This window comes from Acetobacter estunensis, assembly GCF_011516945.1.
GTDB lineage: Bacteria > Pseudomonadota > Alphaproteobacteria > Acetobacterales > Acetobacteraceae > Acetobacter > Acetobacter estunensis.
Genome location: NZ_WOTH01000010.1, coordinates 56,789 through 112,108, shown reverse-complemented (window position 1 = coordinate 112,108; position 55,320 = coordinate 56,789). Strand labels below are relative to the sequence as shown.

The 55,320-nt window shown below is 61.1% G+C and carries 53 protein-coding genes (1 of these 53 running past the window's edge); 22 read left to right on the top strand and 31 right to left on the bottom strand.

Annotated features, from left to right (window positions below):
* Positions 1 to 85 precede the first annotated feature (85 nt).
* Entirely contained in the window at positions 86 to 1,333 is a 1,248-nt protein-coding gene (locus tag GOB87_RS07115) for an aspartate-alanine antiporter-like transporter (protein WP_242006215.1), read from the bottom strand.
* 360 nt (positions 1,334 to 1,693) lie between these two features.
* Entirely contained in the window at positions 1,694 to 3,289 is a 1,596-nt protein-coding gene (gene guaA, locus GOB87_RS07110; protein ID WP_166314275.1) for a glutamine-hydrolyzing GMP synthase, read from the bottom strand.
* 178 nt (positions 3,290 to 3,467) lie between these two features.
* Here guaA and GOB87_RS07105 point away from each other — a divergent pair, with 178 nt between their 5' ends.
* The gene (locus GOB87_RS07105) at positions 3,468 to 3,887 is read left to right on the top strand and encodes a hypothetical protein (protein WP_166314272.1); all 420 of its coding nucleotides are present in this window, start codon (positions 3,468 to 3,470) and stop codon (positions 3,885 to 3,887) included.
* A 42-nt stretch (positions 3,888 to 3,929) separates the two neighbouring features.
* Entirely contained in the window at positions 3,930 to 5,045 is a 1,116-nt protein-coding gene (nagA, locus tag GOB87_RS07100) for an N-acetylglucosamine-6-phosphate deacetylase (protein WP_166314269.1), read from the top strand.
* A 76-nt stretch (positions 5,046 to 5,121) separates the two neighbouring features.
* Here the strand turns inward: nagA and GOB87_RS07095 are convergent, their stop codons facing one another.
* On the bottom strand, positions 5,122 to 5,787 hold the full coding sequence (locus tag GOB87_RS07095) for an HAD family hydrolase (RefSeq protein WP_166314267.1): 666 nt from the start codon (positions 5,785 to 5,787) through the stop codon (positions 5,122 to 5,124).
* A 19-nt stretch (positions 5,788 to 5,806) separates the two neighbouring features.
* Positions 5,807 to 6,793, bottom strand: coding sequence for a UbiA family prenyltransferase (locus GOB87_RS07090; RefSeq protein ID WP_166314264.1), 987 nt, complete (start codon positions 6,791 to 6,793; stop codon positions 5,807 to 5,809).
* Between the two features lie 227 nt (positions 6,794 to 7,020).
* Between GOB87_RS07090 and GOB87_RS07085 the strand changes: the two genes are divergently transcribed.
* Positions 7,021 to 8,547 (top strand): hypothetical protein, encoded by a 1,527-nt coding sequence (locus tag GOB87_RS07085; RefSeq protein ID WP_166314262.1) that lies wholly within the window; start codon positions 7,021 to 7,023, stop codon positions 8,545 to 8,547.
* A 55-nt stretch (positions 8,548 to 8,602) separates the two neighbouring features.
* Here the strand turns inward: GOB87_RS07085 and GOB87_RS07080 are convergent, their stop codons facing one another.
* Entirely contained in the window at positions 8,603 to 10,627 is a 2,025-nt protein-coding gene (locus GOB87_RS07080) for a M1 family metallopeptidase (protein WP_166314308.1), read from the bottom strand.
* A gap of 401 nt (positions 10,628 to 11,028) precedes the next feature.
* On the opposite strand from GOB87_RS07080, the gene GOB87_RS07075 reads away from it, so the two are divergent.
* On the top strand, positions 11,029 to 12,573 hold the full coding sequence (locus GOB87_RS07075; RefSeq protein WP_242006214.1) for an adenosine deaminase family protein: 1,545 nt from the start codon (positions 11,029 to 11,031) through the stop codon (positions 12,571 to 12,573).
* Entirely contained in the window at positions 12,570 to 13,667 is a 1,098-nt protein-coding gene (locus GOB87_RS07070; protein ID WP_166314259.1) for a purine nucleoside permease, read from the top strand. The genes GOB87_RS07075 and GOB87_RS07070 overlap by 4 nt, the downstream gene beginning before the upstream one ends.
* A gap of 21 nt (positions 13,668 to 13,688) precedes the next feature.
* On the opposite strand, the gene GOB87_RS07065 is transcribed toward GOB87_RS07070, so the two are convergent.
* Complete coding sequence (locus GOB87_RS07065; protein ID WP_166314256.1) at positions 13,689 to 14,753, bottom strand: NAD(P)-dependent alcohol dehydrogenase; 1,065 nt, start codon at positions 14,751 to 14,753, stop codon at positions 13,689 to 13,691.
* A 211-nt stretch (positions 14,754 to 14,964) separates the two neighbouring features.
* Here GOB87_RS07065 and GOB87_RS07060 point away from each other — a divergent pair, with 211 nt between their 5' ends.
* The gene (locus GOB87_RS07060) at positions 14,965 to 15,612 is read left to right on the top strand and encodes a peroxiredoxin (RefSeq protein WP_166314253.1); all 648 of its coding nucleotides are present in this window, start codon (positions 14,965 to 14,967) and stop codon (positions 15,610 to 15,612) included.
* Complete coding sequence (locus tag GOB87_RS07055; RefSeq protein ID WP_166314250.1) at positions 15,609 to 16,040, top strand: ArsR/SmtB family transcription factor; 432 nt, start codon at positions 15,609 to 15,611, stop codon at positions 16,038 to 16,040. The genes GOB87_RS07060 and GOB87_RS07055 overlap by 4 nt, the downstream gene beginning before the upstream one ends.
* 18 nt (positions 16,041 to 16,058) lie before the next feature.
* On the opposite strand, the gene GOB87_RS07050 is transcribed toward GOB87_RS07055, so the two are convergent.
* From GOB87_RS07050 to GOB87_RS07020, 7 genes are all read right to left on the bottom strand, one after another.
* Positions 16,059 to 16,991: a hypothetical protein gene (locus GOB87_RS07050; protein ID WP_242006213.1), complete on the bottom strand. Its 933-nt coding sequence runs from the start codon at positions 16,989 to 16,991 to the stop codon at positions 16,059 to 16,061.
* A 108-nt stretch (positions 16,992 to 17,099) separates the two neighbouring features.
* A complete protein-coding gene (locus GOB87_RS07045; RefSeq protein ID WP_166314247.1) occupies positions 17,100 to 18,167 on the bottom strand; it encodes a hypothetical protein in 1,068 nt (355 codons plus the stop codon).
* A gap of 46 nt (positions 18,168 to 18,213) precedes the next feature.
* Positions 18,214 to 19,188 carry an Hsp33 family molecular chaperone HslO gene (gene hslO / locus GOB87_RS07040; RefSeq protein WP_166314244.1) on the bottom strand — a complete coding sequence of 325 codons (975 nt, stop codon included), beginning with the start codon at positions 19,186 to 19,188 and terminating at the stop codon, positions 18,214 to 18,216.
* A 48-nt stretch (positions 19,189 to 19,236) separates the two neighbouring features.
* Complete coding sequence (locus GOB87_RS07035) at positions 19,237 to 19,572, bottom strand: hypothetical protein (protein WP_166314241.1); 336 nt, start codon at positions 19,570 to 19,572, stop codon at positions 19,237 to 19,239.
* Positions 19,569 to 20,576 carry an ornithine carbamoyltransferase gene (gene argF, locus GOB87_RS07030; RefSeq protein ID WP_166314238.1) on the bottom strand — a complete coding sequence of 336 codons (1,008 nt, stop codon included), beginning with the start codon at positions 20,574 to 20,576 and terminating at the stop codon, positions 19,569 to 19,571. Before argF ends, GOB87_RS07035 begins: the two co-directional genes overlap by 4 nt.
* On the bottom strand, positions 20,573 to 21,778 hold the full coding sequence (locus GOB87_RS07025; protein WP_166314299.1) for an aspartate aminotransferase family protein: 1,206 nt from the start codon (positions 21,776 to 21,778) through the stop codon (positions 20,573 to 20,575). The genes argF and GOB87_RS07025 overlap by 4 nt, the downstream gene beginning before the upstream one ends.
* A gap of 172 nt (positions 21,779 to 21,950) precedes the next feature.
* A complete protein-coding gene (locus GOB87_RS07020) occupies positions 21,951 to 23,267 on the bottom strand; it encodes an Nramp family divalent metal transporter (RefSeq protein WP_264806001.1) in 1,317 nt (438 codons plus the stop codon).
* A gap of 75 nt (positions 23,268 to 23,342) precedes the next feature.
* Here GOB87_RS07020 and GOB87_RS07015 point away from each other — a divergent pair, with 75 nt between their 5' ends.
* On the top strand, positions 23,343 to 24,407 hold the full coding sequence (locus GOB87_RS07015; protein ID WP_166314235.1) for a cellulase family glycosylhydrolase: 1,065 nt from the start codon (positions 23,343 to 23,345) through the stop codon (positions 24,405 to 24,407).
* Positions 24,408 to 24,416: 9 nt separating this feature from the next.
* Here the strand turns inward: GOB87_RS07015 and GOB87_RS07010 are convergent, their stop codons facing one another.
* From GOB87_RS07010 to GOB87_RS06990, 5 genes are all read right to left on the bottom strand, one after another.
* On the bottom strand, positions 24,417 to 25,388 hold the full coding sequence (locus GOB87_RS07010) for an Lnb N-terminal periplasmic domain-containing protein (protein ID WP_166314232.1): 972 nt from the start codon (positions 25,386 to 25,388) through the stop codon (positions 24,417 to 24,419).
* The gene (locus GOB87_RS07005) at positions 25,385 to 27,337 is read right to left on the bottom strand and encodes an esterase/lipase family protein (RefSeq protein ID WP_166314229.1); all 1,953 of its coding nucleotides are present in this window, start codon (positions 27,335 to 27,337) and stop codon (positions 25,385 to 25,387) included. Before GOB87_RS07005 ends, GOB87_RS07010 begins: the two co-directional genes overlap by 4 nt.
* Positions 27,338 to 27,442: 105 nt before the next feature.
* Entirely contained in the window at positions 27,443 to 28,678 is a 1,236-nt protein-coding gene (locus GOB87_RS17045) for an O-antigen ligase family protein (RefSeq protein WP_166314226.1), read from the bottom strand.
* Positions 28,675 to 29,721 (bottom strand): glycosyltransferase family protein, encoded by a 1,047-nt coding sequence (locus GOB87_RS06995; protein ID WP_166314223.1) that lies wholly within the window; start codon positions 29,719 to 29,721, stop codon positions 28,675 to 28,677. The genes GOB87_RS17045 and GOB87_RS06995 overlap by 4 nt, the downstream gene beginning before the upstream one ends.
* Positions 29,722 to 29,834: 113 nt before the next feature.
* Positions 29,835 to 30,176: a hypothetical protein gene (locus GOB87_RS06990; protein ID WP_166314220.1), complete on the bottom strand. Its 342-nt coding sequence runs from the start codon at positions 30,174 to 30,176 to the stop codon at positions 29,835 to 29,837.
* Between the two features lie 96 nt (positions 30,177 to 30,272).
* On the opposite strand from GOB87_RS06990, the gene GOB87_RS06985 reads away from it, so the two are divergent.
* The 3 genes from GOB87_RS06985 (at position 30,273) to GOB87_RS06975 (ending at position 32,776) form a co-directional block, all read left to right on the top strand.
* Positions 30,273 to 31,730, top strand: a complete 1,458-nt coding sequence (locus GOB87_RS06985) for a sodium:solute symporter (RefSeq protein WP_166314217.1) — start codon at positions 30,273 to 30,275, stop codon at positions 31,728 to 31,730.
* 53 nt (positions 31,731 to 31,783) lie between these two features.
* On the top strand, positions 31,784 to 32,035 hold the full coding sequence (locus GOB87_RS06980; RefSeq protein WP_166314215.1) for a GNAT family N-acetyltransferase: 252 nt from the start codon (positions 31,784 to 31,786) through the stop codon (positions 32,033 to 32,035).
* 183 nt (positions 32,036 to 32,218) lie between these two features.
* The gene (locus GOB87_RS06975; RefSeq protein ID WP_166314212.1) at positions 32,219 to 32,776 is read left to right on the top strand and encodes a GlcG/HbpS family heme-binding protein; all 558 of its coding nucleotides are present in this window, start codon (positions 32,219 to 32,221) and stop codon (positions 32,774 to 32,776) included.
* A gap of 89 nt (positions 32,777 to 32,865) precedes the next feature.
* Here GOB87_RS06975 and GOB87_RS06970 read toward each other — a convergent pair whose 3' ends face one another.
* Together GOB87_RS06970 and GOB87_RS06965 are read right to left on the bottom strand one after the other, a co-directional pair.
* Complete coding sequence (locus GOB87_RS06970) at positions 32,866 to 33,528, bottom strand: helix-turn-helix transcriptional regulator (RefSeq protein WP_166314209.1); 663 nt, start codon at positions 33,526 to 33,528, stop codon at positions 32,866 to 32,868.
* Positions 33,525 to 33,743: a hypothetical protein gene (locus GOB87_RS06965; protein WP_166314208.1), complete on the bottom strand. Its 219-nt coding sequence runs from the start codon at positions 33,741 to 33,743 to the stop codon at positions 33,525 to 33,527. Before GOB87_RS06965 ends, GOB87_RS06970 begins: the two co-directional genes overlap by 4 nt.
* 124 nt (positions 33,744 to 33,867) lie before the next feature.
* Here GOB87_RS06965 and ahcY point away from each other — a divergent pair, with 124 nt between their 5' ends.
* From ahcY to GOB87_RS06945, 4 genes are all read left to right on the top strand, one after another.
* Positions 33,868 to 35,169 carry an adenosylhomocysteinase gene (ahcY, locus tag GOB87_RS06960; protein WP_166314206.1) on the top strand — a complete coding sequence of 434 codons (1,302 nt, stop codon included), beginning with the start codon at positions 33,868 to 33,870 and terminating at the stop codon, positions 35,167 to 35,169.
* A 69-nt stretch (positions 35,170 to 35,238) separates the two neighbouring features.
* On the top strand, positions 35,239 to 35,631 hold the full coding sequence (locus tag GOB87_RS06955) for a DUF3597 domain-containing protein (protein WP_166314204.1): 393 nt from the start codon (positions 35,239 to 35,241) through the stop codon (positions 35,629 to 35,631).
* A 121-nt stretch (positions 35,632 to 35,752) separates the two neighbouring features.
* Positions 35,753 to 36,103, top strand: a complete 351-nt coding sequence (locus tag GOB87_RS06950; protein ID WP_166314202.1) for an ArsC family reductase — start codon at positions 35,753 to 35,755, stop codon at positions 36,101 to 36,103.
* Between the two features lie 136 nt (positions 36,104 to 36,239).
* Positions 36,240 to 36,809, top strand: a complete 570-nt coding sequence (locus GOB87_RS06945; protein WP_166314200.1) for an NADPH-dependent FMN reductase — start codon at positions 36,240 to 36,242, stop codon at positions 36,807 to 36,809.
* A gap of 146 nt (positions 36,810 to 36,955) precedes the next feature.
* Here the strand turns inward: GOB87_RS06945 and GOB87_RS06940 are convergent, their stop codons facing one another.
* The 9 genes from GOB87_RS06940 to queA form a co-directional block, all read right to left on the bottom strand.
* Positions 36,956 to 38,473, bottom strand: a complete 1,518-nt coding sequence (locus GOB87_RS06940) for a complex I subunit 4 family protein (protein ID WP_166314198.1) — start codon at positions 38,471 to 38,473, stop codon at positions 36,956 to 36,958.
* A 223-nt stretch (positions 38,474 to 38,696) separates the two neighbouring features.
* Positions 38,697 to 39,326 carry an MlaC/ttg2D family ABC transporter substrate-binding protein gene (locus GOB87_RS06935; protein ID WP_166314196.1) on the bottom strand — a complete coding sequence of 210 codons (630 nt, stop codon included), beginning with the start codon at positions 39,324 to 39,326 and terminating at the stop codon, positions 38,697 to 38,699.
* Positions 39,327 to 39,359: 33 nt separating this feature from the next.
* A complete protein-coding gene (locus GOB87_RS06930; RefSeq protein ID WP_242006221.1) occupies positions 39,360 to 40,082 on the bottom strand; it encodes an MlaA family lipoprotein in 723 nt (240 codons plus the stop codon).
* A gap of 334 nt (positions 40,083 to 40,416) precedes the next feature.
* Positions 40,417 to 41,244: a TerB family tellurite resistance protein gene (locus GOB87_RS06925; protein WP_166314192.1), complete on the bottom strand. Its 828-nt coding sequence runs from the start codon at positions 41,242 to 41,244 to the stop codon at positions 40,417 to 40,419.
* 52 nt (positions 41,245 to 41,296) lie between these two features.
* On the bottom strand, positions 41,297 to 41,479 hold the full coding sequence (locus GOB87_RS06920) for a hypothetical protein (RefSeq protein WP_166314190.1): 183 nt from the start codon (positions 41,477 to 41,479) through the stop codon (positions 41,297 to 41,299).
* Between the two features lie 193 nt (positions 41,480 to 41,672).
* A complete protein-coding gene (locus tag GOB87_RS06915; protein ID WP_166314188.1) occupies positions 41,673 to 41,942 on the bottom strand; it encodes a ribbon-helix-helix domain-containing protein in 270 nt (89 codons plus the stop codon).
* The gene (gene queG, locus GOB87_RS06910; RefSeq protein WP_166314186.1) at positions 41,939 to 43,009 is read right to left on the bottom strand and encodes a tRNA epoxyqueuosine(34) reductase QueG; all 1,071 of its coding nucleotides are present in this window, start codon (positions 43,007 to 43,009) and stop codon (positions 41,939 to 41,941) included. The genes GOB87_RS06915 and queG overlap by 4 nt, the downstream gene beginning before the upstream one ends.
* Entirely contained in the window at positions 43,009 to 44,172 is a 1,164-nt protein-coding gene (gene tgt / locus GOB87_RS06905) for a tRNA guanosine(34) transglycosylase Tgt (protein WP_166314184.1), read from the bottom strand. The genes queG and tgt overlap by 1 nt, the downstream gene beginning before the upstream one ends.
* 97 nt (positions 44,173 to 44,269) lie before the next feature.
* Entirely contained in the window at positions 44,270 to 45,328 is a 1,059-nt protein-coding gene (gene queA / locus GOB87_RS06900; protein ID WP_166314182.1) for a tRNA preQ1(34) S-adenosylmethionine ribosyltransferase-isomerase QueA, read from the bottom strand.
* A gap of 127 nt (positions 45,329 to 45,455) precedes the next feature.
* Here queA and GOB87_RS06895 point away from each other — a divergent pair, with 127 nt between their 5' ends.
* The 4 genes from GOB87_RS06895 to GOB87_RS06880 all read left to right on the top strand — a co-directional run bounded on the left by GOB87_RS06895 (position 45,456) and on the right by GOB87_RS06880 (position 48,610).
* A complete protein-coding gene (locus GOB87_RS06895) occupies positions 45,456 to 45,674 on the top strand; it encodes a hypothetical protein (protein WP_166314180.1) in 219 nt (72 codons plus the stop codon).
* Positions 45,675 to 45,702: 28 nt separating this feature from the next.
* Positions 45,703 to 46,203: a kinase inhibitor gene (locus tag GOB87_RS06890; protein WP_166314178.1), complete on the top strand. Its 501-nt coding sequence runs from the start codon at positions 45,703 to 45,705 to the stop codon at positions 46,201 to 46,203.
* An 89-nt stretch (positions 46,204 to 46,292) separates the two neighbouring features.
* The gene (locus GOB87_RS06885) at positions 46,293 to 47,084 is read left to right on the top strand and encodes a DUF2076 domain-containing protein (protein WP_166314175.1); all 792 of its coding nucleotides are present in this window, start codon (positions 46,293 to 46,295) and stop codon (positions 47,082 to 47,084) included.
* 137 nt (positions 47,085 to 47,221) lie between these two features.
* Positions 47,222 to 48,610 carry a hypothetical protein gene (locus GOB87_RS06880; protein WP_166314172.1) on the top strand — a complete coding sequence of 463 codons (1,389 nt, stop codon included), beginning with the start codon at positions 47,222 to 47,224 and terminating at the stop codon, positions 48,608 to 48,610.
* Here GOB87_RS06880 and GOB87_RS06875 read toward each other — a convergent pair.
* Together GOB87_RS06875 and GOB87_RS06870 are read right to left on the bottom strand one after the other, a co-directional pair.
* Entirely contained in the window at positions 48,517 to 49,557 is a 1,041-nt protein-coding gene (locus tag GOB87_RS06875) for a glycosyltransferase family 2 protein (RefSeq protein ID WP_166314169.1), read from the bottom strand. The genes GOB87_RS06880 and GOB87_RS06875 overlap by 94 nt on opposite strands.
* A 171-nt stretch (positions 49,558 to 49,728) precedes the next feature.
* A complete protein-coding gene (locus GOB87_RS06870; protein ID WP_194303250.1) occupies positions 49,729 to 49,968 on the bottom strand; it encodes a (2Fe-2S)-binding protein in 240 nt (79 codons plus the stop codon).
* Positions 49,969 to 50,315: 347 nt separating this feature from the next.
* Between GOB87_RS06870 and GOB87_RS06865 the strand changes: the two genes are divergently transcribed.
* The 3 genes in view from GOB87_RS06865 to GOB87_RS06855 are tightly spaced (each overlapping or abutting the next) and all read left to right on the top strand, a layout consistent with a single transcriptional unit that may run on beyond the window.
* Positions 50,316 to 53,489 (top strand): efflux RND transporter permease subunit, encoded by a 3,174-nt coding sequence (locus tag GOB87_RS06865; protein ID WP_166314163.1) that lies wholly within the window; start codon positions 50,316 to 50,318, stop codon positions 53,487 to 53,489.
* A complete protein-coding gene (locus GOB87_RS06860) occupies positions 53,489 to 54,673 on the top strand; it encodes an efflux RND transporter periplasmic adaptor subunit (protein ID WP_166314160.1) in 1,185 nt (394 codons plus the stop codon). The genes GOB87_RS06865 and GOB87_RS06860 overlap by 1 nt, the downstream gene beginning before the upstream one ends.
* Positions 54,670 to 55,320, top strand: the 5' end (the start) of a protein-coding gene (locus GOB87_RS06855; RefSeq protein ID WP_166314157.1) for an efflux transporter outer membrane subunit. 909 nt of this gene lie beyond the right edge of the window; 651 of the gene's 1,560 nt are visible here — the first part of the coding sequence; it begins with the start codon at positions 54,670 to 54,672; its stop codon lies off the right edge, out of view. Before GOB87_RS06860 ends, GOB87_RS06855 begins: the two co-directional genes overlap by 4 nt.

The window sequence follows — 55,320 nt, the reverse complement described above, 5'->3', positions numbered from 1 at the left end:
GACTACGAACGCTGCGCCTCAACACTTGCCGCAATGCACATCATCGCCTTCGCAGGCTTCATGCTCAGAAACGCAGCTAACCTACTCATGCAAAGTGCATAACACCCTCTATGTGCACGACGGCCAGACCGATCAACAGACCAAGCGCGATACCGAGGGAGTGGAAAACCAGATCGGTCTTTACGGAGGGGATCAGGATAGTGCCGATCTGGTTTGCTACACGTTGCACGTCCGCCGATGTGCCGAGCAGCGTTACCATATCCCCGTCTTTTACCGGCGTGTCGGGGGTGACAGGCAGCGTCGTGCCCGCGCGGGAGAGGCCCACGAGATAGACGCCATGACGGACTGCAGCCGACAGGGATTGCGCGCACTGGCTGACGGTCTTCCCGGAAAAATCCTTTCTGGACAAGACAACATCGCGTCGTATCAGTGCGATATCCATGCCCGGGATTTCCCCGCATTCCTGTCCGATCTTTTGTCCTATGGTGAGGATATCCGCGCGCTGCCCCACAAGCAGGACCTGATCGCCGGACATCAGCGCGACATCGGCGCTCACGCCGGCATCCTTGCCGTCACGTAGGATCTGTTCCACCGTCACGCCGCGCGCCAGGTTCTCCACGCCGGAAACGGTAAGGCCGGATTTCGTGATTCGATAAGCCCGTCCGATGAGATTTGGCAGTGCGGGCACTTCGCCTTCACCCGGAACATGCACGCCACCGGCCTGTGCGGCTTCGGCTTTGATCGCGTCTTCCCGAATGCCCCGCTTCATGAACCACGGCAGGACGTTCACGCACAGGAGGATCGGGCCGATGGATCCGAAAATGTAGGTCACGGCGTATCCTACCGCGACATTGCCCTGAAGCTGCTGCACCTGCGCGAGCGGCAAGCCAAGCTTTTCCAGTGAAGAACCGGCCGTGCCGATGATGGCCGATTGGGTGAGGCCGCCCGCCGCCAACCCGGCCGCCAGTCCTTTGTCGAGATGGAACAGGCGCGCGACCGTCACAACCGTGATCAGGCCCGTAATGGCGAGCACCACGGCCATCAGGATTTCCCGTAGTGACTGCCGTCCGAGCGAACGGAAGAACTGTGGGCCGCTCTGGTATCCCACAGCATAAATGAAGAGTGCGAACAGGACGTTCTTGATACCTGAGTCGATGTGCACACCCACCTGACTGAGCAGCACAGCGGCGAGCAAGGATCCGGCCACGCCACCAAGCTGGAATGAGCCAAAGCGGAATCGACCGATCCAACATCCGATCACGAGGGCGAGAAAGAGAGCGATTTCAGGACACGCACCAAACAGGTCGGCCAATGGGGCAGTGAATGCGTGCAACACGAAATTCCTTGGGTTCGTTCTGGTTTTCGTGGGCGACCATCGTGGTCGCTCACATTTCCGTCATTGATAAAGATCAATGGAAAAAATGTTTAATACTTTAATTGGAATCGTATTTATGTCGTAATATTTGTTATTCGAAATGAATATTTTTTATTGCATAGATATGTGTATGTGCTCAGAGCGAAAGTGTATTTCAATCTGACTGCGAAGAGAAAGTGAGCCTATTTTTCTTCTTGGCTTGGAAGAAGGCGAGAAAAATTTTCTTTTGCATGTCAATTTACCGGCAAAGAAAACCCCGACTTTTTCAAGCCGGGGCAAACGACAGAGGCATCTGCTGATGGGTCTATCGGGTGGGTGTCATTCCCACTCGATGGTACCGGGCGGCTTGGACGTAATGTCATAGGTCACACGATTGATGCCGCGTACCTCATTAACGATACGGCTGGCCACGCGGTTGAGAAAGCCCATGTCGAACGGGAACACTTCCGCCGTCATGCCGTCGGTGCTGGTCACGGCCCGGAGCGCCACGGCTTGATCGTAGGTGCGGCCATCGCCCATCACCCCCACAGTGCGCACCGGCAGCAGCACCGCGAAGGCCTGCCAGATGGCGTCATAGAGACCCGCATTGCGGATTTCCTCAAGATAGATGGCGTCCGCCTTGCGCAGCAGGTCCAGCTTCTCGCGGGTGATGGAATCACTGGGAATGCGGATGGCCAGACCGGGGCCGGGGAACGGATGGCGTCCGACAATGCTCTCGGGAATCTCCAGTTCGCGTCCGAGGTCGCGCACCTCGTCCTTGAACAGTTCACGCAACGGCTCGACCAACTGCATGTTCATGCGCTCGGGCAGGCCGCCGACATTGTGGTGCGATTTGATGGTGACGGAAGGACCACCCGTGAAGCTGACGCTCTCGATCACGTCGGGATAAAGCGTGCCCTGAGCGAGGAACTCTGCCCCCCCGATCTTGGCGGCCTCTTCCTCGAACACCTCGATGAATAGGCGTCCGATGGTCTTGCGCTTCACCTCCGGGTCCGTGACGCCTTCAAGCGCGGACAGGAACAGATCGGACGCATCGCGGTGAATCAGCTTGATGTTGAACTGACCACGGAAGGTCTTGACCACCTCTTCCGCCTCACCCGCGCGGAGCATGCCGTGATCGACGAAAATGCAGGTAAGCTGGTCTCCGATGGCCTCATGGATCAGCACGGCGGCGACCGAGGAATCCACACCGCCCGACAAACCGCAGATCACGCGCTTGTCGCCCACCTGCTTGCGGATTTTTTCGATCTCGACATCGCGGAAACGGGCCATGGTCCATGTGCCGGTGCAGCCCGCGACATTGTGCGTGAAGTTGCGCAGAAGGGCTGCGCCATGGGGCGTATGCACGACCTCGGGGTGGAACTGCACGCCGTAGAGTCTGCGTCCTTCATCGGCGATGATGGCAAACGGTGCGCCCTCGGAGGTGGCGACGGCGCGGAAGCCGGGCGGCAGTTGCGTCACACGGTCGCCGTGGCTCATCCACACCTGTTCACGACTGCCGCGTGCCCACACGCCACGGAACAGGGCGCAGTCTTCGGTGATGTCCACGAAGGCGCGGCCGAATTCGCGGTGATCGGAGCCTTCGACCTTGCCGCCGAGCTGGTTGCACATGGCCTGCTCGCCGTAGCAGATGCCCAGCACCGGAATATTCAGCGCGAACACCACTTCCGGGATGACCGGTGCTCCTTCGTCATGCACACTGGCTGGACCGCCGGAGAGAATGATGCCGCGGGGAGCGAAGGCGCGGATACGTTCTTCGTCCGCCGTGAACGGCCAGATCTCGCAATAGACACCGCTCTCACGCACGCGGCGGGCAATGAGCTGCGTGACCTGCGAGCCGAAATCAAGGATCAGGATCCGGTCGGCATGCAGGGCGGTGTCGGTAATGGTGGCGTCCTGGGCGGTGCCGGACATGGCAGGCTCCTCTCGGGTGGGTGCGATGCGCTTCCGCCGGACGGCAGGAAAGCGGTACGCATACATTGCGGCGTTCTCCTCGCGGGGTATAGGACGAGGCAGGGGGTGTCGTCACCCGTTTCCCGCGTGTTCCGTCCCGGTTGCGCGCGGTTCGTTACTGCTTCGTGGAGGTCTGCCGATGCGCGCCCGTCTCCTGCCCTGTCTGTGCCGAGCCTTTTTTCTTTCGGTCGGCATGTCGGCTGCCGCTCTTCCCGCGTTTGCGGACAAACCGACTGGCGAATGGGTGGGCATGCTGGTGACGGATCAGGGCACCTGTCCCGATCATCAGGACTCCATTTTGCAGGTGGAAACTGACCGTGTGGCCTTCACACCTGCCACAGGGACGCTCGTGCTACGCGGAAAACCGGACAAGAATTTCACGCGGCTGCACGCCCAACTCATGCTCAAGGACAAGGACGGCAAGCCATTGCCCTGGGTGTTCGAAGGGCAGCCCGATGGCGATAGCATCAAGGGGGTCTTCGGCACGCCCAACTGCCGCGCCCACATCGTCCTGCATCGCCCACAGGGCAGCGCCTGGAAGAACTTCATGGGAGACTGACCCAAGGGTCGTCTTGCCGCCGCATTACGGAATCTGTCTCTTATGGACCTGACTGGCCAGATCGTCCTTCCCGATCGCATCCTTCCCGGCACGCTGACGCTTGAAGGAGAGCGCATCCACGCCATCACGCCGCTGCCGGAAGCGCCCGCGCGCTACATTCTGCCGGGCTTTATTGACGGCCATGTGCATGGCGGCGACGGCGCGGACACGATGGACGGAGTGGCCGCAATCCATCGTCTTGCGCGCTTCCACTTGACGCATGGGACAACCACCATCCTGCCCACGACCATCACCGCTCCATGGCCGGATGTGATGAACGCACTGAAGGCGGTGGCGGAAGCGCAGCGTACCGCGCCCACAGATGGACCGATCCTCCACGGCGCGCATCTTGAGGGGCCGTTCGTCAGCCCGCACCGACTGGGCGCACAGCCCCCGTTTGCCATTCCACCGTCACCCGGGCTTGTGGCTCAGGCTCTTGAAACCGGCGTCGTGCGTGTGGTGACGCTGGCCCCTGAACTGGAGCACGCCGACACGGCGATGGAGAGCTTCGCGCGCGTTGGCGTGCGTGTGAGCCTTGGTCATACGGTGGCGGGTTATGAGGAGGCCGAAGCGGCGATCTGTCGGGTGTGCGCGGCAGGGGGCACCGTAGGAGGTACGCATCTCTTCAACGCCATGCCTCCTATCGAGGGGCGGCGTCCCGGTCCTGTCACGGCGCTGATGTGCAGTGACGAAGGCCATGCGGAGATGATTTTCGACACGCATCACGTCCACCCGGCTACTTTCCGGCTGGCGGCCCGCGTGATGGGGCGCCGGTTGCTTTTCGTGACCGACGCCATGCGCGGTACGGGGCAGCCAGAGGGACCGAGCCAACTTGGTGGTCAGGACGTGGAAATTCGCGATGGAGCTGTACGGCTGCCGGACGGGACGCTGGCGGGGAGTATTCTCACGTTGGACGTGGCGCTGCGCAACGCCGTGACGGTGGGGGGCATGTCCCTGCCCGAAGCCTCACGCCTCGTCTCGGCCAATCCGGCCGCATGGCTCGGGCTGCATGACCGGGGACGGATCGCGCCGGGGTCGCGGGCCGATCTGGTCGTGATGGATGCCGGGTTCTCTGTGCGGGCGGTATTTGTCGGGGGGACGACGGTGTTCCGGGCCTAAACAGATTTTCTTCCGGATCGTGAAGACTATAGTAAGTAGTGGGATGGCTGCGGACCATCGGCAGTGATCGGCAACTTCAGGCCAATATCGGTGTGAAAACTGGATCGTCGAAACGAGTGAACGTGGTATCTCCCTCTGTTCGCGCTGTCCGGATCAGAAAGCGTGTTCCAGCACGTTGCGCGACGATACCATCGCGTTCGAATCGGTCGCCGATGAGTAGTGTGCGCTCAGGTTTTGCTCCAGCTTCTGCCATCAATGTCTGCAGACCTTGTGGATGCGGCTTGAGGCGACCAACATCGTCCGCCGTGACGACGAACGTCGCCTCAAGCCCAAGCGCGTGCAATTTATCGCGTGCGGGATAGTCTGACAGAATCCCTACAGTTTTGCCCGCGCGTGCGAGGCTTGAAAACAGGTCAGCAACCGCCGGATAACGGCAGGCTGGCAGATGGCGCAGCGGGCGTCGGAGCATCCATTTCGCGATGATCGCCTCTACCGTCGTTACGGTTGCACCAGTCGCTATGGCGGTCTCGCGCAGCAGGCGCGGTTCAAAATCCTCGACTTCAGCCTCGGCAAAATCTTCACGGAGGGCACGGAAAGTCTTCAGCACACGTATGGTTACAAAGTCGCCCCGTAAGAGCGTGCGCGTAACCAGTTCCCATGCCATCCGCGTCCGTAACCGCCGTTGATCGTACAGCGTGCCGTCAACGTCGAAAGCAACAAAATCAATAGTATCCCAATCCATGTCGACGCACTTCCAGCCGTCAATCGAGTACAATGAAGTGTTGGCTGGTCAATGTATCGAGCCAGGGAATATCTATGAAAGTTGTCAACCCAAATACGGCTGCCAGAAGTAGCACGATCACGATCAGCTTTTTTTCGCGATAAAGCCCTTCAGGACTCTGTGCTGAAGAGCCCGCTTCCATCGACAGTGCGAGGTAATAGGCAAACAATACTGCCACCAACGGAAGAGTCAGAATGTATTCGATTCGATATTTGATAAGGAAAACCGCGAGGAAGAACATCGCCAGCAGTGCGTAGAGAAACGTCGACACTGTCAGCGAAACTTCGGTATAGCCGGCGAAGCTGGCGCGATAGCGCGTGAGCAGTTCTTTGCCGTGTGATGCTGTGATCTCGCGGTATTCGGACAGGCGCTTGGCAGCCATCAGAAATGCGCCGCCGAGCCAGTAGGCGAGGATCAACGAGATTGGTGGCAGCGTCGTCGGGTCAACCATGGCCCAGCCGATGATCAACCGAAGTGGATTGTTAATTGATTCGGAGATGACGTCGAGAAACGGCTTGTCCTTACTTCGAAACGGACGAACATTATAGACAATGCCTTGCGCTGCAAATATCGCTGCCGTAACGACCATCAGCGTGCTTGAGAGCAAAGCAGCAGATAGTCCAATCGTTACGAATAGTACCCATTCGAGCAGAATATAGCGAGGATCGAGATCGCGCTGAACTGCGGCGCGGCGCGATTTTGTCGGATGATGACGATCAAACTCACGATCAAGAAACTCGTTGATGACATAGTTTGCCGACGCGATACAGATCGCTGTGACAAGGCCGCATACAATGTTCAGACTTAACGATGGTGCGTGGTCTCCCCGCAGTAGCCACGCGAGTACTGCGCCAGGTATAATGAACACATGCTTCGTACTGTGATCGAGGCGTGCTATGGCGATGTAGTCGCGCACTCCTCCTGTCCTGCGGGCAGATGTCGGGGTGTTGATAAACATGTCTGTCATAAAATAATTCCGCGTGGGCCAGACCACGATATGCAGATTGAATACAATTATTTGTTAATTGCCTTTGAAGGCACAGATGTCAAGCGCTATGCCGTGTAAAATACAAATAATGCATAGCATGCTATTGCAATATCTCTCGTCAGAGGGAATTTATCTGTCGGTCACCGTGTGACAGATGGCGCAGATGGCGACCGAAATGAGAGCGTTGCTCGCGGGAGACAAAGACGGTGCAAGAAGGATTGATCGAAGAGGCGTCAGTTTTCTCCCCTTCTTCTGTCTTGAAACCTTGGTGGGCCTTGTTTCTGACCACCCTGATCGGCGCTATCATTTTTTTTGTGCCGACCATGCTCAATACGGATGTCTTTTTCTATTGGGATACACCAACCTATATTAATGGCGCCGAGATGGGGGCGGTGAGATTGCTCGGTGAGCATGCTCGGTTGACACCATCGACTTCATTGGAAAAGCTTCATCCAACGGCTGCGGGCGCCATCACTTCGACCAACGCTGGTGTTTATATCGCTGGGCGCTCGGTTTATTATGGTGCTTTACTGTTTGCATCGGCCATGGCGGGTTCGCTCATGATCGCGGCAGCCGTTCAAGCGTTGGCGGTATCCTATACAATCCTGCTTTTTTTTCGGACGTTTTTGCCGGGAAAGGGGGGATATGCCCTGATTTCCATGGCGGTACTGATGATTGTTACCCCATTGGGGTATTTCGTTGGTTTGATGATGCCCGATGTCTTCACCGGGGTAATCGTGCTGCTGATTACAACCTTGCTCTATGGTTGGTGTCGATTGTGCCGTATTGATCGAATAATCGCGTTCGTCATACTGAGTTTCGCAATGTTGGCGCACAACAGCCATCCACCATTGGCGATCCTCCTTGTCATGACGGGGTGTGCTTTTGCTCGCTTCTGGCGGTTCGCCGAGGTTCCCTTGCTCCGACCGGCCATGCTGGTTGTGGTGGCTGTTGGTGTCGGACTGGCGGGTGAAGTTGTGTTTGCCCGTGTCGCCACGCAGGCGATAGGGGCGCCACCGATCCGACTTCCATTCTTGGTTGCTCATCTCCAAGAGATGGGGCCGGGAAAGACCTATCTCGAACACCACTGCCCGCAGGCTCATTTCGAGATATGCAACGATCTCGCCAAATTGCCGGTCGATTGGCGAGATTTTATGTTCAGCACAGATCCTGCGACCGGCGTTTTCGCAGTGGCCGATGCGGCCACGAAACGACGTATCAGCGATGAGCAGGTCGCTTTTGCACTCGCCGTGCTGAAGGATCAGCCGGTCGCGACGATCAAAGGGCTTGCTACGGCTTTTGCGCAGCAACTCACGATGTTTCGGGTGCAGGAGGTTTATATTCTGGGTGCGGTAGCGCCTCGACTACCGCCTGCGGAGTACCGGCGAGCGATGCGATCCATGATCGCAAGTCCCGGAAAGATTGAGACAGTATTGACTATCAGCACATATGTAACGTTGATCCTCAGTGTGCTCATCCTGCTGACGGCCATAGTCCGCGCGCGAACCTTAGGCGTCACCGGTGCGAGCACGCTGTTATGGCCAGCCACAGCCCTTGTGATTGCAGGTCTCGTTATCAATGCGGCCGTTTGCGGGATCGTCGCCTCGCCCTACGATCGTTTTCAGGCGCGAGTGATCTGGCTTTTGCCGCTGCTGGCATTGGCGCATCTTGCCGTGAGAAGATATCGGCCCATTCGCAGTTCATCACGTGTGTTGCCAAGTGAGGCCTCATGATTGAGGCTATTTCACTCGAAAGGCTTCACTCAGCCGGCGAGCCAGTTTGCTCCTCTCAAGGTCCCGCCTTCGTCGGCGGCGTCACAGTCAAAATCGCTCCAAAACTGTTGTTGCTACGGTCAATATCGGGAATGGTGAGATCGGGATCGACGATCGCCGTGCGCACGGGCTGATTGCCGGCCACTTCCACGGTCACTTCATTATGCTGCACCCACGCTTCGGTGGGGATGCGCACGCGCGCTGAACTGCCGTCTTTCCATGTCACCTGCAATGTTACGGGCAAAGGCAGCCAGCCGCGGTTCACCACTTTAACGAGCGCCCCTTTCGCAGGATCGTCATCGGGATAGGTCACGGGGGCGACGGCATAGTCGGAGGCCCAGTTGTTGAAGAACCAGCCACGCCAGAACCATGAGAGGTCTTCTCCGGTCTCGCTGCTCATGAACCGGAAGAAATCCGACGGCGTGGGGTGATGATACGCCCATTCCGTGATCCATGCGCGAAAGGCGCGGTCGAAGCGTTCGGGACCAATGATCTGCTCACGCAAAAGGGTCAGCCCGTAAGCTGCCTTGAAATAGGTGAGCGGGTGACGATACGTCTCCGGCACCGTGTCGCTGGGGGCCATCAGCACGGGGGCGGCCGGGTCGCGCAGCAGGGCGGTGATGTCGGTCGCGGGTCGTCCACTCGTGGGGGCAAACTCCGCGTCCCGCTTGGGCGCGAATTCGCCCTGATTGAAATCGGGCGCGGCCAGTGTGCCGAGGAACGTGGCGAAGCCCTCGTCCATGAACGCGTTGCGCCGTTCGTTGCTTCCCACCAGCATAGGGAACCACTGATGTGCAAATTCATGCACCGTCATGGCGAAAAGCTGTCCGTCCTTCTCGTCCTTTCCCTCAAAGGCCAGTCCCGGATACTCCATGTTCGCGCCATGACCGCCGACAGCCACGGCATTGGGCCAAGGGTAGGGAAAGAGGCGGGAGGAGAAGTCCTCGATGGCGTGTTTCACATAGGACACGGCGCGGTCCCATCCATGCGAACCCATGGCTTCCACGGGGTAGACTGCCATGGCCAGACGGGGCGTTGCGTCGGATTTGCTGGCCACCGTCTGGGTTCCGATGTCCAGTCGGGCGGCATCCCACAGGAACGCGGCGGAGGCGGCAAACGCCACGTCCCGCGTGTCGTTCATGTGGAAACGCCATGTTTTTGTTTTAGGTGCGGGAGGCGTGGACTTGGCTGGCTCGTTCTTGTGAGCGGGCGCCTTGTCCACTGTCTTGGGGGCCGGAGACGGGGCGGGAAGTTCCGCCGTGACAGCCGCCAGAACCTCGTCGCGGGTGCGGATCATCACGCGCTGTTCGCTTCGCGCCGCCTGCGTGAGCCGGTCCCGCTGTTCGCGTGTCAGCACGTCGTCGGCGTTCACCAGTGCGCCGGAGCCTGCCACGATGAAATCTGAGGGTACTGTCACGCTGTAATCGAAGTTTCCGGTCTCCAGATAGAACTCCTGACCCAGTCCGGGCAATGTGTCCCACCCACGCAGATCGTCATAGACGGCCATGCGCGGATAGAATTGGGCCACTTCGTAAATGTCGCCATTCTGGCTTGGAGAAACGGCGGTGCGGCCGCCCCAGGCGCCGGGCAGGGTGAGATGCCAGACGATGCGCAGGCGGTATTTTTCGCCCTTGTGCAGTGGCCGCACGAGGGGAAGCTGCATCCGTGTGTCCGAGATGACGGGCACGATGGGCGTATCGTGCTCTTCCTGCTCGATCGTGACACTTTCGATGGTCACGCCGTCCGTGTGATGCGTGTGCCAGGCGGGCGTTGCGAAGTTGGCGCGCGCGCCCTCGCGGTAGGCGTTCTGGTCCAGATGCACCCACAGCACATCCAGATCGTCAGGGCTGTTGTTGGTGTAGGTGATGGTTTCATCCCCACTCAGCACGCGACTGATAGGGTCGATGGCCACGTGGATGTCGTAATCCGCGCGGTTCTGCCACGCCTCCGGTCCACGCCGACCACTGCCCGAGCGGAAAACATTGACCGGATCGGGCCACGCCAGGGGCGCAAAGATGCGCGCCGGATCGGGCGGCGGCATCTGGAGGGCAGGCAGCGTGGGGGACGGGCTTTCCGTCGGGGCGTCGGCCGCGCGGGCGAAGGGGGACAGCACGGTCGTCACCAGCAATCCGGCCAGAAGCGGGACGGTGAAGCGTCGTCGGGTGATCCCTTCCCTTCCCCTTGAAAGACCGGCGGAGCCGGACGGGGCGGGGCGGAAGGGGGACCGGGCTCTCACGTTTCCTGACTCCTGACGACGAAACTCGAATGCATGCACGCCTTCTTCTGCTACTCCAGCATCAGAGGGCGTCAAGGACGGGCAACCATGCGTCAGGGGAAAGCGCAGGGCCGCGCCGTTCGTTCCACCTGATGCCATTGTCATTACCCAATCAGGGGCACACCATGCACGGTATGACCTTCCGTTTCGTTTACACTTTCTCCGTTTTGTCTGCTCTCCTCCTGTCCGGTGTCGCCCACGCGGCGCCGGAAACCGCGCCGGATCGCACCGGAGAGGCGGTCTCGCGCCGTTTCGAGGCCATCCGCCATGACCCAGCCGCGCTCTCGGTTTTTCTGCGTGCGTTTCCCAAGGGCGCGGATCTGCACAACCATCTGGTGGGCGCGATTCCGGCCGAGCATCTTCTGGAGTGGGCCGATCAGGACCAGCGCTGCGTGAACCCGGACACGGGCGCCATCACCGCGACGCGCTGCCGCTTCGGTTTCCATCCGGCCCGAGACGCGGACCCGGTGCAGACGGTCATGGCCGATCCGAAACTGGCCGCGCGGACCATCGATGCGCTTTCCACACGCGATTTTGTGCCCACTGCGGACGATCGCTCACTCCACGATCACTTCTTTGCCACATTCGACAAGTTTCTTCCCGCCACGGTGGGTCGGGATGCCGATATGCTGGTCGATGCCCTCACGCAGGCGCGGCGGGATCATGTGACCTATGTGGAACTGATGGTGTCCCCGCAATTGCTGGAGGCGGCGCGTCTGGGTGCGTCCTCCACCATCCGGGATGAGGCCGGCATGACGGTGGCATTGGGGCGTATCACGCCACATCTGTCTCATCTTGTGAAACTTGCGCGTGAGGAAACGGACCGGATGGAGCACGGCGCGCGCCAGAAGATGCAATGCGGGACGCCGCAGGCGTCGCCCGGGTGTCAGGTGGCGGTGCGGTATCTGTGGCAGTCGGTGCGGATCATGCCGCCGGGCATGGTGTTCTCCCAGTTGGCCTTCGGTTATGCGCTGGCGCAGGCGGATGCCCGTTTTGTGGGGCTGAACATCGTGGGGGCGGAAGACAACCCCATCGCCATGCGGGATTACGCGCTGCATATGGACATGTTCCACGTGCTGTCCGAGCGCTGGCCCCATGTGAAACTTTCTTTGCATGCCGGGGAACTGTCCGAGGGACTGGTGCCGCCGGAAGGTCTGCTCTCGCACATCCGGCAGGCCGTGGACGTGGCTGGCGCGCGCCGCATCGGACATGGCGTGGACATCATGCAGGAGACGGATCCGTATGGCCTGCTCACGGAAATGGCCAAACGCAATGTGCTCGTGGAAATCAACTTGACCAGCAACGAGCAGATCCTCGGCGTGAAGGGCGCGGACCATCCTTTCCCGGTTTTCCGTGCGCACGGTGTCCCCGTGGCCCTGTCCACGGATGATGAGGGCGTTCTGCGCAGCACGCTCACGGACGAATATATCCACGCCACCACGCGCTATGGCCTGTCGTACACCGATCTTCGCGATCTTTCGCGTATGGGTCTCGAACATGCCTTTGTGCCCGGTGACAGCCTGTGGGCGTCTGTGTCTCCCTTCACCATCGCGGATGCCTGTATCGACCGTGTGCCGGGTGACGCGCCTACCGATGGAGCCTGCCACGATCTCTTGAGCCACAGTGAGAAAGCGCGTCTGCAATGGAAGCTGGAAGCGGACCTCGCCCGTTTCGAGGAGGCGGTGATGAAGGGTGAGGTGGTGCCGCAATGAACAGGACACTGGCCCGCGCTGTCCTGTTCGGCGCAGCGCTTCCTTTCGTGCATCTGGTTTCCCTCGCTCGTGGCGCGGAGGCGCTGCTTCCGGTGCGCGTGGTTGTGGTCACGACATTCGAACTGGGCGCAGACACAGGCGACACGCCGGGCGAGTTTCAGCACTGGGTGGAGAGACTGCCTCTGCCCACTGTCCTGTCGGCGCCGGGCAGCGATCATGGCACGCTGCGCTATAATGCCACCATGCAGGTGCTTGGCATCGTGACGGGTGAGGGGCCGTCGCACATGGCGTCCGCCATGACGGGGCTGGCGCTGGATACACGCTTCGATCTGCGTCGTGCCTATTTCATTCTTGCCGGAATCGGCGGGATCGATCCGAATTTCGGCTCCATTGGATCGGCGGTCTGGGCGCCGCATGTGGTCAATGGTGGGCTGGCGCATATGGTGGACGCGCGTGAGATGCCCGCCTCATGGCCGGACGGTTTCACGCCCGTGCAGGGGGCCGATCCCGAACCCACGCCGACCCCGCCGATTCATTCGCAGTGGGGCGACATGGCCTATACGCTCGATCCGGGGTTGGTGGGCTGGGCGTGGAACCTGACACGCGACATTCCGCTTTCCGATACGGATAAACTTCGCGCAAATCGCGCGCGCTACACAGGGTTTGAAAAAGCGCAGAAACCACCCGCCGTAATGCGGGGCGACACACTGTCGTCCGAGACGTTCTGGGTGGGGGCGCGCATGAATACATGGGCGGAGCGCTGGGTGCGATACTGGACGCAGGGACAAGGTGTTTTCGCGACCACGGCGGAAGAGGATGTCGCGTTCATGCAGGCGCTCTCAGCGCAGGCAAAAGCGGGCCGCGTGGATATCCGGCGCGCGCTGGTGCTGCGCGCTGGCAGCAATTACGACATGCCGCCGCCGGGCGGGACGGCGGCGCAGCTTCTGCGCGACGAACAGACGGAGAACGGTTTTGCCGGTTTCCTGCCGTCTGTGGAGGCGACGTACCGTGTGGGCAGTGTGGTCGTGCGCGAACTGGTGCGGCACTGGGATCGTTATGCCGACACCGTGCCGCAGGAACATGCGCGGCCTTGATGCCGGAGTTCTCTTTCGCAATCAGAGTTTTTCAGGAAGTGAGGCCATGTCGATGACAAAGCGGTATTTCACGTCCGAGCGCAGCACGCGCGCGTAGGCGTCATTGATCTGATCGATGCGGATCAGTTCGATATCACTGGTGATGCCGTGCTTTCCGCAGAAATCCAGCATTTCCTGCGTTTCCTGAATCCCGCCGATGGCTGAGCCTGACAGGCTGCGGCGTTTGGCCACAAGGCTGAACGCCCCCACGGCCATCGGCTTCTCCGGCAGACCCACCAGCACCATGTGCCCGTCCTGACGCAGCAGGCCGAGATAGGCGTTGATGTCATGATCGGCCGAGACGGCATCGAGGATAAAGTCGAAACGATTGGCTTCCGACGCCATGGCGGCCGCGTCTTTCGAGATCACGACGCGGTGCGCGCCCAGTCGCTTTCCATCTTCGATCTTTCCGGGCGATGTGGTGAACAATGTCACTTCCGCCCCAAGAGCGACCGCGAACTTGACGGCCATATGCCCCAGTCCGCCCAGCCCTACCACACCGACGCGATGACCTTTCCCGACCTTCCAGTGCGCCAGAGGCGACCATGTCGTGATCCCCGCGCAGAGCAGCGGGGCGGCGGCAGCCGGATCGAGGTTTTCGGGCACACGCAGCACGAAATGCTCATCGACCACGATGTGACGGGCATAGCCTCCGAATGTGTGGGCGCCCGCCGTGGGAAAAGCGGGGTCCGGACTGTTGTAGGTCCATGTGGGCGTGGCGTCGCAGTACTGTTCCAGTCCGTTTTGACAGGAGGGGCACTCCCGGCAGGAGTTGACCATGCACCCCACGCCCACCCGTTCGCCGACACGAAAGCGTGTCACATCATCTCCCACCGCCGCGACACGTCCGATGATCTCGTGGCCGGGCACGCAGGGATAGGAGGACTCACCCCATTCGCTGCGGACGGTGTGAATATCGGAATGACAGACGCCGCAATGCGTGATGTCGATCTTCACGTCGAGCGGGCCACAGTCACGGCGCTCGAAGGTGAAGGGGGCAAGCGGTGCGGTTGCGCTGGAAGCGGCATAGCCGACACAGGAAAACATGAGGCGTTCCTTATCTCGTAAGGGAAAATCTGGCGCGTATCCTCCGGCAGAGAGGTGGGCGGGTCAACGAACGCTGTTGTGAGAAACATTGCTCGGAAAGAGCTGTCGTTGAGATTTCTCATCGGGAGCGTTACGGAAGGGAAGGCTCTGACCGGGGCCAGTCTGCGCCCTGCCTGCCGGAGGACACGGCCATCTCGATGGAAAACGGATCATGAACGACACGCCCGCGCCTGCGGTGGAACCGATGACCCTGAAGATCGGTGATCCGGCCCCGGATTTTACCGCGCGCACTACACAGGGCGCGTTGTCCCTGAGCGGATTGCGTGGGGGATGGGTGGTGCTGTTCTCGCATCCGGCGGATTTCACGCCTGTCTGCACCAGTGAGTTCATGGCGTTCGCCAAAGCGACTGACCAGTTTTCTGCGCTGGACTGTCGGCTCGTGGGCCTGTCCATCGACAGTCTGCCCTCCCATCTCGCGTGGGTGGAAGCCATCCGCTCCTGCTTTGGCGTGGACATTCCCTTTCCCATTGTCGAAGACCCGTCCATGGCCATCGCCCGTGCTTATGGGATGCTGGATGCGCACGCCCAGAGCAGCGCTACGGTGCGCGGTGTGTTCGTGATCGACCCGCAGGGGGTCATTCGCGCCATCAACTGGTATCCGGCGTCCGTTGGCCGCTCGGTGCCGGAACTCCTGAGGTTGGTCACGGCCTTGCAGGTGGTGGACCGTGAAGGTGTGATGACCCCCGAGGGCTGGACGCCCGGCGCGGATGTGGTGGTGGTGAGTGATCTGACGCAGGACGCCGTGAGCAAGGCCGGACCGGCGTGGTTCCTGCAATACGCAAAGATGCCGCGTTCATGAGCACACTGACAGCGGATGAGGCAAAGACCCTGAGTGAGCGGCTACGGCTTTTCGCCCAGCCGCAGCGTCTGCTCATCCTCTCCACTCTCTTGGCGGGAGAACTGGCCGTCAGTGACATCGAAACGCGAACCGGCGTGACCCAGCCCACCCTGAGCCAGCAGATCGGCACCTTGCGCCGCGCCGGTGTTCTGGCGGCACGACGGGATTCCCGCTCGATGTATTACAGCTTTGCCAGTGAGGACGAGTTGAAGCGGGCGCGGTTGCTCATGGGGGTGCTGGACATGCCCGTACCGGAGGGACCGCCGCTTTCGCGTGCATCCAGTGCTCCTGTCGTTCAGGCACAGCCCTCGCCACGCACGACGGTCGGCGGTGGCGCCTGCTTTGCGCAGGTGAAGGTGACTGGCCGCTCTCCCGGTGGTTCCCGCTGAAAAACGTGGATTTCCGGATCAGTTGGACGTGCCGGGCAGCTTGAGATAGCCCGTTGCGGGCGAGCGTTTTTGTGTCGATGTCGCGCTTGTGTCGCTGCTGGTGTCGGAAGACGGCGCGCCACCGGGGAAGATGGCGTCCGGCTCATCGTCGTTTGTGGCGGGCGTGCTGGATGTAGTCGAAGGCGCTGCGGCGGTGGATGCCGGTGCTGTTGTCTTGGTTCCCGTATCAGCGGAAGACGGGCTTGTGGGGGCTGCATCTGCTGCGGGAGCGGCTGTGTCAGCAGGGGCCGCTGCCTGCGGTTTGGCCGCTGTCGCGCCATCGAGGGACTGGCTCTGGATGGCGTCCTGCGCGGGGCGTCCGCCCGCGTCCACCAGCCAGTCCTTGAGGTTGTTGCGGATCTGGTATTCCAGCTCCACGTTCATGTCCTGCATCATCTGGCGCGTCAGCTCATACAGGTTGGCGCGGCTGTCCGCATCGCCCTTCGAGAGATCGGGCTTCATGTCGCGTTTTACATGCGCTTCCACGACGCCAACTTTTTGTCCGGTGGCGGAGGTGATGTCGAGATGCGTGTCCATCTGTCCCGACAACGTGCCGCCTGCGTCATGCAGGATGGAGGCGCGGTCGATGGTGAACACGGCCGAACCGCTCTGTCCGGCGGCGATGAGCCGATCCTGAGCCATCTGCGTCAGGGCCTGCGCCGGGGGAATGGGCGCATCAGTGGCTTCATCGCCGGGCACGGCGCCCGGTGTGGCGTCGTTTACAACCCGCATGGTGGCGACGTTCAACTGAAGCTGGGAGAGATAGCCGTACTGGTAGGGCGGGAACGAGGTCACGGCGGTGGTGTCGGACGAACAACCGGGAAGCGCTGAGACCGCGGCCAGCGAGAGCACCAGAAAAGACAGACGCGGCAGGCGCATCAGCGTGCCGACCCGGTTGCGATCACGTTTCATCCCACCACTCCGTGTCTCACGCCCCTCGAAGGGGCTTTGTCTTGCCTGTCGGTGATGCCACATTTCCGCGCCTTCGTCATGACGCACGGAACATGCGGTCCTCACAGGTCATGGAGCATCGGCAGGGGGCAGCCGGTGATGGGTGGAAAACTCGTCCGATAGTTCTGCGGGTGGGATGTCCTCGGAACTGTCCGCGCCCGTCGCGGTAGAAGTCCGTCTGGGAAACTCCGGCAGGGATGTTGGCAGGGATGACGCCGCACCCAGCGTGAATCCTTTCCCGGCGACATCGGACAAACCGAATTTCATGACGGGCTCAGCAGGGGCTTTCCCGATTGCATCCGGATCGCTGATGAAACGGGCCAGCAGGCGGAAGGGAATGGTCGCGGCCTGTTCCGCCGGGCGCTCGCTGAGGATCAGATTCATCTGCGGGCAGTAAAGAACTGCAATGCCGTGACTGTCGTCGAGTTCCGGGGCAGGGCGAACCAGCCCCGCATAGAACACGTCGCCCGCATTGGGATCGGCAAAGCGCATGAGCACGAGATCGGGATCGTCGAGTACGCGATAGCCCCGCAGCACCAGGCTGCCATGGGGCGAGAGGATGACGGGCATGGCTCGGTTCGCCAGTCCCTTCGCGGTTTCCAGAAGCTGCACCAGCGTCGCGGCGGGCAACGGTGGCCGATCGGCGCTGAAGGTGATCCCGTTTTGCGGCAGCATCGGTGGCGTGAGACAGCCCGGCGGCGGCGAGCGCTCAAGCCATTCCCGGAGAAGCTCCTCGCACAACTGACGGCCCAGATTGCGCACGCTGTCCATCTTCTGGGGTTCCACCGGGCGGATGGCGGACAGGGTCTGCTGTGTCAGGGAGAGAAAAAATGGCGCAATGGCCGTCACCATCCCTTCACGCTCTGAATCCGGCAGATCGTCCAGACAACTGGCGAGATAATCGAGACTTCCGTCCAGTATCCAGTAGGCCTCCTGCCCGCTCTCATTGCGCATCCGCAGGATCGGGGTGGACAGCAGGCTGACATGCAGTGCGAAAGGCTGCCATCCCGGATAAAACTCATAGATCGGCTGTCCGCGCATACGGATCGGCCGCATCGTGCCGTCAATGCGCACGGCAATGCAGTTCTCATCCGGTGCGGCCGGGGCGATATCCCGGGAAAGAGAGGTGTTGGTCATGGTCGTGTCCGCTGTCAGGGCACCGGCTGGAAGGAGGCGCTTAGTGTCATGCCGGGCGGGTTCCCACCTCGTCACGGCCGAAATGGAAGTCGTGGTTGCAGAACTCACATTTCATGGTGATCTGCCCGTCTTCGGCCATGTGATCGAGATCGTCCTGAGGAAAGCGCGCGAGGATGTCCGAAAGTTTCGCGCGTGAGCAGCGACAGCCATAAGCCAGCGCGCGCGGTTGCCCCAGCTTGAGGGATTCCTCATGGAACAGACGGTGCAGCAGGGTGGCAGGCGGCAGCGCGTCATCGAGCAGTTCGTCCTCGGTGAGTGTCGCGGCCAGCACGCAGGCTGTCTGCCAGGAGTCCTCCTCGTGCTCGTCGAGCGCATCGCGGGTCTCGGCATCCTGAACGCCGTCTTCCACGCCGCCGCCATGAGCGATGCGCTCAAGGATCAGGGCTCCGGCCCGCCAGCCTTCCGGCCCCTTGCAGGCGGCCAGCATGATTTTGCAGGCGTGCTGCTCGCTGGTGTCGAAGTAGTGCATAGCCATGTCGGCGAGCGTATCGCCCGTGATTTCCACGATGCCCTGGTGCCGGTCCGTGTCCGGTCCCTGATCCACCGTCAGCGCAAGATAGCCCGCTCCGGTCAGCAGACGGTCGGTTGGTGCCGGGTCGGTGGCGAGCAGGGCTTCAAGCGCCTTCTCATCTGTGCGGGCGTAAAAGCGCAGCCCTCCCGTGTCCGTGCAGTCGGCCAGCAGCATGCCAACCGGCCCATCCCCCTTGATCTGAAGCGAGAAGGAGCCCTGAAACTTCAGGGCGCTCGCCAATGCCGCCACCAGCGCGAGCGCCTTGCCGCCAAGAGCGGACACGACGGGGGCGTTCTCATGACGGGTCAGCAGCACATCGGCCAGCCGCCCAAGACGGACCAACCGCCCGCGGACGGGCCGTCCTCCCAGATAAAACGGCGTCACACCGCCGGGCACCACCACGTCAGGAACGGCTGGGCGGTCGCGGTCGAGAAAAGCTGGTGCGTCCATGGCTCGGTCTCCTGACGGGGGCATATGGGGTGGGAAAACGAAGCGTTTTTAGAGGTCGGCCGTCAGGCGCGCTTCCAGCGCCTCAAGATCCTTCTCGAAGGCGCGCCACTGTGTGGCATCGAGCGTAAAGGCCGCCTTCATGGCTGACAGCAGGCCCATCCGGCAGCTGTCATGCGCGCTGTCCAGATCTTCCGAGCGTGGGGCGCTGGCCAGACAGTCGATATAGGAATCGCGAAACCGCTGCGTTTTGTCGGCAGGCAGGCCCAGCTTTGCAAACACCTTGTCGGCCTCGGGTTCCAGCCAGCCGGGGGCGGCGGGCACGTCCTCCGTGGAGGTCATATGGATCGGGCCGCCTTCGGGGCCGTCCTGCGGGATGTCGCTCATGCCTCTTCCTTTCCGAACCGTGTCCAATCCTTGCCGCCCAATGCCCAGACGAGGAGACCTTTCTGCGCGTGCAGACGGTTTTCGGCCTCATCGAACACCACGGAATGAGGGCCTTCAAACACTTCTTCCGTCACTTCCTCTCCGATATGGGCAGGGAGACAGTGCATGAACAGGGCATCGCGCGCGGCGAGTTTCATCAGGGCTGCGTCCACCCGGTAAGGCTCCAGCAGCGCGATGCGCTCGGCGGCGGCCTCGTCGGACATGCTCACCCATGTATCGGTCAGCACGCAGTCAGCGTTGGCTACGGCTTCTTTCGGGTCGTGCGTGAGCATCAGTTCCGCGCCCTGCCCGCGTGCCCACGCCACGACCTCGGCGTTGGGCGCAAGCTGCGTGGGGGTGGCGATGTTCAGGCGGAAATCGAAAAGGGCAGCGGCCTCGATCAGGGACGACGTGACATTGTTGCCGTCGCCCACCCATGCCAGCGTGCGTCCCGCGATCGGGCCGCGATGCTCTTCGAAGGTCATGATGTCGGCCATGATCTGGACCGGGTGGGACGCAGGCGTGAGGCCGTTGATGACCGGCACGCTGGCCCAGCGCGCCAGTTCGTGCAGTGCGGATGTGCGGCCCGTGCGCAGCACGATGGCGTCCACGAAGCGTGACAGCACGCGCGCCGTGTCCTTGACGGACTCGCCCCGACCCAACTGGGTGTCAGCCGAGGACAGCACCACGGCGTCGCCACCGAGCTGGCGCATGCCGACCTCGAACGAGACGCGCGTGCGGGTGGAAGGCTTGGAGAGCAGGATGCCCAGCGCGCGGCCTTCCAACGGACGGGCCGGATGGATCGGCCGGCGGCGTCCGTGCTGCATCTTCTTGATGCCCGCAGCGACGTCGAGAATCTGCCGCAGTGTCGTCCGGTCCAGATCGCGCAGGTCGAGAAAGTGACGGATCGCGCTCTGCCCGACGGGTGCCGGAGCGGTGAGTGTGGAAGCGGCTGAGGCGGTCACGAGGTGATCTCCGGCGTTTTGGCGCCAGATGCGGCGCGCAGATGAGTGGCGGCCTGCCGGAGGCGGGTCACGCCTTCCTCACAGTCCTGTTTCGAGATGATGAGAGGGGGCACCAGCCGCAGCACGTTGTCGCCCGCCGCCACGGCCAGCAGGCCAGCGTCGCGGACGGCGTTCAGCACATCGCCCACCTTGGGCACGCAACGCAGGCCGATCAGCAGCCCAAGCCCTCGCCGCTCGGTGAAGATGTCGGGAAACTCCGTAATCAGGATGTCGAGTTGCCCGTCGAGCAGGGCCGCGCGCTCCTGCACGCGCTCCATAAAGCCCGGCGCCAGCAGCACGTCGAGCACGGCATTGCCCGCAGCGCAGGCCAGCGGATTGCCGCCGAAGGTGGTGCCGTGCGTGCCGGGTGTCAGATGTTTCGCTACGGCTTCGCGAGCGAGGATGGCCCCGATGGGAAAACCACCGCCCAGCCCCTTGGCGGCGGACATGACATCGGGTTCCACACCGGCCCATTCATGCGCGAACAGCTTGCCCGTGCGGCCCACACCCGTCTGCACCTCATCAAAGCCGAGGAACAGGCCGAACTCGTCGCACATGGTGCGCAGTTCCTTGAGGAAGCGTACGTCCGCGGCCTTTATGCCGCTCTCGCCCTGAATGGGTTCGAGCATCACGCCCGCTGTCTCGGGTGTGATGGCGTCGCGCACAGCGTTCATGTTGTTGAGCGGCACATGATCGAAGCCCGGCGCACGTTCGCCAAAACCCTCAAGATAGGTCGGGTTGCCGGTGGCCGAGAGCATGCCCAGCGTGCGGCCGTGGAACGCGCCCTCAAAGCACAGGATGCGCGTGCGCTCGGGATGGCCGCTCTTGGCCTGCGCGCGGCGCATGGCTTTCACCATGCCTTCGTTCGCTTCCGCGCCGGAATTGCAGAAAAACACGCTGTCGGCGAACGTCGCTTCCACCAGCCGCGCGGCAAGGCGCTCGGCCTGCGGCACGCGAAACAGGTTGGAGACGTGAATGACCTTCGCCGCCTGTTCGGTGATGGCCTTTACCAGATGCGGGTTGGCGTGGCCGAGCGAGCAGGTGGCGATACCTGAGGCAAAGTCGAGAAATCGTCGTCCATCCGTCGTGTACAGCCAGGCGCCTTCGCCCCGCTCGAAAGCGAGGTCGGCGCGGTTGTAGGTCGGCATCAGGGCGGAGATCATGGAAAGCGGTGCTTCCTGCTGGAATGAATGGGCTGAAACAGACATAGCCCGCTCCTGAAGGGAAGCGGGCGTCCGGTCCATTGCCATGATGAACGCGGGCATGTGTCCAAGTCAAACAGCACGGGGATGAAAAGCGCGGTGGACTGCCTTTCGCAGGAGGCAGGGCCGTCTTTCAGCCGCCCATTATGGCGTCGTGGAGCAGCTTGAAATTGAGCACCAGAATGACGGTGGCCACGATCCAGGCGATTAATGCGAGAGGGCGTGAGATCGCGAAGTTGCCCATCATGTCACGCCGTGTGGTGAACCAGACCAGCGGGATGACGGCAAAGGGAAGCTGCATGGACAGGACGACCTGACTGAACACCAGCAGATCGTTCACATGGTCCGCCCCCAGCACCAGTGTGACGAACACAACCGGCACGATGGCGAGACTGCGTGTGAGCAGCCGCCGCATCCAGCCCGGCAGGCGCAGATCGAGGAAGCCCTCCATCACGATCTGACCCGCCAGTGTGCCCGTGATGGTGGAGTTCATGCCGGCCGCGAGCAGTGCCACGGCGAACAGGGTGGAGGCGATGCCCGCCCCGAGCACGGGTGACAGCAGGTGATAGGCCACGTCGATATCGGCCACGTCCGCATGGCCGGTGGTGTGAAAGGCCGCAGCCGCCACGATCAGGATGGCGGCGTTGATGAACAGCGCGAATGTGAGCGCGATGGTGCTGTCGAGCGTGCTGAACCGGATGGCTTCACGCAGGCCGTTAGGCGTGCGCTCGAATGCCCGCGTCTGCACGATGGAGGAATGCAGATAGAGATTATGCGGCATGACGGTGGCGCCGATGATCCCGATGGCGATGTAGAGCATGGTCGGATTGGTCAAGATGGCGGGTTTCGGCACAAATCCCTTCATAATGGCCGCGACCGAAGGATCGGCCATTATGATCTGGGCGCCAAAGCACACCGCAATCACGACCAGAAGCCCGATGATGAAGGCTTCGAGATAACGAAACCCGCGCCCCATCAGAAGCAGCACCACAAAAGCGTCCAGCGCAGAGAGGAGAGCGCCGACCACGAGAGGAAGACCGAAGAGAAGCTGAAGTGCCACCGCCGTGCCGATCACCTCCGCGAGATCACAGGCGATGATGGCCAGTTCGCAGGTGATCCACAGCACCATGTTGAGAGCTTTTGGACACCGTGCCCGACAGGCTTGCGCCAGATCGAGTCCCGTGACGATGCCCAGTCGGGCGGACAGGGCCTGCAGCAGGATCGCCATCAGGTTGGACAGAAGGATGACACTCAGCAGCGTGTAGCCGAACTGCGCTCCGCCCTGCAGATCGGTCGCCCAGTTGCCGGGGTCCATATACCCCACCGAGACGAGGTAACCCGGTCCCACGAAGGCCGCGAACCGCTTTAGCCATGGCGCGTCCGGGCCGGGCACGCGGATGCTGGCGAAGACTTCGGGCAGGGAGCGGCGGACGACGGGTGTGTCGGACACGGGCGGGCTCTTTCTTCGGATGCGACAGGGCGATCAATCAATATGCACAGTGCTATACTTTTTGGTGGAAGGAAAGTGGTTTCAGAAGATGCTGATCTGGACGCCATTGTCTTCCACTTCTTTCCAATAAAGACATTTAGGATTGCCGCGCGCCTGAGCACCGCAGGCGTCATTTTTTCATGGCATTATCATTTCAGGAGAACGACGATTCTCATCGGTGTAAATCTTGGCGGTCTTGAAGACGGCAGCACGTTTTCGACACGCGCTTATTACAATTACAATGTTCCCAACGCATCGCGTGCTGAAGGCTGGATTGCGCTTGGCTGCACAGCCGCGCGTATCCCGCACAATCTCTACCGCATGCAGCCCGGCGGCATGGGAACCGACCTCGATCCGACCTATTTCGGTTATTCCACGGCGCTGGCGCAGCCTTATCTGGATGCGAAAGGCTTCGTGTTCTTCGATCCGCATGGCTTTGGCAGCATCCAGACCAGTGGTGCGACTGTGGACATCACCACGACAGAGGGAGAGGCGCAGTATCTCGATTACATGACGCGGCTGGCGACAAAGGTCACGGCGTGGATGGGCGATGCCAGCTCGTCATGCGTGGGCATCGGCCTGATGAACGAGCCGTCCCAGCACGACAACGCGACGTATCAGCTGCTGTGGAACAAGGCCATTGCGGCCATGCGCGGCGCTGGTTACAAGGGCACGATCCTTGTGCCATGGACCGATTGGCAGGCGGTCTCGCAGTTCAGTGCGACCAATCCGCCGCCCGCCGTGGTGGATGACGTAGGCCCCTGTGTGCTGGACGTTCACTGTTATCTCGATCAGTACAATACAGGCTCGGGCGCATCGGCCGCTAGTGCGACCATCGGTGTCGAGCGTTTCGCCGGGCTGTTCGCCTCCCAGTTGCCGTTGTGTTATTCCGGGATCGTCCTGAGCGAGACGGGATGTCCGAACGATGACATCTCGCGCACGGCGTTCTCCAACATGCTCACGGCATTGGCGGCGGATTCGCGCATGATCGCCACCACCGTCTGGTGTGACGATGCGTGGCTTGCGAAAAACGCCAATTACATCACGGCGGATACGACCGATCCACGTGTACAGATCATGCTGGACTGTCTGCCGAAATAAGATGGTGGGCTATTCGTCGGGAAGCCCTTTGCGGATCTCCTGCGAATAGCCCGCATCCGGCACGGCGCCTTCAGGTCGATGGATACGACTCATGCGCTTGAGAGTCGGGAAATCGTAGTGTCGGTCAAGAAAATCCATGTCATAGGCCAGAGATGCCGTATAGCCGCTGAGCAGAACGCGCCAGTCCAGACGGTAGCGCCATTGCGCCTGCGCGCGTGTGAGAATCCCGGTCGTGCAGTTGTCCGTCAGGGTGTTATACCATTGCGGTGTTCGGGTGAGAGAATGAATCTCGGCCAGATAGCTCAGGAACAGGCGCTTTTCCGTCGCCGGTGAGAGGTCGAGGTGATAGAGATAGACACGCTCTTTTCGGAAATCCGTGCGCACACCAATCAGATCGCGTTCATCCGCCGTGACGTAGAACAGTTCGTAATGGTGGAAGAACCCGGCAATGGCGGAATAGGGAAAGCGCTTCTGCCTCCGGGTTTCGATGGAAATGGCCAGATGCTGTCCGGTGTTGAAGGCGAAGGACAGGAATACATGGGCGATGCTTTCACCCGCCCAGTAGGATGTGATGAGGTCCACTCCCGAGAGCGCGTCCACATCGTAATCCGCGTCATACCATGCGGGCGTGAAGGTGCTTTCCGTATGCCATGCGAAATTCCGGATATGCCGAATATGCGCGATATGATCCTCAAGAACCGCATCGGCCGGAAGAGAATATTCCCCGGACCAGTCACGGTCATTGCGGGGAGGATCGGTCAGATACCATCCCCAGAAACCCAGCAGCAGAACGGCTGATGCGCCACGCCGCACGGTCTGCCGTTTCTGGAGAAAAGCGGCTGCCAGTAACAGGGGATAAACAATCGAGAGCGCTGTGCAGAGCCAGATGGGCAGGATGGTCGAGTAATGGAACGCTGCCGCCGAGAAGGCGATCATGAGAACGGCAGCGATGATGCAAAGAATACAGAAAAACCGTTTCATTCCGAAGGTCTTTCCGTGGGGACATACAGACCGCCGATCCGTGCGATATTGCGTTGCTCCATATCGCCGGGCGGAGGCGTATCGCCGGTCAGACGATGGATGCGATTGAAGAGAATGCGCCGCACTTCGGCAATCGTCACCGGGTTGGACTGGGTGGAGTGGGCCGAGTGTTTGACCACCAGTTCCGAGTTTACATACGGCACATGGGCGCTTTCATATTCCACCACCCCGTCGGTGGCATCCGGTCCGGGCTTGTCCCCAAGAACGGGAATGATGGAGTGGGCCTCCACTTTTTCCGACACGGGAATGGCTGCCAGCGCACGGATGAAGCGGCTTTCGGGCGACATGCCATAGACGCTGCCCACCCGCCACGCGCTCATGTCCAGTCGCAGTCCCTGATTGTCGGAAACAAGCTCCTGCATGACATGCGTGACGGACAAAGGAAACGTCATCATCCGTCCCAGAACGCGTGAGACGGACAGTGTGGCGAGGTAGCTGCCGTGCTGGGGGGTGGAGATGAAGGCCACATTGTCCACCACAGGCATGGGCGCGGGGAAGAGGGCTTCGTGCAGCAGATCGCGTGCGTCCGGCGTGAGGCGTAGCTTGTCGAACGGCGTGGAGAGCAGCCCGTCCCACAGAAGATCTTTCGCGTCGATCACGAGCATTTTGGAAAGAAGGCCGCCCTGACTGTGGCCGATGAGGGTGACATGGGCGAGCGCCGGATCGGCCTGCGGACCGCCAAGGCTTTGCACCGCCTCATTGATCGATTCCCTGAGTTGCAGGGCGGAGTAGGGGATCGGGTTTCCCGTGCCGTACGAGAACAGCCAGAATTCGTAATGACGGCGGATTTCCGGATCGGACAGAAGATCGTTCACCATGTCCGCCCATCGTCCGGGGCTGGACGCCGTGCCATGCACCAGAACGACCGGCATGCGTCCCAGCCGATGCGGCTCGATGGCGGCAAGGCGCAGGCGATGGTGCTGATCGAGGAACTGTCCGTCGAGAAAACCTCTGTATTCAGCAGACCAGTCCACCGATTCACTCAGGCTGATGGCGCGCGCCGTGGTCGTGTCGTACTGAAGCGGAACATGAACATCACCAGCAGGATGCGCCTGTTGTTCATCTTCGGCGGACAGGAACAGGTGTCCGGTCAGTGTGTCGGAGAGGATCTGTTCACGGGCGGAGGGAAGATCCAGAAACAGGCTGACCGGCACACGCTCGCGGTCCGTAATCTGGAAGGCGGCACTCTCTCCCGTGGTCATCATGGGGATCGCGGCAAGAGGCTCCCCCAGACCCGGCGTGATGTAGATATTGTTCAGGCCATGGATCTTCAGCCGTGCCGTGGGGCGGAAATCCGTCAGTTCATGTCCGTGCCATTGCCGGTCGGTCGGATTGGCAGAGAGGTCGAGCGTGCCGAAGGGAAGCTGCCAGCGTTGGGCGCCTACATTGACCGGAGAGCCGAATGCCTCCGTAAGGGCAAACATGTAGAGATCGCAGGCCTGACGGAAATGCGCGTCATAGGGGCTGGGGCGGTCATCCACCGACGCATCGGGGGCGAGATAGGCATAGGCGTAGAGAGCCGCGGCCATGAAAATTGTCCGGTCGTGCGTCTGGCGTGCGCGCAGCCAGGACAGTTCCGCCAGAGCGAACAACTGATCGGACAGGTTCTGGGCAAAGAACCCGGCCTGCGTCATCGTGCGCAGCGAAGTGATGGCGCGATCGGGATCGTGCTGCCACGTCGTTTCGAGGTTCTGGCGTTGCAGCACGATCCGTGTCGAGTTGCTGGGCGTCTCGCTCCACAGGGCGCTGATGTTGCGCTGCCTGTAGGCGTCCACAAGGCCGAGTTTCTCGATGGAGACAGGGGAGCAGGCGGAGAGCGCCAGTAACGCGGCGGCAATCAGTGCGCCTTTGCGGCTCTGCTGCCGTCGTAATGTCGCGCGTTGGCGCATGTAGTGTCGGTCTCCGGTTGCTGGAGGCCGCAGATTACTGTCTCGAAACGATGCGGCAACCCTCGGTGTGGGAAAACAGGTGTGCCGGGAAGACACGGTTCGTTTTTACCGAGTGCATCCTTGTGACGTTGGTCGGAAAGTTTTGTCTGGCTGGAGCCGTGCGACGGGGCAGGCCGCCACAAGCGTCGTCAGCCAGAACATGTACCACATCGGCGATGGCCCCTTGATGACCTGCCCAAAATCCGTCATCGCGCTGAGGAGCGTATGGACCACCAGCGCCAGCCCTAGAGGCCGCCTCGCCCGGTTCCGGGGGGCGAGCACATTGCCCAGCACGCAGGCCAGATAGGCGCCCAGAAGAGCCACGCCGATTACGCCCGCATAGAGCCATGTGGAGAGCAGCAAATTGTGCGGGAAACTCTCTCCCGGCACGCTCAGCTTGTAGCTCGGGCCGTGCCCCACCCAGAACGCCTGCCCGATGGCGTCCCATGCTTCGTGCCAGATGCGCAGACGGTGTGAATCCCCTCGCCCCAGTTGTTCGCGGATCATGCGCGCGGGCAGGCTTGTGGGCGAAAACCATGCCAGTCCGGCCATGGCGACTGATGCGGCTGCGGGGACAAGCAGCACCTTGGGGCGTTGCAGACCGAACAGCACGAGGCTCGCCGCACCGACGGCCAGCAACGGTCCTCGGCTGCCGGTCAGTACGATGAAGGCAAGCACCGTCAGTCCCGCCAGCCAATAGCGGCGCTGGCCGGTGCGGAGTGCCTCTGCCTGCGCCATCAGCAGAACGGCGCCCATGATGGTGGCGCCGAGGATCTGGTGTTTCGTCTCCGCCCAGCCCTCCATGCGCAGGACATTGCCTTCCCATTCCCTCTGCATGTGAAACGGCAGACGCGCGAACGCGATGATGGCATTGAGTGTGGCGGCGGCGATCAGCACCTGCATGAGCCGTTCGCGGAAGTCCGGGCGTGTCATCAGCGCGTCCGTCAGCACCAGCACGTAAACGGTGGTGTTGAGCATGTTCCACAGCCAGAAACACGCGCTCCCGGCTTCGTGCCAGTCGGTCGCATGTGTCAGGATGCCGACAGAAAACCATGCGATCAGGGCTACGCCTAAACCAAGGACGGGTGGCCATGTGCGAAGTGGCGGCACTCCCCTGCCCTTTGCGGTTTCATAGAGAAACAGCGGTAGGATGCCTGCATAGAAAATGTCGGACCACAGAGGTTCGGGCGAGACGAGAAAGCCAAGCCCCACCACGATGAGTAAGAACTCGTGCAGGAAGCCGCGAGGGTGTTCCCGCCACAACCACGTCATCTCACGCGGCGAGGCCAGCGGGCCGCTCACCACGGCATGTCCTCGGGTGCGCAAGCATCCATAATGACCTCGACCATGAACTGCGTCACCGCGCGTTCGTTGAAGCGTTCCACATACCGCGCACGCCCGGCTTCACCCATCCGCATGCGTTCCTCCGGGTGAGCGGCCAGATGTTTCAGCTTGTCCGCGAGTTCGTCGAGAGAGGAGAAGAACAGCATCTCGTCTCCACTGAAATAGTCCGCGTAGCCCGTGGCGCGTTCGATCGCGACGACACAACCGTTTCCGGCCAGATGGGCGATGCGGTCGGAGGTGTAGAGGTAATAATCGGCGCGTCGCGATATGTTCAGGCCGATGGCGCAGGATTCCAGCACGTCCTGATAGCGTGCGCCGTGAAGATGCGGCCGCCCCCCGATGCCTGCCAGCGCCATGCGCAACGTGGGCGCGCGACGTGCGAGATCGGCGATGAAGTCGTCCATGTTCCATTCGCGCCCGCAAATCTCGCGCAAGGGACGTGCCGGATTGCCGCAGGCGTAGAACAAGTCATGCGCAAGGTCGCGCACGCGATCGGCCCGCCCCGTTTCCACAGAAAGGTCCACCGGGTTGGGCAGGAAGCTCATGGCGTGGCCGCTCTCTCGCATCTTTTCCAGCGGCTGTCCGGCTGTGGAAATGAAAGTGTGGGCCACAACGTCGAGCTTGCTGCGTATGCGCCGGACATTATCGGGCTCGAACAGGGGGTCCACGTTCCATTGGGCGATGCGCACACCGGGCACGGCCTGTTGCACCTCGGCCAGTGTGGCGGGTTCGATCATATCCGCATGGCCGAGCAGAAGGATGTCGGGGCGGTGCTGGCGGCAGAACGCGAGTAGGGCACGGTTGACGGCGCGGCGCCCGAACTTGCGACTGCCGAACAGGGAGGAAGCCCGCGCCACGTCCCGGTCCGAGAAGTTGAGCACAAGGTGCCCCAGTCGGATCAGGCCGTTGGTAAGCTTGATCTGGACCGAATGTTTCGGCCCCTCGCGCAGGCCCGTCATGAACGCCCCGACATGGACGATGGTAAGGGGAGGAATGTGCATGCGGAAAACGCGGCCTTGCCTGAATGCGGTCGAATAGAATGACCGATATTAGGACAGTCAGGCAGGCTGTGCACTCTGCGCCCGACATCCGGTGAAGATTAGAGGTGTTGGCCTCAGTGGCGATCGATGACCAGTCGTGGCGGAGGAATGACGGTCGCGACAGGCTCGGTCATATGGGGGGACGGCAAGGGACGGATCGGCACATCCATTTTCCACGGCACGATGCTGACGGAAATACGCGCGGGCACCAGAGGGATGCGGATGGTTCCCGGCCGGGAGACGACCGCGATGCCGCCTGCGTACACCGCGATCAGCGCGCCCAGAACGCCAAGTTTCCAGCCCCGCCGCTTCGGGCGTTTGGGAAGATCGGGCGGATCGGAGCGCAGCAGCCGGTTCATGCCTTTGCGCGCTAGCGGATTGGCGGGGCGGGCGCAATCGTCTCTTTCGCAGGCCATGAGGTTTACTTCATCTGCCGATGGGGCACATTTCTTCTTTCTTCCCACATCCGAGACGCCCGTGCCCTCCTTCGATCCGGCTTTTCTGCTCCTTTCATGACGGTGTGGCTCGATCCTCTCGTCATCGTGCTGTGGCTCATCGTCCTTGTGGCCGGTTCGCTGCATCTTTCCGGTGCGGCGCCGTGGTCGCGCATCCGGCCGCGTTCGGCGGAAGATGTGCTGGATGCGCATAAAAGCCTGCCGGCCTGGGCCATCTGCCTGTCCATCGTGGCCACGGAAACCTCCACGCTGACAGTCATCAGCGTGCCGGGCATCGCGTGTGCTCGGGGAATGGTGTTCGTGGGGCTGGGCACGGGGTATTTTCTGGGCCGCCTGATGGTCGCTCGTGTGCTGTTGCCGCTCTACATGCGGGGAGATCTGGACAGCGCCTACCAATATCTCGGCACGCGGTTCGGACGCCGGATGCAGCGGCTGGCGGCCCTCACGTTTCTTCTCACGCGCCTGTTGGCAGAAGCGGTGCGTCTTTTTGCCGCGACCCTGCCCATCTGTGCCCTGTTGGCGGCGCGCGGGATGGGTGTGCCCCCTCTGGTCGTGCTGTTGGGAATGACCGGGCTGACAACTCTCTATACGGCTATCGGCGGTCTGCGCGCCGTGGTCTGGTCGGATGCCGCGCAATTTCTGCTCTATACCGTGGGCGCGGCTGTGTGCTGCGGGATTCTGGCTCATGGGCTGACGGCTGCGGATATGACCGCTCCGCCCGCTTTAGGGCTGCTTTCGCCTTTTGACTGGCATGCTCCGGTCCTCACTAGCCCCTATGCGCCGCTGACCGCCCTCATCGGAGGCGCCATTCTGTCCATGGCCTCCCACGGCACGGATCAGCTTATGGTGCAGCGTGCGCTTGCCGCTCGCAGCCTGCGCGACGCGCAACGCGCGATGGTGGGAAGCGCCGTGGTGGTAACGGGCCTGTTTGCGCTCCTGTCTCTTGTGGGCATCTTTCTACGGCTGCGGGCCGGCGGGCTTGCTCAGGCGATGAACGGTCTGAAATCGCCGGATGAGCTTTTTCCGCAGTTCATTGTTCACGATCTGCCGCCCGGTCTGTCCGGGCTTCTCGTGGCGGGGATCATCAGCGCCACGATGGGATCGCTTGCCTCCGCCCTCAACGCCATGACCGCCTCGACCTTTATCGACATTGTGGGCCAACCGCGCCCGGCCAGCCGCAGTCTGGTTGGAGCGGTGACCGCGCTCTGGGCGTTCGCGCTCATTGCTGTGGCCTGCGTCTTTTCGGCATCGTCCACATCCGTGCTGGTGTTCGGGTTTCAGGTCGCCGGATATTCATGGGGCGCGTTGCTGGGCGCGTTCCTGCTGGGGCTGTTGCGGTCTCGCGTGACGGAAATCCGTGCGATGGTGGCCTTTCTGGTCACGCTGGCGGTCATGAGTTGGGTTGTGCTGGGTGTGCGGATCAATGGGGCGTCGCTGGCTTTTCCGTGGTTCGTGCCACTGGGCGTGGCGATCACCCTTGCTGTCGGCTGGTTTCCCGTTGGCAGGACAAGGTGATCCTTTGGCGTTCCTGCTGCGTTGAATAAGGACATTTTTGGGAGACAGGTTCGATGGATATCCGGCACGACAGCGCGGCGCAGCGTTTCGAAACTGAGGAAGACGGTCAGGCGGCATGGCTCGATTATGAACGCGACCCCGATGGTATCGTCACGATCACACACACGATTGTGCCCGATGCGCTCGGAGGGCGGGGCATTGGTTCCGCGCTGGTGCGGGCTGCGTGGGACTGGACGCGGGAGACAGGCGTACCGTTGCGCTCGACATGCTCTTTCGCGACGGCTTGGTTGAAGCGGAATGCGTGATCTGAACCCGGTCTGATACCGTTTCCCTATGATGGTACCGATATCCACGAATGGGTACAATTTTATGTATCGATGAAAACAAAAGACCGGAACTGTCAGGAAATATTTTCGTTGTTGGAAATGGCAGTCTGTACAGTGGTGGAGCGCGGCAAAGTAGGACGCGAACTGAAGGATGTTGCGGTAATGAGAAACACACGATGGCCGGTAAGCGTGTGTCGGTTTCTGTCGCTGTTTTCCGTCATTGCAGGTGCATCGGCCTATGCGGAGACTCCACAGAGCCGTCAGTCGGTTGGCAACCTTGTGACAGTGAAAAAGCTCAACTGGCGCATTGCGGAGAGCCTTGCTGGCGAGGCGGTGAATGCCTGCGAGAGGCAGGGGTATTCCGTAACAGCGTCAGTCGTCGATCCATCAGGGCATCAACAGGCGGTCATCAAGGGTGATACCGTGCCGCTTCAGTCTCTTTCGGTTTCCTACCGCAAGGCTTACACGGCCTTCTCTTACGGAATGGCTTTCAACAAGAACTCCACGAGTGAACTGATAGCCGCAAAAGTAACGGGACCGCTCGACGGTGCTGTTCTGGCGACCGAACCCGAAATTATTTTCATCGCCGGTGGTGTCACGTTGCGAACTGCAGACGGCACGGTCATTGGCGGGATCGGTGTTTCAGGCGCGCCCGGTGGCGACAAGGATGAGGCGTGCGCAAGAGCGGCAGTCGATAAACTGCAAACCTCTTTCAGATAAGAGTCCCGCTTTTCTCGCGATCCGATGTGCCGTGTTCCATGGTGTTGGCGCGAACACATGATCGGCACAGTGCCGCCTGCGTGAGGGTTTCAGCACGTTGCGGCGATGATCCTATGAATCCACGTCTCCGCAGGCTGGATGAGGACCGCGTCTTGTCCGATCTTACGGACTTCCTGACCAAGATATGTCCGGCGTCCGGCAATGCCGGGGAATATTTCCGTTCCCCGCACCAGCACCCGGTCATCCGCCCGGATCGGGCTGTCCGGGCTGACAAGCAGCAGACTCTCGGGACGGAAGAGAGGTTCGGCGGAGATGGTGTCCAGGCGCACTCCGTAGTCATTGGGGCCGATCTCGGCAAAGGGAGAGGAGATATCCAGCCAATCCAGTCCCACGGGCAGGCCCGCGCGGTTGAATAGTCCCGTAGCATCAAGCGCTGAGAGCGGCAGGATGCGAAGGCGCAAACGGTTTTCCGCATGAGGCATTGGCGCGGAGGGGTGCGCCATTCCGAGCGTGAGGCTGGCGAAGTCGGTCAGGGACAGTCCGGCGGCGTCCAGCAGGTCCAGCAGGGTTTCCATGCGGGGCAGGCGGATATGCCCGTCATGTGAGAGACGGCGGGAGGGATTGAGTGCCGTGGGATCCAGTCCCGCCGCGCGCGCCAGACCGGAGGGAGTGAGCCCGTGTTCCGCCGCCATGTGGTCGATCGTGTCCCAGATGGTGCGGGCCAACGTGTGACGACGGTTGGACATCGTCATGCTTTTTTCCGCAGCACTTCGCTGCGGTGACGTGCTTCGCCTTCGGGGGTGATGTGAAACCGCCCGTCCTCCTCCGTGCAGGCGAATCCCCGCTTTTCCAGACGCTCCAGACAGGGTTCATCCACCAGCCCTTGAGGGCGACCATGCGCGCCCGAAAGACGCAGTCGGTGCAGCGCCGAGCGACAGCAGGTTTCGAGATAGGGTTCGTTCCACATGAAGCGACTGTCCGCAATCGGATGCCGTCATGCAACTGCCGCGCCCGCTTTCCGTCGCGTGGGTGGCATGAACACCGGCCTCACTGTATAGGACATGCAGCTTTTTTCGCGAACGAGGCAATTCATGAGCGCAGACTTCACCGACTACAAGGTCAAGGACATCTCTCTCGCTGAGTGGGGCCGCAAGGAAATCTCCATGGCCGAGGACGAGATGCCCGGCCTGATGGCGCTCCGTGAGGAATACGGCAAGAGCCAGCCACTCAAGGGCGCGCGCATTGCCGGCTGTCTGCACATGACGATCCAGACCGCTGTGCTGATCGAGACGCTGGTGGCCCTTGGCGCAACTGTCCGCTGGTCGTCGTGCAATATCTTTTCCACGCAGGATCATGCCGCTGCCGCCATTGCGGCCGCGAAGATTCCCGTCTTCGCCTGGAAGGGGCTGAACGAGGAAGAGTTCGACTGGTGCATCGAGCAGACCATCAAGGGACCGGACGGCTGGACGCCGAACATGATCCTCGATGACGGTGGCGATCTGACCGTCATGATGCACGACAAGTTCCCCGAGCTTCTCAACGACGTGCGCGGCCTGTCCGAAGAGACGACCACGGGTGTGCATCGTCTGTGGAAGATGCAGAAGGAAGGCACGCTCAAGGTTCCGGCGATCAACGTCAACGACAGCGTGACCAAGTCCAAGTTCGACAACCTGTATGGCTGCCGCGAGAGCCTTGTGGACGCGATCCGTCGCGGCACGGACGTGATGATGGCGGGCAAGGTTGCTGTCGTCGCCGGTTATGGCGATGTGGGCAAGGGTTCGGCGGCTTCGCTGCGCAATGCGGGTTGCCGTGTGCTCGTGACCGAGATCGACCCCATCTGCGCGCTTCAGGCCGCGATGGAAGGTTATGAAGTGGTGACGATGGAAGACGCGGCTCCGCGCGGCGACATCTTCGTGACCGCCACGGGCAACGAGGCGGTCATCCGTCTGGAGCACATGCGCGAGATGAAGAACCGCGCCATTGTGTGCAACATCGGTCACTTCGACTCCGAGATCGAGGTCGGCGCGCTGCGCAATTTCAAGTGGGACAACATCAAGCCGCAGGTGGATGAAGTTCTCTTCCCCGACGGCAAGCGTCTGATCCTGCTGTCCGAGGGGCGTCTGGTGAACCTTGGTAACGCCACGGGTCATCCGTCCTTCGTAATGTCGGCATCCTTCACCAACCAGACGCTCGCGCAGATCGAACTGTGGACGGCCAAGCCCGGCCAGTATGAGCCGAAGGTGTACACGCTGCCCAAGAAGCTCGACGAAAAGGTCGCGGCCCTTCATTTGGCCAAAGTTGGCGCGCATCTGTCGAAACTCTCTCAGACGCAGGCCGATTATATCGGTGTGCCGGTCAACGGTCCCTTCAAGCACGAAGAATACCGTTACTGAGATCGTCTCCCGCAGAGCGGCCCCGTGCGGGCAGTTCTGCGGCCTGAGCAAACAGAAAGGAGCTCTTTCATGAGCATCTTCGGTTCCATCGTTTCCGCTATCTTCGGCCATGCAAAGGCGGCTCCGACCACCAACACGACGCCGGCTGCCGCTGGTGCTGCTGGCGCTCCCGGTGCGGCTCCGCCGGCCGCTGGTGTGGCGCCCACCGCGCCGGTTGATGTCGATGCGGTGCTGGCCGATCTGGCCGCGAAGTCCGGTCAGACGCTGAACTGGCAGACCTCCATCGTCGATCTGCTCAAGCTGCTCGGCCTCGACAGTTCGCTGGAAGCGCGCAAGCAGCTTGCCACCGAACTGCATTACACGGGCGATCAGAATGACACGGCCACGATGAACGTGTGGCTGATCAAGGAAGTTCGTCAGAAGCTGGCCGAAAACAACGGCAAGGTTCCCGCCGGTCTGTAAGGTCGGATGGTAAGGGCGGCTTTGGTCGCTCTCGCCAGAAATGCCCCGGAGATTGCCCTTTTCAGGGGCGGTCTTCGGGGTTTTTCATGTCTGGTCCCATGAGGAAGAAGGGGATGGTCAATTGAGCGTCACTCTTTATGGCATTCGTAACTGCGACACGATGAAGAAAGCCCGTGCATGGCTGGACGCGCATGATGTCGCCTATGTCTTTCATGATTATCGCAAGGATGGACTCGATCCGGACCGACTGAAGGCGTGGGTAAAGAGCGTGGGATGGGAGGCGCTGCTCAACCGGGCGGGTACGACGTTCCGCAAGCTGCCCGACGCTGCGAAGGCCGATCTGAACGATCGGAAGGCCATGGCGTTGATGGAAAAACAGCCCGCCATGATCCGTCGTCCCGTTCTGGAGACGGCAAAGGGACTGGAGATAGGCTTTCGCCCTGAGCGTTACGCGGCCCTCTTCGCGGGGTAAGTGGAAGGAAGGCTTTGCGCGTTCGGTAACGCCTGCCGACTCTCTTGCGTCCGCCTGTCGCTCTGGTGAATGCTTCCGGCGTGCGGAAAATTCTGATTGCGAAGAGTAGTGCGTCACGGACAGGAGAGAGCATCGCATGAATGCCGAGAAACCGCTTCATTTCGTCACGCTTCTGGGCAGCCTGCGCAAGGCGTCCTTCAATGCCGCCGTCGCTCGCGCGCTTCCCTCGCTGGCGCCGGACGGTGTCGCGGTCACGCCGCTGGGTTCCGTGGGTGAGTTTCCGCTCTACGATCAGGATATACAGGATGCGGGTTTTCCCGCGCCTGTGTTGGCCATGGCCGATCAGATTCGGGCGGCCGATGGCGTTATCATCGTCACGCCGGAATACAATTATTCCATCCCCGGCGGTCTCAAGAATGCGATCGACTGGCTGTCGCGCATTTCACCGCAGCCTTTGGCGAGGAAACCTGTGGCCATCCAGACAGCCTCACCCGGCATGATCGGCGGCGCACGGGCGCAGTATCATCTGCGGCAATCCCTGGTGTTTCTCGATGCCGTCGTTCTCAACAGGCCGGAAGTGATGATCGGTCAGGTGGCCGATAAGGTGGGAGCGGACCCGCTGGAACTTACGGATGCGGCCACCCGCGCCTTTCTGACACGCCAGCTTGGGGCGCTCGCGACATTGGCCCAGAAAGTGAAAGGCTGAGGAGATGCGTTCCGCACTTTGGTGAAAGTCTGCGGAAGGGAGCGGTCAGAAGTCCTACATAGGGACCGCTCAGGGCTTGGATCTACAATAAAAAGGGCGAGAAAGACCTCCTCAATCGAGGGAGTCTTTCTCTCCAGAGATATGGTTTACCGCAGCGCCAGAAGGTGATGCGCGGTTCCCGCGTGTAAGGCCGTCGCCGGATTGGTGGGGCCGAGAGCGTGGACCACCACCGGGTCGAACAGACGGATGAACGTGTCAGGATGAATGCCCATCCACAGCGTGACGATGGCCAGTGGCGCGAGCACCGCGATCTCGGGGCCGGAGAGGTCACGCAGCAGGCTCACCGTGTTCTTGACGGCGCCGAAGATAACGCGGCGATAGAGAGCGAGCATATAGACCGCCCCCATGATCATCGTCGTGCCCGCCAGCAGCGCCAGCCAGAACGAGACATGGATGGCTCCCATCAGCACAAGCAGTTCGCCCACGAAGGAGCCGGTGCCCGGGAGACCGATATTGGCCATGGTGAACAGCATGGCCAGCGTGGCGAGGGTCGGCATTTTGAACGCCACGCCGCCCATGGAGGCGATGTCGCGTGTCTGGGTGCGCCACGCAATGGCGGCAACGCAGAAGAACAGCGCCGAGATGACCACGCCATGCGAGAGCATCTGATAGATCGCCCCGTCCACGCCTTCCGCATCCAGCGTGAACAGGCCCACGGCAATCATGCCCATGTGGGAAAAGGAGGAGTAGGCCACCAGCCGCTTCATATCCGTCTGCGCGAAGGCGATGAAGGCGGCATAGATGATGGCGATCACGCCCAGCGGCAGGATGAAGGGTGCGAAGGCATGCACCGCGTCCGGAAACATCAGCACGCCAAAACGCAGCAGGCCGTAGGCGCCGGTCTTCGACAGGACGCCCGACAGCAGCGCGGAGGTGGCGGTCGGTGCTTCGGTGTAGGCGTCCGGCAGCCACGCATGCAGCGGGAACAGCGGTAGCTTGACGCCAAAGGCGAGGATGAAGGCCACCAGCAGCCAGCACTCCACGGCGTAGGAGAAGTGGGACTGCATCAGCGTGGGGATGTCGGTGGTGCCCGCCATGGACCACATGGCCGCCATCGCCACCAGCATGGCCAGAGAGCCGCCAAATGTGAACAGGAAGAACTGGAGCGAGGCCCAGACCCGTTTCGGACCGCCCCAGACGCCGATCATCAGGCTCGCGGGGATCAGGGTCGCCTCATAGAACAGATAGAACACCAGCAGATCGCAGGCCGAGAACAGGCCCATGAGCGCGGTTTCCAGAAACAGAACGGCGGCCATGAAATCGCCTGCGCGGCCGGTCACGCTTTTCCACGCGGCACCGATGGAAAGGGGTGTGAGGAAGGCCGTCAACAGCACGAAGACGAGGCTGATTCCGTCCAGACCGGTGTGGTACGAGATGCCAAAAGACGGCATCCACGCCAGTTGCTGCTCGTACTGGATGCCCGGCATCTGGGGATCGAAACCCGCCCAGATGACCACGGACAGCGCCAGCGTCAGCAGACTGGTCCACAGAGCGATCCAGCGGCTGGTGCGATCCGCCGTGTCCGGCGCTCCCCTGAACAGGAGAATGGCCAGTCCACCCAGAAGGGGGAGATAGGTGACGAGTGACAGAAGGAACGGATGCACGGCGTACTCTCGGGTCCGGTACCAATTACATGGACCTTAGCGCTGTCATGCTCTTACGACCACCCGTTCCTATGCTCACAACATGCGGATGACGCAGGGGTGATGGCGCAAGTCCGTCTTTTTTCTCTCGTTCGCCCATGAAAAAGCCGGATACGGGAGCGTATCCGGCCCAATCACGACCATCCTCAGTCACAGCCACCGATTTGCGGTGGGAGAGGCGCGATCAGTTGGCGGAAGGTGTCTGATGATGCGCAAGCTGGCGCTTCAGCGCAGCCAGAAGTGTCGCAACCTGCCCGCCATTGCGCTGGATATAGGCGGAGTAATCCTGACGTTGGGTCAGGCGCAGACTGGCGCCTTCCCCGATCACGTCCACGATCTTGGGGGAGCCGCTTTGCGTGCTGACGATCCACTGCATGGCGGCGTCGGGCTGCTGCGGGCGGTGCAGCACGGCGGCGACGGCCTGATCTTCACCCTGTGGCGTGGTCGTGCCGATGGTGAAACTCACGCCGCGATAATCTCCCAGCTTGTCGGTGATGGCATTGACCAGAACCTGATGGAAAAGCGAGAGATATTCCGTCTGCTGCTCAGGAGTCGCCATGCGCCAGTAGCGGCCGAGGCAGTAGCGACCAATGGCGTCCACATCCACATCGCTCTGCAGGATGGGCAGGACGTGGGCTTTTTTCTCGTCCGGCGAGAGGTTGCTGTTGACGATGGCCACGAGCCGGTTGCCCAGCGAACGGACGAACTCGGCGGCAGGCTGTGCGGCAAGAGCTGGGAATGCAGCGACGGGCAGCAGGGCTGCGGCGGCTGCGGTTCCGAGCACGAAACTGCGGCGGCTTGCGCGGATGGTCATGATGTTCGCCCTCTTGTTCTTTTTGGAAATCGATCAGTTGTACCAGTCGGGCACGGTGGCGCGATGGTCGTCCTTGATCGCCTGCGCGAGCGCCTTGCGCTGTTGCTGATAGGCGCTGCGAATGGTGGCATACGGATCGAGCGCGTCACGCTGGACCTGATCGAGATCATCGAGATGATCGGCACGGGCGTTGATGACGCCCATGATGTTGTACGCCCAGTTGAAGGTCAGCAGACCATAGCCGCGCGGCACGTAGTTCCATGGCGAGAGACCCTGATCGATCCCGTAGCCGATGCCGTCACGGATTGAGGAGGGGCCCATCATGGGAAGGAACAGGTAAGGCCCGGATTCCACGCCCCATGTGGCGAGCGTCAGCCCCGCGTCATTGTCGTGATGCGGATAACCCGCATATTTCGCGACATCGATGAATCCCCCCACGCCCGCGACCATGTTGATGCACCAGCGCACGAAGGCGTCACCCGCGCGACGTGGCTTGCCGGCCCCCACATCGTTGAAGAACACCGACGGCTCATTCATGGTCCGCACCATGTTGCCGATGGATTTACGCACCGGCACCGGCACCGCCCAGACATAGGCCTTGGCGACGGGCCGCATGGAGTATTTGTCCACCTTGACGGACAGATCGTACATCTTGCGGTTGAGCGGCTCAAAGCGGTCATTGGCCTCGTTGTATTCGGCCAGCGCCTCGGGATCCTTGGGTTTGGGCGCGACCATGGAGGAACACGCTGTCAGCATCAATGCTCCCAGTACGAGCGTACCGCTCCTGCGGGCTGCGCGATTCTTCCAGCGGGGGGCAGCGTCGGGAGAGGGTGCCGTGTGCCGTTCGTCCGTAAGTGAGCCCATGCCCGTCCGAGTCTCCGTTGTCCAACCACCAGCCCCGCCGGGCTCTCTTTCCTGCCGGATGAGGAAAGTCTTGCGCCCGCAGGAAACGGGCAATCCCGGTCTTCTCTAACATGTCGCGTTACGGATGCAATCGGCATGGGCGCGACACAGACCTTCCCTTCCGTAACGTGATCGATACGCAACGGGTTCATCGGGAAGGCAGAAAACGCGCAATGACTGCGGTGTGTCAGAACTTGCGGTCGCGCTTGATAACGTCCCAGGCCGCGTTGATACGCGCGATGGTGGCGGCCGCGTTCTCGATCTCGGCAGGGCTTGCGTTGCGGGCCGCGAGGGCGTCGGGGTGATGCTTGCGCACCAGTGTCCGCCATGTGGCCCGCAACTCGTCATTCGACGCGGTGATGGAGACGCCCAGCACGGCGTAGGCATCGTTTTCGGCCATGGCGGGACGTGAGCGGCCGCCTTCGGCCCGATCCCATGCGCCCGCGCCCAGCCCGAAGGCCTTGTGGACGTTCTTGAGGAATTTCAGTTCGGCCGGATGCAGCGGCTCATCGGTGCGCAGATCTGCCCGCGCGATGAAGAACAGCGTGCCCAGCAGTTCTTCCAGCATGAGATGATCGCTGCGGAATGTCTGTCCCAGTTCGCGGGCAAAGCGTTCGTAGTCGTCCGTGCGCTTGCGGGCCATGTCGAACAATCGCCCGACTTCGGTCGCGTTCTCGGGCGGAATCCGCAGGCGCGACTTGAAGGCGTCAATCTCGCGGCGATTCACGGGGGCGTCGCATTTGGCGAGCTTGGCGGCGAGGATGATGGTGCACAGCGCGTAAAGCTGGTCCTTGCGGCCCGTGACCGCCGCCACCTTGGCAGCCACGAAAGCCGCCGCTCCGTTGGCGTCAGGTGCCGCGCGTGCGGCCCAGCGGTCGCTCCAGCCGCCCGTAGGGGCTTCGAGCAGCGTCCCACGGTCCGCCGCATGTCCTAGGGCCGCGCCAAGCAGCGCGCCCATTCGTCCGCCCACCGCGAAGCCCGCCACGGTTCCGAACATCTTGCCCCAGATAGCCATGCTGTGAGTCTAGCACCCGGACACGGCGCACCCAAGCCCAAGCTCCGGGGGCTTAGTGGGCGGGCGTGTCGGAGGTATCATGGTCGATGGCCGAATGGGCAAGTCCCACCAGATCGGTGGCGAGACCGGGCAGACCGGCGTTCCAGACCACATCCGCGAGTTGCAGCAGCGAGTGCGAGATCAGCAGCGGGCTGGTCTGCGGACAGTGGGGGAGACGAAGGATTTTGGACGGCATGGCTTCCTCGTCCTTGGTGGGACTCCGTTTGGCAGCGGGATGCTGCGGGGCGGACGCTAGAGGATCGGTAGTTTCCGATACGTTAACAAGGCGAAGTTTGGTTAATGGACGATGCATTTCGCAGGAAAAGCCCTGGTTCGAGGGAGATGTCTCCCGATTGGGCGAACCCGCTCTGGTGCGATAACCGGCTGGTTCACCCGGGAAAATCAGGCGACTCCGGCACTTTAGGCTGTCCCAACACATTCCTCTCCTGATTTGCATCAAGCAGTGCCGCCACACGCAGGGCCGAGGCCAGCGGGCGGGATGCCCCACGCTTGCGGTCGATGTCTTCTACGAGATGCGCCACTGAAATGCCCCGCTTTGCGGCCATGCGGTCGAGCGCATCCCAGAACTCCGGTTCCAGTGCCACGCTTGTGCCGTGTCCCGACAGGACGAGGCTGCGTTTGAGCAGATGGCGGATCATGAGAGGAGCGCCTCCAGTTGTCCGCAGGCCCACGCGGCAGCTTCGGCCACGACGGGGTCGGCGTCGATCTGACGAGCTTTGGCCACGGGCAGCAGGCGCGGATCGCCCGAATTGCCAATGGCGATCAGGACATTGCGGACAAAGCGGTTGCGTCCGATGCGCTTGATGGGCGAGCCGGAGAACTGCTTGCGAAAGCCCGGATCGTCCAATGCCGCCAGATCGGCAAGTCGGGGCGCGATCAGGTCTGGGCGTGGGTGCAGTTTCATCTCGCGCGCTGTCGCCGCGAACCGGTTCCATGGGCAGACGGCCAGACAGTCATCGCAGCCATAGATGCGGTTGCCGATTGCCTTGCGGAAGGATTCAGGGATCGGGCCATCATGCTCGATCGTGAGGTAGGACACGCAGCGGCGCGCATCGAGTTGACATGGCGCGGTAATGGCCTGTGTGGGGCAGGCCGTAATACAGCGCGTGCAGGTGCCGCAGCTTCCCGCCCGGTGTGGGGTGGGTGGCAGGAGGAGCGTGGTGTAGATTTCCCCCAGCAGGAGCCAGCTTCCTTCATTGCGGGAGACGAGGTTGGTGTGCTTGCCCTGCCAGCCAAGTCCGGCTTTTTCCGCCAGCGGCTTTTCGGCCACGGGTGCGGTGTCCACGAACACCTTGACCTCACATGCCGTATCCAGCCGTCTGGCCTCGGCTACGAGAAACTGTGCCAGATGCTTGAGGCGTCCCTTGATGATGTCGTGATAATCGCGGTTGCGGGCAGAGACGGAGATGTTACCGCAGTCCGGCTTGTCCAGTGTGGCAAGTGCATCGTCCTCTGGGGCGTAGGACAGGCCGAGCGCGATGACGGAGCGCACTTCGGGCCACAGCCCTGTAGGACTGGCACGCTGCTCCATCCGTTCGGCCAGCCACGACATGGTGCCATGATGACCCGCTTCCACGAACTCCTGCAGGTAGGAGGCGACATCCGGGCCGAGTTGAGCCTCGCAGATGCCGAAATCGTCAAAGCCGAGCGCGTCGGCTTTCTCGCGCAGGCGCTCGACCAGACGGGCACTGGTCGCGGGCGTCATCAGGGCACGGGAGGGATGAAGGGGCGCGGCATCTCGTCCTCGCTCCAGTCACCTGCGGCCCATTCGGCGCGGAGGTGATTGGCATGGGTGTCGAGTGTGCCGTCCACGATGGCCGCCCGAATGCCGCGCATCAGACGTTGATAATAGGCGAGATTGTGCCACGTCAGCAGCATCGGGCCGAGCAGTTCATTGGCGCGGAACAGGTGGTGCAGATAGGCGCGTGAGTGCCGGGTGCAGGTCAGGCAATCGCAATGCGGGGAAATCGGTCGCGAATCCGTGGCGAAGCGGGCGTTGCGCATATTGAGATGCCCGCGCTCGGTATAGGCGCGGGCGGTGCGGCCCGCGCGGGTGGGCATCACGCAGTCGAACATATCCACGCCGCGCTGCACGCTGCCCAGCAGGTCATCGGGCGTGCCGACCCCCATCAGATAGCGCGGCGCGTCGGTCGGCATGAGTGGGGTGGTGACGTCCAGCGTCGCAAACATCAACTCCTGTCCTTCACCCACGGCGAGACCGCCGATGGCGTAGCCCTCGAAGCCGATGTCGGTCAGCGCCTTCACGCTTTCAGCGCGAAGATCCGGTTCCACGCCGCCCTGCACGATGCCGAACTGGCCATAGCCTTCGCGCTGTACGAACGCTTCGCGGGAGCGCGCGGCCCAGCGCATGGACAGCCGCATGGAGGCGGCGATGGCTTCGGGGGCAGCGGGCAGGGCCGGACATTCGTCGAAGCACATGGTGATGGTGGCGTCGAGCGCATGCTGGATGGCGGTGGAGCGTTCCGGATCGAGGCGATGCTCGGAGCCATCGATATGGGAGCGGAAGGTCACACCGTCCTGATCGAGCTTACGCAGCGCGCCGAGCGACATAACCTGAAACCCACCCGAATCCGTGAGGATTGGCCCCGACCAGTCCATGAAGCGGTGCAGGCCGCCAAGCTGCTTCACCCGTTCCGCTCCGGGGCGCAGCATCAGGTGATAGGTGTTGCCAAGAACGATGCCCGCACCCGTGGAGCGTACGGCGTCCATGGTCATGGCCTTGACGGTGCCCACCGTGCCGACAGGCATGAAAGTGGGCGTCTGCACCGGGCCGTGCGCCGTGTGCAATGTGCCCGCACGCGCCGCGCCGTCCGTGGCTTCGCAGATCCAGCGGAAGGAACGGGTCATGATGGTTCTCCTGTGAGGGGATGCTGAGGTGTCACCTCACGTCCCGGCAGAGGGCGTGACCTCCTGCTTTCCTTTATGAAGGACGCCAATGCCGTGCTCATATGTCGGCCGCCCGCCGCAGCAGGCAGGCGTCTCCATACGAATAGAAACGGTATCCGCTGGCGATGGCATGGGCATAGGCCGCCTGCATCCGCTGCGTGCCCGCGAAGGCGCAGACCAGCATGAACAGCGTGGAGCGCGGCAGATGGAAATTGGTCATCAGCACATCCACGGCGCGGAAGCGGAAACCGGGATGGATGAAGATGGACGTGTCACTATTAAAAGGCTGGATCTGCCCATCTTCGTTCACCGCGCTTTCCAGCAGGCGCAACGTGGTGGTACCGACGGCGACGATCCGACCACCACGCGCTTTGGTGGCGTTGATGCGCTCCGCTGTCTCGGGCGTGATGATCCCGCGCTCGGCGTGCATCTTGTGGCCTGAAAGCGTCTCGGTACGAACGGGCAGGAATGTGCCCGCGCCGACATGCAGTGTGAGCGTCTCGCGTCCAATGCCGGCCTCATCCAGCCGCGCCAGAAGATCGGGCGTGAAGTGCAGGCCCGCCGTGGGGGCCGCGACGGCCCCACGATGTTCCGCGAAAATGGTGCGGTAATCGCGCTCGTCCTCGGCGGTGGGGCCTTGGGGGCGGGCGATATAGGGCGGCAGAGCCAGCGCGCCGGCGGTGCGCAGGAAAGTGTCAAACGCATCCCCTTCCGTGCTGAAGCGCAGGGTCGCGCCGCCCTGTCCGTCAAGGCTTGCGACTTCCGCCGTTTCCTCCATGCCGGGAAAGGTCAGGGTGTCGCCCGGACGCAGGCGTTTGGCGTTGCGGATCAGAGCACTCCATGAGCCATTGGCCTGATGCTGATCCAGTGTGACACCGATCTTTGCCTCGCCGCGCCGTGCATGAAGCTGTGCCGGGATGACGGCGGTGTCATTGGCCACCAGCAGATCGCCCTCGCGCAGCAGGCCGGGCAGATCGCGCACATGCCGGTCGATGAAGGGTGCGGCTGGATCGGCGGGCACGTCCAGCAGCCGCGCGCTGTCGCGCGGGCGTGCGGGGTGCTGCGCAATCGAGGTTTCGGGCAGCGGAAAATCGAAATCGGCGGTGCGGTCGTCCATGTGGCGCAGCGTTTACGGAGTCCGGCGCGCGAACGCCAGCCCTGCGGTGAGGCGCACTTGAATGGCGGAGGTGGGAGCGCCATCTTGGCAGAGACGTAATGATCTGGACAATTTCGGGAGAATATCAATGTCCTACGCTCTTCTTGACGCTGCCCGCGTGGCCAAGGCCGCCAAGACCTCACTGGATGTTCTCAAGGCGGCCAATGAGACGTCGGAGGCGCATCAGCGCAAGACCATCATGGTCGAGCGGATCGCGGCTCTCGCACAGGCGGCGTCCGAGTCGCCCAAGAATGACGGCGTGACGCTGACCTCCGAGGAGTTCTGGCTCATCAGCCTGAACTGGTAAGCGGACCGTCCAGAAGAAGGAGCCTCCCATGGCGTTCACCCTGACCAGTCCCGTGTTTTCCAATGGCGATGTCATGCCTCAGGCGCAGGTCTATTCCGGCATGGGTCAGCAGGGAGGCAACCTCTCCCCACCCCTGAAGTGGGAGGGCGCGCCAGAGGGGACGAAAAGTTTCGTTCTTACGCTCTATGATCCCGATGCTCCTACCGGCTCTGGCTGGTGGCACTGGGTCGTGGTGAATCTTCCGGCCAGCACGACATCGCTGCCGGAGGGGGCTGGTTCGGGCCGGGGCGGTCTGCCAGCGGGCGCGCTGGAGGTTCGCACCGATTTTGGCACGCCGGGTTATGGCGGGGCCGCACCACCGCCGGGACGGGTGCATCGCTATGTGTTCACGATCACTGCGCTGGACGTGCCCAAGCTGGAAGTGTCAGTGGACTCAAGCCCTGCGCTTGTGGGGTTCATGGTCAATCACCACAGACTGGCTTCGGCGCAGATTACGGTGCTCTATGGATCGGGCACGAAATCGCCCTGATCGGTTGGCATGGTGAAGATAAACCGATCCGATACCCAGAGCGGATAAGGACGAGGGCCCATAGAGGGGCCGGCGTGGAGTGAAGCAGGATGAATGACCAGGAACGCGATCTGATCGCCAAGTTTATCGCCCGTGTGGGTGGTGCACCGCAGGCCGGGTTCGGCAGCGTGCCGTCCACCCAGCAGGCGCTTCCGCCGATCGACCCGCAGGCCGATCAGTGGATTGCCCAGAACTTCCAGAAATATCCCGAAGCCCGCTATCGCATCACGCAGATGGCCGTGGTGCAGGAAGCTGCTTTGGTGGAAGCGCAGAATCGTATCCGCGAGCTTCAGTTCCAGCTTCAGCAGGCGCAACAGGCGCTCCAGCAGGCCCAGCAGCAGCCAAAGGGCGGCTCGGGTGGTTTCCTTGGTGGCCTGTTCGGTGGTGGTCAGCAGCGCCCGCAGGCAGCCCCGGGCTGGGGTGGTGCTCAACAGGGTTATGCCCGGCCACAGGCACCCCAGATGCAGCCTCTGCCTCCGGGATTTCAGCCGGGCATGTTCCGTCAGGGTGGCTCAGGCTTCCTTGGCTCCGCATTGACCACGGCGGCAGGTGTTGCGGGCGGCATGATGGCGGCCAACGCGCTTGAAGGTCTGTTCAGCGGGCATCATGACGCTGGAGCCGGTGATGCGGCTGGCGGCTGGGGCGCACCGAACGAGACCATCATCAACAACAATTATGGCGATGCCGCTGCCGGGGGAGCCGATCCGTTCGCGGGAGCAGGTACAACCGCCGATCCGAACTTCGATGCCGGTGGCAATGACGCCGGCTGGGGCGATGGTGGCGGTGCTGATTTCGGTGGCGGCGGTGATGACTGGGGCGGTGGGGACGATCAGTCGTTCTGATCGGTTTCTATTTTACAGTATTACAGGAAGGCCCGGCTGCTGTGTTGTCAGCCGGGCCTTTTGCGTGAAAAGTAATAAAATATAGATAGTCTTGTCTTGAATAAGTCCGAACTGGTTTGCAGGGATAAGAGATTACGATGTCCGATAGAAAAAAAGAGGTCATCGGCACATTCCTGTGTTTCTTTCTGATCGGACTGGCGTTTTCTGTCATTCTTGCTCATGCGGGGCTGCTGAGTGCCGGGCGTTGGCAGGGTGATGAATACACTCTGAGTCTGTACGCGCGGAATACGGGCCTGTCGGGTGTGTGGGAACGCATTACCGGCTGGAGCCCCCGTCCAGTCGCGGAGTCCCTATCTTATCTTTATTTTTGTGTATCCAATGCGTTTGATCGACCGCTGATCGGGAGCTTTCTCGGTTGCGTCTGGCTCTTCACCCTTCTGGGGGTAAGTGGAGCGGGATGGATCGCGCGTGCAAGGCAACCAGTTGGCCGGGCAATGATCTGGTTTGCGCTGTTCCTGTTGCTGGATAGGCCGGGCGAAGTCTTTTTCTGGCCGATGGCGGCAGTGGCCTATCTTCCTCTTTGGGGAGGGCTGGCGGTCGTGACGATGCTGCTGCTGGACGGACGCGCATGGACTGGGCGAACGGCTTGGGTGCTGTCCGGTGCTCTGCTTGTGGCGGCATTTTCTTCGGAGGTCGGAGCCGTAACAGTAGGGAGCTTTGCTCTGTTGGTGGCCATGATGCCGGGTAGTGGGAAGCGTGGGCATGCATGGTCAATGACGCTTCTTGCGCCGGTTTTGGGCAGTGCAGCCGTCATAGGGATTCTGTTGAGTCACCGAGGGGTTAGTCACCACGAAATCATGGAAGCCGGGACCGGTCTGGCCGGATCGTGGGGACGAAGCCTGCTGGCTTCGGTGCCCACTCTGGGGCACGAGGTGCTTGGGATAACCGGCGTGCCACTCATTCTGGCTGTGCTGATAAAACTGACTCTACCGTGGCTGGTCTTGAACGATGCTTCTTCTGACAGACCTGCCTTTCGGGGGAGAGGACTTCTGCTCTGTTGGTTCGTCGCCTTGATGTGTGGGGCCGCCATGTCGGTCGTCTCGGCCTATCATCAGTTCGGCATACTATGCTGCGAACGCCATCACACTATGCGCAGTGGCATGTTCCTGCTGGCCATTCTGACTCTGGGCGGTTTGACAGGATGTGCCTTCAGGTTTGCTCGACAGGCCGGACTTCTGATTGTTCTTCTTTTGCTTGTGGCTTTTCGTGCCGTACCTTTTCTCTCGGACTGGCATGTCAGCCGGGAGGTTATCGCCGCGCGTCAGGCAAGCTGGCGTTCTGGTTATGCGCAAAACAGTGGTATGACACTTGAGGTTGGTCCGGACGGACAACTTCTGGCAGCCAATACGATTCCGAGAGGATATTGGAGCCTTCAGGAGAAAGATGATGTGCCGTGGTTTGCGTCGGGTATCATGGCGCGATTTGGTAAATCATCGCTGAGTGTGAAGGTCGGCCCTGAACCTTGAGATGTATCGTTTTTGCATGCGTGCAGGCGGCGGATCACGTAAATCGGGCGTCCTTTGGTCTCCATGTAGATTCGACCGATATATTCGCCAAGTATGCCGACACTCATGATCTGGAGACTGCCCAGAAACGTCACGGCAAAGAACAGGGACGCATAGCCCGGCACCGGATTTCCGAAGACCATGGTCCGGATGACAATGAAAAATCCGTAGAGCAACGTCAGGAATGCGCCGATCATCCCGATATAGCTCCACACACGCAGCGGCAGGGTGGAAAAGCTTGTCAGTCCCTCAATAGCGAAATTCCACAGACGCACGCCTGAAAACTTGGTGCTGCCCGCAGAGCGTGTGGGGCGGACGTAATCGAGTGTCTCCGTGTGAAAACCTACCCATGCAAAAAGACCTTTCATGAACCTCTGGCGCTCGGGAAGTTGTTTCAACGCAGAGACCACACAGCGATCCATGAGCCGGAAATCACCGACATTTTCCGGAATGCGGATTGTGGCAAGTCGGTTGTGGAGCGCATAGAACCACGACGCAGTCACACGCTTGGTTACGGAATCGGATGAGCGATCCACTCTGCGGGCCTGTACGACGTCCGCACCGGCCCGCCATTTTTCCACCATCTGGCCAATCAGCTCGGGTGGGTCCTGGAGATCGGCGTCCATGACCACCACAGCCTGTCCAGTCGCCAGATCAAGGCCGGCGGTCAGCGCGGCTTCCTTACCGAAATTGCGGGAGAATTCGATGATCCGGAAGCGGGGATCCCTCGCTTCTTCCTCCAGAAGGAGGGAAAGGGTGTTGTCGGTGCTTCCATCATCAATACAGAGAATTTCCCACTCCGTATCGGCAATGGCATCCAGAATCGGGCGCAGGGTTCGTGCAAAATGCCCGACAACTTCCGCTTCATTATGGAAAGGGGTGATGAGGGAAAGACGGTCAGAGGCCAAGTTCGGATGTCACCATGCAATGCGTGTAGCGGTCTCTGGCTGAGACCCCATCACGACAATTCTAGCGTGACCGTGCCCTAAAGCAGAAACGTTGGCGACCATCCTGAAAGCAAGAGTTTAAGACAGTGTTCTTGCACCGTTTTCTTCATAGGAAGGGAATGTCCCGTGGCGTTAGGCGACCGCATGGCCTTCGGGCGGAGGGGCTGATGGGGGCATTTTTTCCGTGAAGGGATGCATGGTTTCCCGGTTCCGCATGGCTTCGCGTAGCAGGCAGACAACTCCCTTGACGCAGTTGCCGCATTGGGCGCGGCATTTGCGAGCGGCATAGACTTCACCCGGTTTGCGCGCTCCGGCGTCCACGGCGTCGTGGACATCCTTGTCGGTCAGACCGTTGCAGGCACAGACATACATTCCCACGCCTCATGACTATGTGGTCAGACCTACATAGGGATATTGATAACGCTTCGCAATAGCGTTTCCTGTGCCGGGCTTGATCTCAGTCGAGCGGCATTTCTGGCGCATCCTGATGGCTAGCAAGGCCGCGACACTCTAATTGACGCGCAAAGCAGTGCTCTTGATTACGCAGACGTGACAATAATTTAAGCGTTCAACGCATGGCAGGTATTCCATAAATGATTGTATGTCATAATATGTCTGGAGCGCGCAGGGCCGACACGCAGGGCGCTGCTTCGGGAGGAAAAGTCTTCCCGCATGTGGCGGGGTGAGACGTCCACGTTCTTTCAGGGCAAGGAAGCTTGATGAACGCGATTGTCGTCACCGCTCTGAAGCGGCCGTACACCTTTATCGTCCTTTCAATTCTTATCGTGATCCTCGGCATTCTTTCGGTACGAAAAACACCGACTGACGTGTTTCCAAATATCCGGATACCGGCCATTGCAGTCGTGTGGAGCTATTCGGGCATGCTGCCCGAGGAGTTTGCCGGACGCATCATGTACAACTTCGAGCAGGGGGTGACCTCCACCGTCGAAGGCATCGAACACATGGAGGCAGACTCCTATTACGGGCGTGGAATTGTAAAAATATATTTCCAGCCCGGCACCGACATCGGTGCGGCGGAAGCGGACGTGACCGCTATCTCGCAGACGGTCATCCAGCAGCTTCCCGAACATATCGCCGCGCCGATGATCATGCGGCTCGAAGCGTCGTCGGTTCCCGTCATCACGCTCAAACTCACATCCGACACCATGACGCCGTCCGATCTGTTCAAGCTGGCGTTTATCCGGTTGCGTTCCCTTCTCGTGACAGTGCCCGGTGCCGTCGTGCCGCAACCCTACGGTGGCATGGACAATTTCGTGATGATCGCCCTGAACCAGATGCAGCTTCAGGCACATCACCTCTCGGCCATGGATGTGCAGAACGCGTTGGACCGCCAGAACGTGGTTCGACCGGCAGGTGACCAGAAGATCGGCCCCACCGACTGGATGGTGCAGACCAATGCCGCTCCCCGCACACTCGAAGACATTGCGGCCATTCCCATCACGCGGTCGGGCAATGCGGTCGTCTATATTCGTGATGTCGCCAATGTGTATCGCGGCGGTCATCCCCAGACGAACAGCGTACTGGTGAAGGGACGTCAGTCCGTCATCATGGTGGTCATGAAAAGCGGTGAAGCGTCTACGCTCGATGTGGTGAATGGCGTGAAGAACCTGATGCCGCGTCTTCAGGCCGTGTTGCCGACAAGCGCGAAATTGAGCGTGCTCAGCGATGCATCCGGGTTTGTTGTCGATTCTATCGAAGATGTTCTGCGTGAGATGGTGACGGCGGCCATCCTCACCGGGCTCGTCGTTCTGCTTTTTCTCGGGTCGTGGCGCTCTACTGTCATCATCGCGACGTCCATTCCTCTCGCCATCCTGTGTTCCATCGTGGGGCTTGGTTGGGCCGGTCAGACCATCAACGTGATGACACTGGGCGGTCTGGCTCTGGCCGTCGGTATTCTTGTCGATGACGCCACGGTGATGATCGAAAACATCGACACACATCTGGAGATGGGAAAGGAACTGGAGGAGGCCATCATCGATGCTGCCAACCAGATCGTCATCCCGACTTTCGTGTCCACGACCTGCATATGCATCGTCTGGCTGCCTCTCTTCGCCCTTGATGGTGTGGCCGGATGGCTGTTCATGCCTATGGCCGAGGCCATCATCTTTGCGATGGTGGCGTCGTTTATTCTCTCCCGCACACTCGTGCCGACCATGGCGAAGTTCCTTTTCGCTGGTCATGTGCAGGTTGGGGCGCACGGACAGGAGCATGAGGCACTCCCTCACGGATATAATGCCTTCACACGATTCCAGAAGGGATTCGAACGCAAGTTCACGACATTTCGTGAAAATTACAGAATACTTCTCTTGCGTTTGATCGAAAGACGGAGCCGGTTCGTGGGCCTGTTTCTCGGTGTGTCGATCCTCTCATGTGGCCTGTATGGGGTGGTGGGACGTGACTTTTTTCCCGAGATCAAATCCGATCAGTTGCAGATGCACATGCGCGCGCCTTTGGGCAGCCGCATTGAAGTGGCCGGACGTATCGCCACTCTTGTGAGTGACCGGATCGGGCAGCTCCTGCCGGGAAAGATAAGAGATGTCGTCAGCAACTGCGGACTTCCCGAAGGGCCTCATAATCAGGCGTTCATTCCCACGCCCACGCTCGGCGCTCAGGATTGCGACCTGACAATTTCGCTCACGGACGAGGCGTCACCGGTATGGGATTATCGCGCGGTCCTTCGTCGCGGCCTGTCCGCCAGTTTTCCCGGAACGGTGTTCACGTTCCAGCCTGCGGATCTGACGGCCAAGATCCTCAATTTCGGCTCACCCTCCCCACTGGATGTAAAGGTGACCGGTCCCGACCTGCAGGCAGGATATGACTACGCTGTGCAGTTGGCCGGTCGTTTCCGAAAGATATCGGGGGCTGCTGATATTTCCCTCCAGCAGACGATGCGTACACCGACTCTTTTCGTGGAGGGAGACCGTACCTTTGAGCAGGCCACAGGCATTGAGGAAGGAAGTCTGGCGGATAATGAGTTGATGACTCTTTCCGGCAGCTCTCAGGTGGATCCGCAATACTGGTTCGATCCAAAGATGGGCGTCACGTTCACGTTGAATACGTATGTCTCGCAGGATCAACTTACACACTACAACGATCTCCTGACCATTCCTGTGGACAAGGGAGATGGGGATCCTTCGGGCAAAGGCATGCAGCTTTTGGGCGCCATGAGCCGGATTCGCGCCATCGGTACACCCGGAGAAGTCTCGCACTACAATTCCATGCCGGCCTTTGACATCTATGTTTCGGCCGAAGGACGGGACTTGGGCAGTGTGTTCAAGGATGTTCAGGCAGCCGTGGATTCCATGCGGGGAAGTGTGCCACGTGGTGCGGCTGTGGATATCGAAGGACAGGCCGCAACCATGAGCACAGCGTATGCCGAACTCGTGGGCGGACTCGTGTTCTCGATTGTCCTGATCTATCTGCTGATCGTTGTAAATTTCCAATCATGGCTTGATCCTTTCATTATCATCTCGGCTCTTCCCGGGGCGCTGGCGGGGATTGCGTGGAGCCTGTTCCTTACACGCACGCACCTCTCCGTTCCGGCATTGACTGGAGCCATCATGTGCATGGGAACGGCCACGGCCAATTCCATCCTCGTGGTGTCTTATGCCCGAGAACGGCTCGAGGAACATGGAGAGCCGCTACGTGCTGCGCTGGAGGCTGGTTATGGCCGCATCCGTCCTGTGATCATGACCGCCAGCGCAATGATTGTCGGCATGGTTCCGATGGCGATCAGCAATTCGCAGAATGCTCCGCTTGGCAAAGCCGTAATCGGGGGACTGATTGTCGCCACGATCTCGACTCTTCTTTTTGTTCCCTGCGTCTATGCCATTCTTTATGGACGCAAGACCCTTCGCAAGGAGACCGTGTAATGGCCCGCTCGTTCCGTCAGCATGCGGCAATGTCCGCGTGTGGTCTCGCTCTCGTGGTGGCGTGCGGATATGTCGTGGTGGAGCGTCTGCACGCTTCCCATGAAGTCAGGACAACAACGGTTTACAACGCCGTTCCAGATGTTGAGGTCGTGACACCCGAACCGGGCGCCAAAACGCTTGCCATCACGCTGCCGGGCACCATTGATGCCTGGTATCAGGCCCCGATTTACCCACAGGCCTCCGGATATGTGAAGATGTGGTATAAGGACTTCGGTGCCGATGTGAAAGCTGGAGACACATTGGCTGAGATCAATGCACCGGGTCTTGACGCGCAATACGCGCAGGCTCGTGCCGATCTCGATGCGCAGGCAGCGAAGTACAACCTTGCTGTCGTGAGTGCCGGGCGCTGGCACGCTATGGCGAAATCGCAGGCGGTTTCGGGACAGTCCGTTTCGGTTGCGGACGCAAACCGCAAATCGGGCTATGCGGAGATGGAAGCCTCCCAGCATAATCTCGATCGTTTTTCCGCATTGGAAAAATTCAAGACGATTGTGGCACCTTTCGATGGAACGGTGACCTCGCGCGATATCAATGTGGGTGACTATGTCAGTGTGGGCGGGGGAGAACACAAGGAAGGGGGCGAGGCGAGCCAGATGTTCGTTGTGGCCGACATGCACAGAATGCGTCTGTTCGTTTCTGTGCCGGAGGTTTTTTCTTATATGCTCAAGCCCGGACTGACCGCCACGGTGTCCGTGCCCCAGTTTTCCGATCATACGTTCGAGGCCAAGTTTCTGACCGTGGCGAAAGGATACGATCCAAACACGCGCACAGCCGTGACGGAATTTACTATAGAAAATCCGGATCATCTGCTCTGGCCGGGAACATTCGCGTCCGTGTATCTGAAAGCTCCGGCAGAAGGGAATATGTGGCGCATTCCCACGGCGACGCTGGTGTTTCAGGAAGAGGGTATGCAGGTGGCAGTGGTGGGGGCGGATAATCATGCGCATTTCCGCTCCATCACGGTGGGGCGCATGGCGGACACCCATACCGATGTGATCTCGGGGCTTCAGCCCTCGGATCGGATCATACGCAATCCACCAGCCGATCTTCTGGAAGGGCAGGAAGTGCGGGTGGTCGTGCCGGAGAAGGGTTATGGGCATGCGGATGAGGAGATCGACGGATGAAGATCTCTCTTCGTAATTCTGCCGGTGTGTGCGCGGCCCTTGCGCTGTCCGGCTGCGATCTTGCGCCGCGGTATGAAGCCCCACACTTCGTGGTGCCGGAGAATTGGACAGGACAGGCGCCTTTCGCGCAGGCGACGCCGGCGGATGCACAGCTTCCCACAGACTGGTGGCATCTGTTCGGTGATCCGGTGCTGGACGGGCTTGAAGCTCGCGCGATCGATCAAAATGCGGACCTTCAGGCGGCGGCGGAACGATTTGTGCAGGCCCGTGCATTGGTCATGCGGGCCCGTGCCGATCTGCTTCCGCATGTGGGTCTTGCTTTTGGCGCCTCCGACAACAAGCAGTCCGCAGATGCTTTGTTTCGCTACAAGGGGGCGACCACGCAGACGGATGAGTTCTATGGCGGTTTGGTGTCATGGGAGCCTGACTTGTGGTCTGAGATTCGCAATCAGGTCCGGATGAGCAAATACGCCGCCCAGCAGAAGGCGGCCGAGTTTGCGGGCGCGCGGCTCAGTCTGGAGGCGGAAGTGGCCAGCGATTACATCGCGCTGCGTGGTTATGATGCACAGGATGCGATTTATCGTCAGTCCATCGCCTATTATCAGAAGGCCGTGGACATGACGCGCACGCAACTTGAAAATCAGGCC

What these genes read in the sequence shown, in the direction of transcription:
- GOB87_RS06975 (WP_166314212.1), top strand. Translation starts at nt 32,219, where the DNA reads ATGAGAAACACACGATGGCCGGTAAGCGTGTGTCGGTTTCTGTCGCTG.
- GOB87_RS07010 (WP_166314232.1), bottom strand. Translation starts at nt 25,388, where the DNA reads ATGAAACGGTTTTTCTGTATTCTTTGCATCATCGCTGCCGTTCTCATG.
- GOB87_RS06890 (WP_166314178.1), top strand. Translation starts at nt 45,703, where the DNA reads ATGGCGTTCACCCTGACCAGTCCCGTGTTTTCCAATGGCGATGTCATG.
- GOB87_RS07005 (WP_166314229.1), bottom strand. Translation starts at nt 27,337, where the DNA reads ATGCGCCAACGCGCGACATTACGACGGCAGCAGAGCCGCAAAGGCGCA.
- GOB87_RS06880 (WP_166314172.1), top strand. Translation starts at nt 47,222, where the DNA reads ATGTCCGATAGAAAAAAAGAGGTCATCGGCACATTCCTGTGTTTCTTT.
- GOB87_RS06990 (WP_166314220.1), bottom strand. Translation starts at nt 30,176, where the DNA reads ATGGCCTGCGAAAGAGACGATTGCGCCCGCCCCGCCAATCCGCTAGCG.
- GOB87_RS06885 (WP_166314175.1), top strand. Translation starts at nt 46,293, where the DNA reads ATGAATGACCAGGAACGCGATCTGATCGCCAAGTTTATCGCCCGTGTG.
- GOB87_RS07050 (WP_242006213.1), bottom strand. Translation starts at nt 16,991, where the DNA reads ATGAAACGTGATCGCAACCGGGTCGGCACGCTGATGCGCCTGCCGCGT.
- nagA (WP_166314269.1), top strand. Translation starts at nt 3,930, where the DNA reads ATGGACCTGACTGGCCAGATCGTCCTTCCCGATCGCATCCTTCCCGGC.
- GOB87_RS07065 (WP_166314256.1), bottom strand. Translation starts at nt 14,753, where the DNA reads ATGTTTTCCTGTGTCGGCTATGCCGCTTCCAGCGCAACCGCACCGCTT.
- GOB87_RS07045 (WP_166314247.1), bottom strand. Translation starts at nt 18,167, where the DNA reads ATGACCAACACCTCTCTTTCCCGGGATATCGCCCCGGCCGCACCGGAT.
- GOB87_RS07095 (WP_166314267.1), bottom strand. Translation starts at nt 5,787, where the DNA reads ATGGATTGGGATACTATTGATTTTGTTGCTTTCGACGTTGACGGCACG.
- tgt (WP_166314184.1), bottom strand. Translation starts at nt 44,172, where the DNA reads ATGACCCGTTCCTTCCGCTGGATCTGCGAAGCCACGGACGGCGCGGCG.
- GOB87_RS07025 (WP_166314299.1), bottom strand. Translation starts at nt 21,778, where the DNA reads ATGATCTCCGCCCTGATGCCGACCTACAACCGCGCCGACCTCGCTTTC.
- GOB87_RS07060 (WP_166314253.1), top strand. Translation starts at nt 14,965, where the DNA reads ATGAACGACACGCCCGCGCCTGCGGTGGAACCGATGACCCTGAAGATC.
- GOB87_RS06965 (WP_166314208.1), bottom strand. Translation starts at nt 33,743, where the DNA reads ATGTGGAACGAACCCTATCTCGAAACCTGCTGTCGCTCGGCGCTGCAC.
- GOB87_RS07035 (WP_166314241.1), bottom strand. Translation starts at nt 19,572, where the DNA reads ATGAGCGACATCCCGCAGGACGGCCCCGAAGGCGGCCCGATCCATATG.
- GOB87_RS06920 (WP_166314190.1), bottom strand. Translation starts at nt 41,479, where the DNA reads ATGCCGTCCAAAATCCTTCGTCTCCCCCACTGTCCGCAGACCAGCCCG.
- GOB87_RS06980 (WP_166314215.1), top strand. Translation starts at nt 31,784, where the DNA reads ATGGATATCCGGCACGACAGCGCGGCGCAGCGTTTCGAAACTGAGGAA.
- GOB87_RS06955 (WP_166314204.1), top strand. Translation starts at nt 35,239, where the DNA reads ATGAGCATCTTCGGTTCCATCGTTTCCGCTATCTTCGGCCATGCAAAG.
- hslO (WP_166314244.1), bottom strand. Translation starts at nt 19,188, where the DNA reads ATGGACGCACCAGCTTTTCTCGACCGCGACCGCCCAGCCGTTCCTGAC.
- GOB87_RS06870 (WP_194303250.1), bottom strand. Translation starts at nt 49,968, where the DNA reads ATGTATGTCTGTGCCTGCAACGGTCTGACCGACAAGGATGTCCACGAC.
- queG (WP_166314186.1), bottom strand. Translation starts at nt 43,009, where the DNA reads ATGACGCCCGCGACCAGTGCCCGTCTGGTCGAGCGCCTGCGCGAGAAA.
- GOB87_RS06915 (WP_166314188.1), bottom strand. Translation starts at nt 41,942, where the DNA reads ATGATCCGCCATCTGCTCAAACGCAGCCTCGTCCTGTCGGGACACGGC.
- GOB87_RS06970 (WP_166314209.1), bottom strand. Translation starts at nt 33,528, where the DNA reads ATGACGATGTCCAACCGTCGTCACACGTTGGCCCGCACCATCTGGGAC.
- GOB87_RS06935 (WP_166314196.1), bottom strand. Translation starts at nt 39,326, where the DNA reads ATGACCATCCGCGCAAGCCGCCGCAGTTTCGTGCTCGGAACCGCAGCC.
- ahcY (WP_166314206.1), top strand. Translation starts at nt 33,868, where the DNA reads ATGAGCGCAGACTTCACCGACTACAAGGTCAAGGACATCTCTCTCGCT.
- GOB87_RS06895 (WP_166314180.1), top strand. Translation starts at nt 45,456, where the DNA reads ATGTCCTACGCTCTTCTTGACGCTGCCCGCGTGGCCAAGGCCGCCAAG.
- GOB87_RS07055 (WP_166314250.1), top strand. Translation starts at nt 15,609, where the DNA reads ATGAGCACACTGACAGCGGATGAGGCAAAGACCCTGAGTGAGCGGCTA.
- GOB87_RS07105 (WP_166314272.1), top strand. Translation starts at nt 3,468, where the DNA reads ATGCGCGCCCGTCTCCTGCCCTGTCTGTGCCGAGCCTTTTTTCTTTCG.
- queA (WP_166314182.1), bottom strand. Translation starts at nt 45,328, where the DNA reads ATGGACGACCGCACCGCCGATTTCGATTTTCCGCTGCCCGAAACCTCG.
- guaA (WP_166314275.1), bottom strand. Translation starts at nt 3,289, where the DNA reads ATGTCCGGCACCGCCCAGGACGCCACCATTACCGACACCGCCCTGCAT.
- GOB87_RS07080 (WP_166314308.1), bottom strand. Translation starts at nt 10,627, where the DNA reads ATGCCGCCGCCCGATCCGGCGCGCATCTTTGCGCCCCTGGCGTGGCCC.
- GOB87_RS06930 (WP_242006221.1), bottom strand. Translation starts at nt 40,082, where the DNA reads ATGCTGACAGCGTGTTCCTCCATGGTCGCGCCCAAACCCAAGGATCCC.
- GOB87_RS06995 (WP_166314223.1), bottom strand. Translation starts at nt 29,721, where the DNA reads ATGCACATTCCTCCCCTTACCATCGTCCATGTCGGGGCGTTCATGACG.
- GOB87_RS06865 (WP_166314163.1), top strand. Translation starts at nt 50,316, where the DNA reads ATGAACGCGATTGTCGTCACCGCTCTGAAGCGGCCGTACACCTTTATC.
- GOB87_RS06860 (WP_166314160.1), top strand. Translation starts at nt 53,489, where the DNA reads ATGGCCCGCTCGTTCCGTCAGCATGCGGCAATGTCCGCGTGTGGTCTC.
- GOB87_RS07090 (WP_166314264.1), bottom strand. Translation starts at nt 6,793, where the DNA reads ATGACAGACATGTTTATCAACACCCCGACATCTGCCCGCAGGACAGGA.
- GOB87_RS07070 (WP_166314259.1), top strand. Translation starts at nt 12,570, where the DNA reads ATGAACAGGACACTGGCCCGCGCTGTCCTGTTCGGCGCAGCGCTTCCT.
- GOB87_RS06945 (WP_166314200.1), top strand. Translation starts at nt 36,240, where the DNA reads ATGAATGCCGAGAAACCGCTTCATTTCGTCACGCTTCTGGGCAGCCTG.
- GOB87_RS06925 (WP_166314192.1), bottom strand. Translation starts at nt 41,244, where the DNA reads ATGGCTATCTGGGGCAAGATGTTCGGAACCGTGGCGGGCTTCGCGGTG.
- GOB87_RS06985 (WP_166314217.1), top strand. Translation starts at nt 30,273, where the DNA reads ATGACGGTGTGGCTCGATCCTCTCGTCATCGTGCTGTGGCTCATCGTC.